This window comes from Rhodococcus sp. Leaf233 (assembly GCF_001426165.1).
In the GTDB taxonomy this organism is placed as follows: Bacteria; Actinomycetota; Actinomycetes; order Mycobacteriales; family Mycobacteriaceae; genus Rhodococcoides; species Rhodococcoides fascians.
In genome coordinates, this window is sequence record NZ_LMRO01000012.1 from 515338 (window position 1) to 570248 (window position 54911).

At 62.8% G+C, this 54911-nt stretch carries 65 protein-coding genes and 2 pseudogenes (2 of these 67 only partly in view); 30 read left to right on the forward strand and 37 right to left on the reverse strand.

Annotated features, from left to right (window positions below; all coding sequences use genetic code 11):
- Together ASH04_RS22135 and ASH04_RS22140 are read right to left on the reverse strand one after the other, a co-directional pair.
- Positions 1–266, reverse strand: the 5' portion of a protein-coding gene (locus ASH04_RS22135) for a hypothetical protein (protein WP_057474547.1). Its footprint begins 1318 nt before the window's first position; only the first 266 of its 1584 coding nucleotides appear in the window; the start codon lies at positions 264–266; the stop codon falls past the left edge of the window.
- Positions 263–1063 (reverse strand): ABC transporter ATP-binding protein, encoded by an 801-nt coding sequence (locus tag ASH04_RS22140; protein ID WP_057474548.1) that lies wholly within the window; start codon positions 1061–1063, stop codon positions 263–265. Before ASH04_RS22140 ends, ASH04_RS22135 begins: the two co-directional genes overlap by 4 nt.
- 35 nt (positions 1064–1098) lie before the next feature.
- Here ASH04_RS22140 and ASH04_RS22145 point away from each other — a divergent pair, with 35 nt between their 5' ends.
- Positions 1099–1902, forward strand: a complete 804-nt coding sequence (locus ASH04_RS22145; RefSeq protein ID WP_032400977.1) for an SDR family oxidoreductase — start codon at positions 1099–1101, stop codon at positions 1900–1902.
- Between the two features lie 32 nt (positions 1903–1934).
- Positions 1935–3500, forward strand: coding sequence for a Na+/H+ antiporter (locus ASH04_RS22150; RefSeq protein WP_057474648.1), 1566 nt, complete (start codon positions 1935–1937; stop codon positions 3498–3500).
- Here the strand turns inward: ASH04_RS22150 and ASH04_RS22155 are convergent.
- Both ASH04_RS22155 and ASH04_RS22160 read right to left on the reverse strand, forming a co-directional pair.
- Positions 3497–4279 carry a pirin family protein gene (locus ASH04_RS22155; RefSeq protein ID WP_057474549.1) on the reverse strand — a complete coding sequence of 261 codons (783 nt, stop codon included), beginning with the start codon at positions 4277–4279 and terminating at the stop codon, positions 3497–3499. The genes ASH04_RS22150 and ASH04_RS22155 overlap by 4 nt on opposite strands.
- A gap of 34 nt (positions 4280–4313) precedes the next feature.
- The gene (locus ASH04_RS22160; RefSeq protein WP_057474550.1) at positions 4314–4838 is read right to left on the reverse strand and encodes a VOC family protein; all 525 of its coding nucleotides are present in this window, start codon (positions 4836–4838) and stop codon (positions 4314–4316) included.
- An 85-nt stretch (positions 4839–4923) separates the two neighbouring features.
- On the opposite strand from ASH04_RS22160, the gene ASH04_RS22165 reads away from it, so the two are divergent.
- A complete protein-coding gene (locus ASH04_RS22165; RefSeq protein WP_027495110.1) occupies positions 4924–5376 on the forward strand; it encodes a MarR family winged helix-turn-helix transcriptional regulator in 453 nt (150 codons plus the stop codon).
- On the opposite strand, the gene deoC is transcribed toward ASH04_RS22165, so the two are convergent.
- The 7 genes from deoC to ASH04_RS22200 form a co-directional block, all read right to left on the reverse strand.
- The gene (gene deoC, locus ASH04_RS22170; RefSeq protein ID WP_057474551.1) at positions 5377–6069 is read right to left on the reverse strand and encodes a deoxyribose-phosphate aldolase; all 693 of its coding nucleotides are present in this window, start codon (positions 6067–6069) and stop codon (positions 5377–5379) included.
- 41 nt (positions 6070–6110) lie between these two features.
- Entirely contained in the window at positions 6111–7100 is a 990-nt protein-coding gene (locus ASH04_RS22175; RefSeq protein WP_032385190.1) for an ABC transporter permease, read from the reverse strand.
- Entirely contained in the window at positions 7093–8583 is a 1491-nt protein-coding gene (locus ASH04_RS22180; protein ID WP_057474552.1) for a sugar ABC transporter ATP-binding protein, read from the reverse strand. Before ASH04_RS22180 ends, ASH04_RS22175 begins: the two co-directional genes overlap by 8 nt.
- Positions 8580–9533, reverse strand: coding sequence for a sugar-binding transcriptional regulator (locus ASH04_RS22185; RefSeq protein WP_032385192.1), 954 nt, complete (start codon positions 9531–9533; stop codon positions 8580–8582). Before ASH04_RS22185 ends, ASH04_RS22180 begins: the two co-directional genes overlap by 4 nt.
- A complete protein-coding gene (locus ASH04_RS22190) occupies positions 9530–11053 on the reverse strand; it encodes an FGGY-family carbohydrate kinase (RefSeq protein ID WP_057474553.1) in 1524 nt (507 codons plus the stop codon). Before ASH04_RS22190 ends, ASH04_RS22185 begins: the two co-directional genes overlap by 4 nt.
- An 8-nt stretch (positions 11054–11061) precedes the next feature.
- Positions 11062–12093: a galactitol-1-phosphate 5-dehydrogenase gene (locus ASH04_RS22195; protein WP_082519393.1), complete on the reverse strand. Its 1032-nt coding sequence runs from the start codon at positions 12091–12093 to the stop codon at positions 11062–11064.
- A gap of 79 nt (positions 12094–12172) precedes the next feature.
- Positions 12173–13168 (reverse strand): substrate-binding domain-containing protein, encoded by a 996-nt coding sequence (locus ASH04_RS22200; RefSeq protein WP_230591037.1) that lies wholly within the window; start codon positions 13166–13168, stop codon positions 12173–12175.
- A gap of 161 nt (positions 13169–13329) precedes the next feature.
- Between ASH04_RS22200 and ASH04_RS22205 the strand changes: the two genes are divergently transcribed.
- Positions 13330–14064, forward strand: coding sequence for a pirin family protein (locus ASH04_RS22205; protein ID WP_057474555.1), 735 nt, complete (start codon positions 13330–13332; stop codon positions 14062–14064).
- 30 nt (positions 14065–14094) lie between these two features.
- The gene (locus ASH04_RS22210) at positions 14095–14904 is read left to right on the forward strand and encodes an alpha/beta fold hydrolase (protein ID WP_057474556.1); all 810 of its coding nucleotides are present in this window, start codon (positions 14095–14097) and stop codon (positions 14902–14904) included.
- Positions 14905–14906: 2 nt separating this feature from the next.
- Here the strand turns inward: ASH04_RS22210 and ASH04_RS22215 are convergent, their stop codons facing one another.
- Positions 14907–15341: a MarR family winged helix-turn-helix transcriptional regulator gene (locus tag ASH04_RS22215; RefSeq protein ID WP_057474649.1), complete on the reverse strand. Its 435-nt coding sequence runs from the start codon at positions 15339–15341 to the stop codon at positions 14907–14909.
- A gap of 62 nt (positions 15342–15403) precedes the next feature.
- Here ASH04_RS22215 and ASH04_RS22220 point away from each other — a divergent pair, with 62 nt between their 5' ends.
- From ASH04_RS22220 to ASH04_RS22235, 4 genes are all read left to right on the forward strand, one after another.
- Complete coding sequence (locus ASH04_RS22220; protein ID WP_032367695.1) at positions 15404–15775, forward strand: VOC family protein; 372 nt, start codon at positions 15404–15406, stop codon at positions 15773–15775.
- An 18-nt stretch (positions 15776–15793) separates the two neighbouring features.
- A complete protein-coding gene (locus ASH04_RS22225; protein ID WP_057474557.1) occupies positions 15794–16189 on the forward strand; it encodes a hypothetical protein in 396 nt (131 codons plus the stop codon).
- Between the two features lie 84 nt (positions 16190–16273).
- Positions 16274–16861 carry an ArsR/SmtB family transcription factor gene (locus ASH04_RS22230; protein WP_235580067.1) on the forward strand — a complete coding sequence of 196 codons (588 nt, stop codon included), beginning with the start codon at positions 16274–16276 and terminating at the stop codon, positions 16859–16861.
- Between the two features lie 8 nt (positions 16862–16869).
- A complete protein-coding gene (locus ASH04_RS22235; protein ID WP_027495104.1) occupies positions 16870–17082 on the forward strand; it encodes a hypothetical protein in 213 nt (70 codons plus the stop codon).
- Positions 17083–17092: 10 nt separating this feature from the next.
- Here ASH04_RS22235 and ASH04_RS22240 read toward each other — a convergent pair whose 3' ends face one another.
- Positions 17093–17578 carry a GNAT family N-acetyltransferase gene (locus tag ASH04_RS22240; RefSeq protein WP_082519379.1) on the reverse strand — a complete coding sequence of 162 codons (486 nt, stop codon included), beginning with the start codon at positions 17576–17578 and terminating at the stop codon, positions 17093–17095.
- A complete protein-coding gene (locus ASH04_RS22245; protein ID WP_032367693.1) occupies positions 17578–18519 on the reverse strand; it encodes a DUF808 domain-containing protein in 942 nt (313 codons plus the stop codon). Before ASH04_RS22245 ends, ASH04_RS22240 begins: the two co-directional genes overlap by 1 nt.
- Positions 18520–18700: 181 nt before the next feature.
- Here ASH04_RS22245 and ASH04_RS22250 point away from each other — a divergent pair, with 181 nt between their 5' ends.
- Both ASH04_RS22250 and ASH04_RS22255 read left to right on the forward strand, forming a co-directional pair.
- Entirely contained in the window at positions 18701–19108 is a 408-nt protein-coding gene (locus ASH04_RS22250; RefSeq protein ID WP_094621841.1) for a hypothetical protein, read from the forward strand.
- A complete protein-coding gene (locus ASH04_RS22255) occupies positions 19105–19302 on the forward strand; it encodes a helix-turn-helix transcriptional regulator (protein ID WP_032373454.1) in 198 nt (65 codons plus the stop codon). The genes ASH04_RS22250 and ASH04_RS22255 overlap by 4 nt, the downstream gene beginning before the upstream one ends.
- 7 nt (positions 19303–19309) lie before the next feature.
- On the opposite strand, the gene ASH04_RS22260 is transcribed toward ASH04_RS22255, so the two are convergent.
- From ASH04_RS22260 to ASH04_RS22285, 6 genes are all read right to left on the reverse strand, one after another.
- Positions 19310–20284: a glycine betaine ABC transporter substrate-binding protein gene (locus ASH04_RS22260; RefSeq protein WP_032373453.1), complete on the reverse strand. Its 975-nt coding sequence runs from the start codon at positions 20282–20284 to the stop codon at positions 19310–19312.
- Positions 20281–21018 carry an ABC transporter permease gene (locus tag ASH04_RS22265; RefSeq protein WP_179274294.1) on the reverse strand — a complete coding sequence of 246 codons (738 nt, stop codon included), beginning with the start codon at positions 21016–21018 and terminating at the stop codon, positions 20281–20283. The genes ASH04_RS22260 and ASH04_RS22265 overlap by 4 nt, the downstream gene beginning before the upstream one ends.
- Entirely contained in the window at positions 21015–22223 is a 1209-nt protein-coding gene (locus ASH04_RS22270) for an ATP-binding cassette domain-containing protein (RefSeq protein ID WP_032367689.1), read from the reverse strand. Before ASH04_RS22270 ends, ASH04_RS22265 begins: the two co-directional genes overlap by 4 nt.
- The gene (locus tag ASH04_RS22275; RefSeq protein WP_032367688.1) at positions 22220–22864 is read right to left on the reverse strand and encodes an ABC transporter permease; all 645 of its coding nucleotides are present in this window, start codon (positions 22862–22864) and stop codon (positions 22220–22222) included. Before ASH04_RS22275 ends, ASH04_RS22270 begins: the two co-directional genes overlap by 4 nt.
- A gap of 177 nt (positions 22865–23041) precedes the next feature.
- Positions 23042–24262: a pyridoxal phosphate-dependent aminotransferase gene (locus ASH04_RS22280; protein ID WP_032392587.1), complete on the reverse strand. Its 1221-nt coding sequence runs from the start codon at positions 24260–24262 to the stop codon at positions 23042–23044.
- Positions 24259–25200 carry a DMT family transporter gene (locus ASH04_RS22285; protein ID WP_057474559.1) on the reverse strand — a complete coding sequence of 314 codons (942 nt, stop codon included), beginning with the start codon at positions 25198–25200 and terminating at the stop codon, positions 24259–24261. Before ASH04_RS22285 ends, ASH04_RS22280 begins: the two co-directional genes overlap by 4 nt.
- Here ASH04_RS22285 and ASH04_RS22290 point away from each other — a divergent pair.
- Positions 25199–26593, forward strand: coding sequence for an aminotransferase-like domain-containing protein (locus ASH04_RS22290; protein WP_057474560.1), 1395 nt, complete (start codon positions 25199–25201; stop codon positions 26591–26593). The two genes, ASH04_RS22285 and ASH04_RS22290, sit on opposite strands and share 2 nt — an antisense overlap.
- Here the strand turns inward: ASH04_RS22290 and ASH04_RS22295 are convergent.
- Complete coding sequence (locus tag ASH04_RS22295) at positions 26586–26861, reverse strand: PLD nuclease N-terminal domain-containing protein (protein WP_027495096.1); 276 nt, start codon at positions 26859–26861, stop codon at positions 26586–26588. The two genes, ASH04_RS22290 and ASH04_RS22295, sit on opposite strands and share 8 nt — an antisense overlap.
- 301 nt (positions 26862–27162) lie before the next feature.
- On the opposite strand from ASH04_RS22295, the gene ASH04_RS22300 reads away from it, so the two are divergent.
- Positions 27163–27666 (forward strand): luciferase domain-containing protein, encoded by a 504-nt coding sequence (locus tag ASH04_RS22300; protein ID WP_057474561.1) that lies wholly within the window; start codon positions 27163–27165, stop codon positions 27664–27666.
- On the opposite strand, the gene ASH04_RS26305 is transcribed toward ASH04_RS22300, so the two are convergent.
- Both ASH04_RS26305 and ASH04_RS22310 read right to left on the reverse strand, forming a co-directional pair.
- Positions 27650–28174 carry an HD domain-containing protein gene (locus ASH04_RS26305; RefSeq protein WP_162247563.1) on the reverse strand — a complete coding sequence of 175 codons (525 nt, stop codon included), beginning with the start codon at positions 28172–28174 and terminating at the stop codon, positions 27650–27652. The two genes, ASH04_RS22300 and ASH04_RS26305, sit on opposite strands and share 17 nt — an antisense overlap.
- 187 nt (positions 28175–28361) lie before the next feature.
- On the reverse strand, positions 28362–28982 hold the full coding sequence (locus ASH04_RS22310; RefSeq protein WP_048318918.1) for a TetR/AcrR family transcriptional regulator: 621 nt from the start codon (positions 28980–28982) through the stop codon (positions 28362–28364).
- A 56-nt stretch (positions 28983–29038) separates the two neighbouring features.
- Here ASH04_RS22310 and ASH04_RS22315 point away from each other — a divergent pair, with 56 nt between their 5' ends.
- Both ASH04_RS22315 and ASH04_RS22320 read left to right on the forward strand, forming a co-directional pair.
- Positions 29039–29473, forward strand: a complete 435-nt coding sequence (locus ASH04_RS22315) for a PaaI family thioesterase (protein ID WP_045841571.1) — start codon at positions 29039–29041, stop codon at positions 29471–29473.
- A gap of 39 nt (positions 29474–29512) precedes the next feature.
- Complete coding sequence (locus ASH04_RS22320) at positions 29513–29974, forward strand: DUF6194 family protein (RefSeq protein ID WP_032370017.1); 462 nt, start codon at positions 29513–29515, stop codon at positions 29972–29974.
- On the opposite strand, the gene ASH04_RS22325 is transcribed toward ASH04_RS22320, so the two are convergent.
- From ASH04_RS22325 to ASH04_RS22335, 3 genes are read right to left on the reverse strand one after another with little or no spacing between them, the layout of a single operon-like run.
- On the reverse strand, positions 29975–30886 hold the full coding sequence (locus tag ASH04_RS22325) for a transketolase family protein (RefSeq protein WP_057474562.1): 912 nt from the start codon (positions 30884–30886) through the stop codon (positions 29975–29977).
- Positions 30887–31567 (reverse strand): thiamine pyrophosphate-dependent enzyme, encoded by a 681-nt coding sequence (locus tag ASH04_RS22330; protein WP_057474563.1) that lies wholly within the window; start codon positions 31565–31567, stop codon positions 30887–30889.
- A gap of 47 nt (positions 31568–31614) precedes the next feature.
- A complete protein-coding gene (locus ASH04_RS22335) occupies positions 31615–32208 on the reverse strand; it encodes a TIGR03086 family metal-binding protein (protein ID WP_057474564.1) in 594 nt (197 codons plus the stop codon).
- Positions 32209–32311: 103 nt separating this feature from the next.
- Between ASH04_RS22335 and ASH04_RS22340 the strand changes: the two genes are divergently transcribed.
- The 9 genes and pseudogenes from ASH04_RS22340 (at position 32312) to ASH04_RS22380 (ending at position 39158) form a co-directional block, all read left to right on the forward strand.
- Complete coding sequence (locus tag ASH04_RS22340) at positions 32312–33244, forward strand: helix-turn-helix transcriptional regulator (RefSeq protein WP_057474565.1); 933 nt, start codon at positions 32312–32314, stop codon at positions 33242–33244.
- 326 nt (positions 33245–33570) lie between these two features.
- Positions 33571–33941: pseudogene (locus tag ASH04_RS22345) on the forward strand (VOC family protein).
- 12 nt (positions 33942–33953) lie between these two features.
- Positions 33954–34463, forward strand: a complete 510-nt coding sequence (locus ASH04_RS22350) for a putative immunity protein (RefSeq protein ID WP_057474566.1) — start codon at positions 33954–33956, stop codon at positions 34461–34463.
- Positions 34464–34502: 39 nt separating this feature from the next.
- Positions 34503–34841 (forward strand): hypothetical protein, encoded by a 339-nt coding sequence (locus tag ASH04_RS22355; protein ID WP_057474567.1) that lies wholly within the window; start codon positions 34503–34505, stop codon positions 34839–34841.
- A 17-nt stretch (positions 34842–34858) separates the two neighbouring features.
- Positions 34859–35332, forward strand: a complete 474-nt coding sequence (locus ASH04_RS22360) for a GNAT family N-acetyltransferase (RefSeq protein ID WP_057474568.1) — start codon at positions 34859–34861, stop codon at positions 35330–35332.
- Between the two features lie 9 nt (positions 35333–35341).
- Positions 35342–36103: a class I SAM-dependent methyltransferase gene (locus tag ASH04_RS22365; RefSeq protein WP_057474569.1), complete on the forward strand. Its 762-nt coding sequence runs from the start codon at positions 35342–35344 to the stop codon at positions 36101–36103.
- Positions 36093–36641, forward strand: a complete 549-nt coding sequence (locus ASH04_RS22370) for a hypothetical protein (RefSeq protein WP_057474570.1) — start codon at positions 36093–36095, stop codon at positions 36639–36641. Before ASH04_RS22365 ends, ASH04_RS22370 begins: the two co-directional genes overlap by 11 nt.
- Before the next feature lie 33 nt (positions 36642–36674).
- On the forward strand, positions 36675–36959 hold the full coding sequence (locus ASH04_RS22375) for a DUF1490 family protein (RefSeq protein WP_057474651.1): 285 nt from the start codon (positions 36675–36677) through the stop codon (positions 36957–36959).
- A gap of 18 nt (positions 36960–36977) precedes the next feature.
- On the forward strand, positions 36978–39158 hold the full coding sequence (locus ASH04_RS22380; protein ID WP_057474571.1) for a heavy metal translocating P-type ATPase: 2181 nt from the start codon (positions 36978–36980) through the stop codon (positions 39156–39158).
- Positions 39159–39204: 46 nt separating this feature from the next.
- On the opposite strand, the gene ASH04_RS22385 is transcribed toward ASH04_RS22380, so the two are convergent.
- The 9 genes and pseudogenes from ASH04_RS22385 to rpsF all read right to left on the reverse strand — a co-directional run bounded on the left by ASH04_RS22385 (position 39205) and on the right by rpsF (position 46973).
- A complete protein-coding gene (locus ASH04_RS22385; protein WP_032367678.1) occupies positions 39205–39462 on the reverse strand; it encodes a DUF3297 family protein in 258 nt (85 codons plus the stop codon).
- Between the two features lie 89 nt (positions 39463–39551).
- A pseudogene (locus tag ASH04_RS26310) lies at positions 39552–39863 on the reverse strand (DnaB-like helicase C-terminal domain-containing protein); the annotation flags it as partial.
- Between the two features lie 186 nt (positions 39864–40049).
- Positions 40050–40820 (reverse strand): DUF3800 domain-containing protein, encoded by a 771-nt coding sequence (locus ASH04_RS22395; protein ID WP_052066687.1) that lies wholly within the window; start codon positions 40818–40820, stop codon positions 40050–40052.
- A gap of 81 nt (positions 40821–40901) precedes the next feature.
- On the reverse strand, positions 40902–42296 hold the full coding sequence (gene dnaB / locus ASH04_RS22400) for a replicative DNA helicase (protein WP_027495083.1): 1395 nt from the start codon (positions 42294–42296) through the stop codon (positions 40902–40904).
- Positions 42297–42818: 522 nt separating this feature from the next.
- The gene (locus ASH04_RS22405) at positions 42819–45098 is read right to left on the reverse strand and encodes a SulP family inorganic anion transporter (RefSeq protein ID WP_057474572.1); all 2280 of its coding nucleotides are present in this window, start codon (positions 45096–45098) and stop codon (positions 42819–42821) included.
- Positions 45099–45326: 228 nt separating this feature from the next.
- Positions 45327–45782 carry a 50S ribosomal protein L9 gene (rplI, locus tag ASH04_RS22410; protein ID WP_027495081.1) on the reverse strand — a complete coding sequence of 152 codons (456 nt, stop codon included), beginning with the start codon at positions 45780–45782 and terminating at the stop codon, positions 45327–45329.
- 15 nt (positions 45783–45797) lie between these two features.
- Positions 45798–46040 (reverse strand): 30S ribosomal protein S18, encoded by a 243-nt coding sequence (rpsR, locus tag ASH04_RS22415; RefSeq protein ID WP_027495080.1) that lies wholly within the window; start codon positions 46038–46040, stop codon positions 45798–45800.
- A gap of 42 nt (positions 46041–46082) precedes the next feature.
- Positions 46083–46628: a single-stranded DNA-binding protein gene (locus ASH04_RS22420; RefSeq protein WP_027495079.1), complete on the reverse strand. Its 546-nt coding sequence runs from the start codon at positions 46626–46628 to the stop codon at positions 46083–46085.
- Between the two features lie 57 nt (positions 46629–46685).
- Complete coding sequence (rpsF, locus tag ASH04_RS22425; RefSeq protein WP_008711385.1) at positions 46686–46973, reverse strand: 30S ribosomal protein S6; 288 nt, start codon at positions 46971–46973, stop codon at positions 46686–46688.
- A gap of 161 nt (positions 46974–47134) precedes the next feature.
- Between rpsF and ASH04_RS22430 the strand changes: the two genes are divergently transcribed.
- The 3 genes from ASH04_RS22430 to ASH04_RS22440 all read left to right on the forward strand — a co-directional run bounded on the left by ASH04_RS22430 (position 47135) and on the right by ASH04_RS22440 (position 49786).
- Positions 47135–48538, forward strand: a complete 1404-nt coding sequence (locus ASH04_RS22430; RefSeq protein WP_057474573.1) for a glycosyltransferase family 87 protein — start codon at positions 47135–47137, stop codon at positions 48536–48538.
- Positions 48539–48591: 53 nt separating this feature from the next.
- Complete coding sequence (locus tag ASH04_RS22435) at positions 48592–49290, forward strand: response regulator transcription factor (RefSeq protein ID WP_057474574.1); 699 nt, start codon at positions 48592–48594, stop codon at positions 49288–49290.
- A gap of 151 nt (positions 49291–49441) precedes the next feature.
- Positions 49442–49786 carry a response regulator transcription factor gene (locus ASH04_RS22440; protein ID WP_027495076.1) on the forward strand — a complete coding sequence of 115 codons (345 nt, stop codon included), beginning with the start codon at positions 49442–49444 and terminating at the stop codon, positions 49784–49786.
- Between the two features lie 32 nt (positions 49787–49818).
- Here the strand turns inward: ASH04_RS22440 and ASH04_RS22445 are convergent, their stop codons facing one another.
- Together ASH04_RS22445 and ASH04_RS22450 are read right to left on the reverse strand one after the other, a co-directional pair.
- Entirely contained in the window at positions 49819–50916 is a 1098-nt protein-coding gene (locus ASH04_RS22445) for a DUF475 domain-containing protein (RefSeq protein ID WP_032373439.1), read from the reverse strand.
- Positions 50917–51041: 125 nt separating this feature from the next.
- Positions 51042–51617, reverse strand: a complete 576-nt coding sequence (locus ASH04_RS22450; protein WP_027495074.1) for a TerD family protein — start codon at positions 51615–51617, stop codon at positions 51042–51044.
- Positions 51618–51837: 220 nt separating this feature from the next.
- Here ASH04_RS22450 and ASH04_RS22455 point away from each other — a divergent pair, with 220 nt between their 5' ends.
- The 3 genes in view from ASH04_RS22455 to ASH04_RS22465 are tightly spaced (at most 29 nt apart) and all read left to right on the forward strand, a layout consistent with a single transcriptional unit that may run on beyond the window.
- The gene (locus tag ASH04_RS22455; RefSeq protein WP_032392747.1) at positions 51838–52917 is read left to right on the forward strand and encodes a hypothetical protein; all 1080 of its coding nucleotides are present in this window, start codon (positions 51838–51840) and stop codon (positions 52915–52917) included.
- 29 nt (positions 52918–52946) lie between these two features.
- The gene (locus ASH04_RS22460) at positions 52947–54095 is read left to right on the forward strand and encodes an HpcH/HpaI aldolase/citrate lyase family protein (RefSeq protein ID WP_032382656.1); all 1149 of its coding nucleotides are present in this window, start codon (positions 52947–52949) and stop codon (positions 54093–54095) included.
- Positions 54092–54911, forward strand: partial view of a phosphoribosyltransferase gene (locus ASH04_RS22465; protein ID WP_057474575.1) — the start only. The gene runs 1514 nt beyond the window's last position; only the first 820 of its 2334 coding nucleotides appear in the window; it begins with the start codon at positions 54092–54094; the stop codon falls past the right edge of the window. The genes ASH04_RS22460 and ASH04_RS22465 overlap by 4 nt, the downstream gene beginning before the upstream one ends.

The following is a 54911-nucleotide window of genomic DNA, read 5'->3' on the forward strand; positions in this document are numbered from 1 at the left end:
TGGCGGGGCTGGATGTTGTCGTCGGAGATACCCGACAGCACCGGGAAGAGCACCCAACTCAGGCCCGTCAGGGTCAGTCCGAGGCTTGCGGTGCCGCCCACCAATACCTGCGACGCGTCGGTTCGGGCCGCCATCACGCATGCGAGAACCGCGAGGGCCAGCCCCAGCAACCCGAACACGGTCTTGACCACTGCTTGTCCGCCCTTGAACTGCCTGCGGTAGAGCGTGATTCGCATCTGCAGGACGGTGCGACCGACCGACTTCACGAGCGCATCCAGGACAAGCCGTCCGGGTTCTGGTCTCGGGATCCGACGAGGCGCACGAAGGCGTCTTCGAGGGTGCCACCGGCGCGGACGTCGTCGACCGTTCCCGCCGCCACGACTCGACCACCGGTGATGACACCGACGTGGGAGCACAGCCGTTCCACGAGGGCCATGACGTGACTGGACAGGATCACCGAGCCACCGGAGCGAACGAACTGAATCAGGATGTTGCGGATCGTCGTCGACGAGATGGGATCGACGGCTTCGAAGGGCTCGTCCAACACCAAGAGGCGAGGCCCGTGCAACAGCGCCGAGGCCAATCCGATCTTCTTGGTCATTCCGGCGGAATAGTCGGCGATGACGGTTCCGCCTGCATCGGCGAGACCCAACGCGTTCAGCAGCTCGTCGCGACGCTGCGCGATGACGTCCTCCGGCATCGCGCGCAGTCGACCGATATAGGTCAGGAGCTCGTGGCCGGTGAACTGGGAAGGCAATGTCAGTCCGTCGGGTAGCACGCCGAGCAGCTCCTTCGCCGCGATCGGATCGGCCCAGACGTCACGCCCGAAAACGAGACTTCGGCCGTACTGCGGTCTGAGCAGCCCGACCGCCATGGACAGACATGTCGTCTTACCAGCACCGTTGGGGCCGACCAACCCGAACATCGACCCGGGCGGAACCATCAACGACAGGTCGTCGACCGCAATCTTGGGGCCGAAGGCCATGCACATGTGCTCGAGCAGCAAAGCGGGAGGATTCGTTTGCACGGGTAACAGACTAGCCGGTATGGGCGGTTTCGTCATGCGCTACGTACCGACTGCACCGGTACCATCTGGGCATGAATCGCACCGCAGTGGTCACCGGAGCTTCGTCGGGCATCGGAAGGGCCGTCGCGTCGGCGCTGGTCGCCCGCGGCTACCGAGTTATCGGCACTTCTCGGAATCCGGATTCGATGACCTCCGATCAACGGGCAGCAGGCGTCGAGTATCGAGCTCTCGATCTCACCGATTCCGCGTCGATCACCGCATTCGTGACCGAACTCGGCACCGTCGATGTTCTGGTCAACAATGCCGGAGAGAGCCAGTCCGGGCCCTTCGAGGAACTGCCGACCGACGCCATCGAGCGATTGTTCCAATTGAACGTGTTCGGCGCAGTGACGCTGTCGCAGAACGTCATTCCCGGCATGCGTGAGCGCGGGTACGGCCGCATCGTCATGGTCGGGTCGATGCTTGCGAGCTTTCCGCTCGCCTACCGCTCCTCGTACGCGTCGACGAAAGCAGCCATCAAGGGATTCTCCGACGCCGCGCGGCTGGAACTCTCTCCGTTCGGCGTGTGGATGACCACCGTGGAGCCGGGATCGATCAACACCGGAATCAGCGAACGCCGCACCAAGTACATCGCAGCGGATTCGGTCCACCGAGATGACTTCCACACAGCGATCTCGTCATTGGATCGTAAGGAGGGAACCGGAATCTCCGCCGAGGACGTCGCCGAAGTGGTGCTGAAGGCCATCGAGGCCGACAAGCCGAAACCCTTGTACGCCAGGGGAAGCAACGCACCGGTCGTGTTTCTGGCGCGACGGTTGCTGCCGGCGACATTCATGGAGAAGACGATTGCGAAGATGTTCGGGCTGAAGAGATAGTTTGAACCCCTGACCTGGTGGAATACAGCCGGGTGATAGAAACTCTGGGCCTGGTCCTGGCGGCGACGGGTCTGATCGTCGCCGCGCAGGTGATCTCGAAGAAGACGGCGCTGCCCGCGGCCGCGTTGTTGACCTTGGCCGGCCTGACCGTCTCGGCGTCGGCGTTGCCCGACATCGTTCTCGACCCCGAAGTCGTGCTGACTCTGGTGATTCCGCCGCTGCTCTACAGCGCCGCGCTGAACTCCTCGTTGATCGCGATCCGCCGCAACGTCTGGACGATCCTGAGTCTGTCGGTCGCCCTCGTGGTGGCGACCGCTGCCCTCGTGGGCGTCGGGATGTGGTTGCTCGTTCCGGGCATCACCCTGGCCGCCGGTATGGCGCTCGGTGCCGCGGTTGCGCCGCCGGACCCGGTCGCCGCCCTTGCGGTTGGCCGTCGCGCCGGTATCCCACCGAAACTCGTCACCCTCATCGAAGGTGAGGGACTGCTGAACGACGCGACGGCGCTGACGATGCTGACCGTCGCGATCGCCGCAATATCCAGTCAGGACATGACCTTCGTCCACGCGGGTGGGTTGTTCGTGTTGGCGGCGGCCGGCGGCATCGTCGTCGGATTGGTCGTCGCCCTGCTGATTCGCCTCGTACAGCGCTACGTTCACGATTCGCTGCTGCTCAACATCGTGTCGCTGGCGACGCCGTTCGTGGCGTACCTGGCGGCAGAGGAAGTTCACGCCTCGGGTGTTCTCGCCGTGGTCGTCGCGGCTCTTGTGATCGGGCACCACACCCGCCACGCCATCTCCGGGGCCAGCCGACTGCAGACCAGCGCCGTGTGGCGACTGATAGATCTGCTGCTCGAGGGCTTCGTATTTCTGCTCATCGGTGAGCAGTTGCCCACCGTGGTCGGCGGCCTCTCGGCCTACTCGGGAACGTCCATCGCCCTCGCGGTCACGGTCACTCTGGCCGGCGTGCTCCTACTGCGTCCGCTGTGGTTGCTCACGACCGGGCTGTCCCCACGCGAGGCGGTGGTGATGAGCTGGGCCGGCACCCGCGGCGTCATCACCGTCGCCGCGGTGTTCACGCTCCCTCTGACGATCGACTCGGGCGAGCCGTTCGAGAGCCGAGACCTGTTGCTGTTCTGCGCATTTCTCGTCGTGCTGGTGACGGTCCTTGGACAGGGCCTCACGTTCGCTCCACTGGTGCGCAAGCTGAACGTCGTCGCGGACCCCGCCGCTGAGGCGCGTCTGCGAAACGAAGCACGTGAGGGATCGGCCAAAGCTGCACTGTCACAGCTCGATCGCATCGCCGACGAAGAGAACCTCGACGACGAGGGCCGGGAGATCCTGCGGAGCGAGCTCGAGCATCGCATCGACCGGTACCACCGTCGACTCGATCATCTCGACGAGACGGACGTCGGCGACGCGGTCATCTCACCGGAACAGATTGCTGCGATGAGTACGCGCCGCCGAATCCTCGATGTGGAGCGAGAAGAGTTGCTCTGCTGGCGCGATGCCGGCCGGCTACCGGACAACAGCATGCGCAGCCTCGAACACGAACTCGACCACGAGGAGCATTCGTTCCGCCCACACCGAGAGACCGATTAACCGGCGATCGCGGCGTGCATCTCCCAGACGATCACTTCGGCACCGCTGGCAGTGCTCAGTTTCTGACCGCCGCCTCCGCTGACGCGCACGGCGTCGCCCTGCGCGAGGGGTCCGACTCCCTCGAGCATCGCCTCACCCTCGGCCACGAAGATGTGTACGAACGGTGCATCGGGAATCTCCACCGGAGCCTGCCCGGGCTGTAGGCGCGCCACGTGCATGGCGGCGTACTTGTTCTGGATGCGAATGGCGGCGTGATCGGCATGGTCGGGCATGCCGGATGCGACGGGAACCAGACCGCCGCTGAGCAATTCGTTGTCGATCTCGAGCTGTTCGTAGCCCGGGGTGATGCCCTGCTCGTCGGGCACGACCCACATCTGGACGAAGCGAACAGGATCGCCGTGCTTGCCCGAGTACGAGCCGGCAGTATCGCCGAGTCGCCACGAATCGTTCTTCTCCGAGTGCAGAATTCCGGTGCCCGCACTCATGCGTTGCGCGAGGCCGGGGTAGATGACTCCGGAGTGGCCCATCGAATCCTGGTGCACCAGCGATCCCTGCAGAACCCAGGTGATGATCTCCATGTCGCGGTGCGGGTGGGTATCGAATCCCATTCCCGGGGTGACGATGTCGTCGTTGTTGACCATGAGGACGCCGTGGTGGGTGTTACTGCGATCGAAGTGGTTGCCGAACGAGAAGGAATGCTTGGAGTCCAGCCAGCCGATCTTGGTCTTGAATCGGTCGTCGGCGCGGCGGAGGTCGAGTGTGGTTGCTGCAGAGGTCATGTCATTGCCTCGAATCTCGAAAGTAGGTGTGTTCTCAGAGAACGTGCGAGCCGTACATTTCACCGAGCGGATCGGCGATCAGTTCGAGCCGTGCACCGTCGGGGTCGCGGAAGTAGAGCGAGACCTCGCTGTGCTCGATCAATTCGATTCCCGCGTCGATCAGCTTGGTGCGCAGGTGCTCCCAGCGGGTGGGCTCGACACTGATGGCCACGTGATGCAGACCGCCCAGCACCTCCGCGTACGGCCCGACGTCGAGTCCGGGGAAGTCGAAGAAGGCCAACAGGTTGCTGTTGCCGATGTCGAAGAAGAAGTGCGACGAACCCGGGTAGTCACGGTTCTCGATGAGCTCGGTCAGAGGGAACTCGAGCAGGTCTTGATAGAACCGCACGGTCGCCTCGACATCGCTGCTGACCAAAGCCGTGTGATGAAGTCCGCGGGCAGACGATGCCGGACGCTCACCTGCAGGCTTCATGTACTGCTGACGGATGCGGTCCCGCTGCTCGGCGTGCTCCTGCGCGCGGCATGTCTCGTCTGCAGTCAGTTCGTTGGTCTCGGTCATCGCTCCGGCCTCCGGTCAAGTAGTTGCTTCGTCAACTACCGAGAACAGTACACCGGTTAGTTGCGTTGTCAACTAGCATGGGGGCATGGACTCACCACGGTGGCTCGGTGCCGACGAACAGCAGGCCTGGCGCGCATACCTCGATGCGACCCGGCTGCTGCTTCGCGACCTCGACAATCAACTCACACGCGACTCCGGGATCTCCTTCACCGACTTCGAGCTGCTGGTCGTACTGTCCGAGGCACCCGACCGTCGCCGACGAATGAGCGAACTCGCCGACGCCGTCACCACGACTCGTAGCGGCGTCACCAGAGCCATCAGCCGACTCGTCGACAACGGCTGGGTCACACGCGTCAAATGCGACGACGACAAGCGAGGAATGTCCGCCGAACTCACCGAAGCGGGCATGAACACCCTCGCCGCCGCCAGCCCGGGACACGTCGAAGCAGTACGAGAGAAAATGTTCGACCTGGTTGACCCGAACGATCTCGCGGCTTTGACGCGAACTTTCACGGCAATGCGGAATCACGCATCGTGATCAGTATCCGGCGGTAGCTTCGGTGTTCGACGCACCGGAGAGCACCGCTTCCGACCCCGACACGCCCAGCCGGGTCGCACCGGCCGCAATCATCGCCACTGCGTCGTCGTAGCTACGGATTCCTCCCGACGCCTTGACCCCCAACTTGCCCTGTACGGTGTCGGACATCAGGGCTACCGCATGCGCCGATGCTCCACCGGTGGGATGAAAGCCCGTCGACGTTTTGACGAAATCTGCGTCGGCGGCGACAGCGGCTCGGCACGCCCTGACGATCTGGTCATCTGTAAGCGCGGCCGACTCGATGATCACCTTGAGAACTGCAGGCCGCTCGACCGCAGCGCGCACGGCGGCGATATCGGCTTCGATCGCATCGAAGCGGCCCTCCTTGGCTGCGCCGATGTCGATGACCATGTCGATCTCGTCGGCCCCTTGGCTCACTGCGAGCCGGGCCTCCGCGGCCTTCACCTCCGTTGCATGTTTTCCGCTCGGAAAGCCGCACACCACGGCTACTTTCACATTGGAGCCCGCAGGCAACTCGATCGGAAGCATCGACGGGGATACGCACACTGAATACGTTCCCAATCTCGCAGCGTCGGCGACGGTGGCCGCAACGTCTGCAGCGGTCGCTTCCGGCTTGAGCAGAGTGTGGTCGATGTAGCGGGCAAGTTGTGCGGGTGAAATCGGAGACGGCATAGGAACTTCCTTGTCGAGTAACGAGAATGGTGTGGACGGAACTAGCGACTGCCGCGCCTGTCCAGGACGTGGTTGAGGATGAGGGCGGCCACAAGGATGAGGCCCGTGACGAGCATCTGAAAGAACGAGCTCAATCCCATGAGGTTGAACAGGTTTCGCAACACCGAGAGCAGCAGTACGGCTACGAAGGTTCCGAAGATGCTGCCCTTGCCGCCGAACAGACTGGTCCCGCCCAACACCACCGCTGCGATGGCGTCCAATTCGAGTCCCTGGTTGGCGGTCGGTTGCCCGATGGTCAGTCGGGCGGTCAGCAGAATGCCGGCGAAGGCGGCGAGCGAACCCGAGATCACGTACACGCTGACCAAGATCTTCTTGACCGGAAGTCCGGACAACCGCGCCGCGTCCTTGTTGCTTCCGACGGCGTAGATGTACTCGCCGTATGTTGTCTTGTTCAATACGATGCCGGCGACAATGGCCACCACGATGAAGATGATTCCGACCGTGGGGATGGGCCCGACCGAGCCGGCCCCCAGAAAGCGAAGTCCCATAGGGATTTCCGATGTTGTCGGAGTTCCGTTGGTGGTCAGGTACGTCAGTCCACGCACCGATTGGAGGGCAGCGAGAGTCACCATGAACGCCGGCAGCATCAGATAGGCGCTCAAACTTCCCACGATACCGCCGGAGACCGCTCCCGCCAGCACAGCGAGCAGCAACGCGACGGGCCAGGCGATTCCCATCCCGATGAAGATGGCCACCAGCATTCCTGCCAGTGCCGCAACACTTCCCACCGACAGATCGATGCCTGCCGTCAGAATCACCAAGGTCATTCCGATGGCCACGATTCCGGTCAACGACGACTGCTGCAGCAGATTGGCCAGATTCTGCGACGTCAAGAACTGTGGTGCCACGAGTGAGGCAACGACGAACAGCGCCGCGAAGATGAACAGAAGATTGAACTTGACGATAATGTTCTGCCGGTGCTGCTTCTGCGTCGACAGTGTTTCGGCGACGGCGACAGATGTATCAGACATTGCTTTCGATGCTTCCTGTGACGACCATTCGTGCGATATCGGCCGATGGGGTTGTGTGGGGGTCGTACTGGGCTACGTTTTTGCCTTCGTGCAGAACCCAGACTGTGTTGCAGTTTTCGGTCAGCTCCGACAGTTCACTGCTCGCCATCAGTACTCCGACTCCGGAATCGGCAAGTGCTCGAACCTGCTCGAACAGATCCGCTTTCGCACCGATGTCGAGACCCCGAGTCGGCTCGTCGAGCAGCAGTAGCGAGATACCCCGAGCCATCCATTTGGCCAGTACCACCTTCTGTTGGTTTCCGCCCGAAAGCTGCCCCACTGCTTGAGTTTCGGACGCGAACTTCACGCCCAATTTCTGCAGGGGTTCGCGGGCCACTGAAGCGGCGCGTCCGGAAGGATTGATGCCGAACAGTTTCAAGGCTGCCAATCCGGCATTGCGAACCACCGACATTTCAAGCAACAGACCCTGCTTCTTACGGTCCTCGGGAACGAGTCCGATGCCCAACCGAACTGCTCGCTGCGGATTCATCGACGTGAACTGCGTCCCGTGCAACGTCATGTCCAGTTCTGCTGAATTGTCGCCGAACACGGCGGACAGCAGCGTGGAGCGGCCCGCGCCGCCCAATCCTGCGAGACCCACGATTTCCCCTGGGCGAACAGAGATTCCTCGAATGTCGAGAACGCCGGGGATGGTGGCCTGGTCGATGCTCAAAAGCTGCCCGGAACCGGTGAACGGACCGCGAGTGGTGCCTGCAGAATCCACTGCCCGTCCGATCATCGCGTCGACCATCCGGGCCTTGGATGTACTGGCGACATCGAACACTTCTACCGTCGAACCGTCGCGCATGACCGTCGCCCGGTGTCCGATCTCCTTGATCTCGTCGAGTCGGTGCGAGATGTAGACGACCGATTTCCCTTCTGCCACCAGTTCGCGAATCACGTCGAACACCGCAGACAGATCATGATCCGTCAGTGTCGCCGACGGCTCGTCCATCACGATGATCCGCGCGGAGGTGGTCAGCGCACGCGCAATGGCGGTGAGTTGCTGGTCCGACACCGACAGCGCACCCACGGTCGCGGTGGGCGCGAACTTTCCTCCGACCCGCGCAATGGCGTCGGCGGCGGCAGCATTGCGGGCCTTGTTGTCGACGAAGATTCCTCGTGTCGGGGCATGTCCGAGGAACAGATTCTGCGCCACCGTCAGGTCGGGAACCAGATCGAGTTCCTGGTAGATCGTGCTGATTCCGGCCTTGACCCCGTCCAGGGGGCTGGAGAAGTTCATCGGCTCACCGTCGACGGTGATGGTGCCGCCGTCGGGACGGTAGGAGCCGGACAAGATCTTCATCATCGTGCTCTTGCCTGCACCGTTCTCCCCGAGCAGGCAGTGAACCTCGCCCTTGGCCACCTCGAGCGTGGCCTTGTTGCAGGCCAACGTTCCCGGGAACTCTTTAATGATGTTCTCCATACGCAGTGCTGCGTTCATAGCTTTCTCTCCAGAACTGTGCGTGCGGTCTCTTCGTCCGTGATCAGGACCGAACACAGACCGTTTCTCAATGCGCCCGCAACGACATCGACCTTGCGCAGCCCGGCTGCGACGGCCACCGAGCAACGGGCAGCTCGCAGGTCGTCGAGTGAGAGGCCCATCGTGCGAGATTCCAGGTCGGTATCGGCGAGTGTGCCGTCGGGAGTGATGTAGTGCGCCAGAACGTCACCGCAGGCACCTGCCGATTGCAGACGTTGCAGCTCGTCCGAGCTGATCGCTCCGCTCTGCACCAGAACAGAATTGGCATCGAGCGCACCCAGCGAGAACAGCAGGACATCAGCTGCACGCCCTTTGTCGAGTACCTCACGCATGAACGGCTCACTGTCCAGTGCACGCTTGGTGGACACCTGCTCCACGATCGCCGGTACCGGCAACAGGACCGCATGCCCGTGGGCACTGTGCGCGATGCTCGTCGCCACGTTGGCAGCGGTCGTCGGCTTGATCGAGCGACTGATGCTGCCGTTGATCTGAATGACTTCCACGCCGTCACTCCAGCCCGAGGGAAGCGCAGCGGCAATGTCCTGCATCGTGTTTCCCCACGACACACCGAGAGTACGAACCTGAGGTCCCCTGCCCTGCAGGTAATCGGCAGCAGCCTTCGCCACCTGTGCTCGCTGATCCGAGAGATCTGCGTGAGTCCGCACCACGATGCACTCGGTCAGGTCGAACCGCCTTGACAATTCCAACTCGAGGGTCGACTGCCGCGCCTGGGGATGAACGATCTGAATGCGGACGATTCCACACCTGCGAGCCTCGTCGAGCAATCGACCGATCTTCCATCGGGTCAGATGCAGCTGTCGACCGATGTCGTCCTGAGTTCGGTTCTGTTCGTAGTAGAGCTGTGCCACTTCGAGCAACAGCGCGTCATGTTCCTTGTCCGGCGTCGTCATCGCTTCTCCAATGCGATCACCGATCGATGCATGACGGGCTTGAGAACCGAGGTCAGCTCGACATAGCTCGCGTACGTCTGTTCGTAATGCTCGTGTAAAGCAGCGTCGGGCACCAACGTCGTTGTGCGAGGGCTGAACAGAGCCGCGCCCTCGTCCAGAGATCCGACGAGGCCGGCGGCTCGGGCGGCGATGACCGCACAGGCACGCAGCGTCAGATTGTCGCTCAGAACCATCTCGGTCTCGATTCCCAGTACGTCCGTCGTGATCTGCTGCCACAACCGATTCCTGTGCATTCCACCCGAGAACACCAGCCGATCGCACGAAATGCTCCCGCGTGCAAACGAATCGAGTACCGACTTGGTTCCACATGCAACCGCCTCAACGGCCGCTCGGTACAACTCTTCCCGGGTGGTCCCGAGCGTCAGACCGACGACTGCCCCGCGCAGCCGGGCGTCCCGATGCGGTGTTCGGTTACCCATGAAGAAGTCGAGCGCCAGCAACCCGTGGCTTCTCGGATCTACGGCAGCAGCGCCATCGATGAGAGAACCGATCTGCTCCCTCGGCACACCCATGATTCCCTCACCGACCCACTTGAGAATGGATCCACTCGTGATCTGGCCACCTTCCACCAGCCACTTGTCCTGACGGAGGGCGTGGGGGTACGGGCCCCACACTTCACCGGTGTCACACGGATCGTCGATCTCGGTGATGATCGCCGTGGAGGTACCCGAGACCAACGACACCAGGCCCTCGGGCTTGCCGCCACATGCCAGCAGGGAGACGTGTGCGTCGATGCCACCCACCCCGACGACGGCGTCAGGTGAGATTCCCAATTCTTCTGCAGCACAGACACGAACCACTCCGGCACTCGATCCGACCGGAAGGATCGTATCGGGCAGCTTTCCAGTCAGCTCCCCGACTCCGAGTGCGTCGTACAGCTCCTGCGGGAGCCTGCCGGCGACCGAGTCGTAGTTGTACTTGCAGACGGCGTTCATCTGCGACCCGACCCACCGGCCGGTCAACTTGAAGGTGATGAAGTCGATGGCCTCGACGATCCGAGCTGCTCGGTGAAAAGTATCCGGTTCGCACTGCTGCAGCCACATGGCCTTGGGAAGCAACCACTCGGTCGCATCGGACCCACCCGACCACTTCAGAATGGGATGGTCAGCTACGAACGTGGCAGTCAGATCCGATTGTGCAGAGGCTCTGGAGTCCATCCACAGGATCGCCGGGCGCAGTGCATTCCCGGCCTCGTCGACAACGGCGACAGTCGACGCTGTCGTCGACGATGCCACCGCCAGCACAGGGCCTGCAGCAACGCATTCGGGCTGCGCCAGCAACTCACGCGTAGCGCCGACACAAGCACCCCACCAGTCCGAGGGATTCTGCTCGGCCCAACCGGGCCGAGGAAAAACCGTCGGGTAGGGCCGATGAACGGAGCCGAGAGCGACTCCATCATCGGTGAATGCTCCTACCCGAGCGCCCTCGGTACCGAGATCGAGGCTCAGCAATATTCCCATGATATGTATCAGCTTTCGTTGGGCATGAAGATGACCTTGGAGCTGAAGACAGACCGGTCACCGAGCGCTTTCATCATGTCGGGCAGCTCCGAAAGCGGCAGTTGATGGGTGATCATGAACTCCCACTTCAGCGAACCGTCGGCCAATTTCTGTGCAGCGGTTTGCCATTCGGATCCGGGGAACGGAGCGGAGAACGAGTTCCACGAACCGTGCAAGCTGGTTTCCTGCCGAAGGAAGTTGTTGAACGTCTCCTTCTCCAGCGTCACCGGTGCATGCGGGATGCCGATGAACGTTGCATGCCCTTGCGGTCCGGTGAGTGCGGCTGCCAGGTCGACTGTCGAAGCGACACCGGCGGATTCGAGAACGATGTCGAATCCACGACCACCGAGTGCGCGAGCCTCGTCGGCGGACTGCACTGCATGGGTAGCACCGGCTTCGAGTGCCATCGCCGCCTTCTCGGGACTCAGATCCAGTGCCACAACCTGGCTGGCACCAGCCATTCTCGCCCACTGAATACCGAACAGGCCGATTGGGCCGGCACCGATGACCAGGACGCGATGTCCGGTCCGCAGGTTGGTCTTCCACAGTGCGTGCAGTGCGATGGCGGCGGGATCGAGCATCGCTGCCGCCCGCGGATCGATCCCGTCGGGCATCTTCATCAGATTGCCGACAGGAGATGTCACATACTGCGCATACGCTCCGTCGCAACGACTCCCGAAGTAGTCGTAGTCCTCACACAAGCCGAACTCACCTTTGAGGCAGTACTCGCATTTGTAGCACGGGATGAGAGGCGGAACAGAGACGAGGTCGCCCACCTCGAAGCCGGTCACCCCATCACCGAGAACTGCGATGTAAGCGGAGAACTCGTGCCCACAGATGATCGGCATCTTGTAGCCACCGTTGCGCAACATTCGGGGAATGTCCGACCCGCACACTCCGCACGCCGCGACCTCGAGCAAGACCTCTCCGGCCTTGGGCTCGGGTACAGCGACCTGCTCGACTCGAATATCACCTGGCGCATACATCACGGCAGCAGTCATCTGCTGGGGAACCATTATCGAACTCGACTTTCTCGAAATATGTTGAACTACAGAAGCGGATCTGAATCGAGCAGAGACGCTACTGAGCTGAGGACTCTGCGAAAGTGGTATCTCCGACGAGGGTTTCGGCGTTGGACTTGTCGACCAATGCAGTGCCCGCATCGACGAAGGACTCGACGCTGTCGCCGTTCGCGACGGCGATGGCCGTCTGTACTGCCTTTTGGCCCTCGCTGCCCGGATCGTTCGACGCCGTGGCCACGTACTGGTCTCCGTCGGCAATGGCCTTGACTGCCTCCATCAAACCGTCGACACCGAACACCTTGACGTCGGTGCGGTTGTTCTCCTGCAGAACCTGCAGTGCACCGAGAGCCATGTCATCGTTGTGCGCATATACGGCCTTGACATCCGGGTTCGCCTGCAGCAGATCCTGCATGGCGGTCACCGCCTCGGACCTGATGTAGTTCGCGTACGGACCTTCGACGATGGTGATGTTCGATGCGGCATCCGCGGCGGCGTGGAAGCCGTCGCTTCGGTCCTTCGCGACGGTTCCACCTGCGTCACCCTGGATTTCGATGACCTTGCCGCCGTCTGGGCCAAGAGTCGCAACCATGGCCTCACCGACGAGCTGACCCATTGCCTTGTTGTCACGTCCGACGAAGGACTCGGCTCCCGAGTCGATCGGACGGTCGACGGTCACGACCTTCACACCTGCTGCCTCGGCCGCAGCAAGTGCGGGGGCAATGCCTTTGGGGTCGACCGGATTGATGATGAGAACGTTGATGCCGCGAGTGATCAGGTCCTGAACGTCGTTGTTCTGCTTCGTCACATCACCGTTGGCGTCCACGTTGAGTAGTTCGTTGCCCTGCGCCTGCGCCTCGGCCGTCGCTGCATCGGTCAGCGAGACGTAGAAGGGGCTCTGCTGGGTGGCCTGACTGAACCCGATCTTGGCCTTGGCACCTTCGGGTAGAGAATTGGTTGCTGTCGAGCTGCCGTCGCCGGGGGTCGAGCATCCTGCGATGACGACGGTCGCGAGGGCAACCAGCCCGGCCGACTTCATTGTCGTGGCGAGTTTCATGGGGTCCTTCCGAAAAAGTGTGGGCCGATGTGGGGCGGGCTCAAACGTAGGCAGTGACTCGGGTCACGGTCAACACTTGAGCGTAATTATGCTCATATGAGCATTTGTCGAGATCGGAGACCCACCGGAATGCGGGATCCGACGTGCGCGTTGAGCACGTCATGACATCGAAGCCGCAGGTCACGCACTTACCCGGTGCGCAACGCCATCACTGGTGGAACGAATGGCTCGATTCCAAGCAGTCGTTTCCCGCCACCGGCAATTACGACCTGGCGGCCAATGCGCACGGGCTACTGATGGTGCACAACGAGGACACGGTGTTTCCCGGCGAAGGGTTCGACTCCCATCAGCACGAGAACATGGAGATCGTCACGTGGGTGTTGGAAGGGACGCTGAAACATACTGACTCCGAGGGTAATTCGGGGCTGATCTACCCCGGCCTCGTTCAACGCATGAGTGCCGGAACCGGAATTCGGCACACCGAGACCAATGCATCGAGCCGGTCCAGCCGAGAAAAGCTGCGCGTGGTGCAGATGTGGATCCCACCCGACACCGATGGAACCGATCCCTCCTACGAAGAGCTGGACGTGCAGGACCAGCTGGCGAGCGGCGAGCTGGTTCCGGTGGCGTCCGGCATGCCGGGTCGGGGCGGCGTTTGGATCGGCAACCGCTACGCGACGCTGCATGCCGCCCGACTCGCACCGGGGGAGTCCGTCACCGTCCCTGACGCGCCGTACGGTCACGTCTTCGTCGCCGACGGTTCCGCAGTGTTCGAGACCGTCGGAGACGTTGCCCAGGGTGACGCGGTACGACTCACCGCCACCGGAGGTCACCGTGTGACAGCATCGACGGCGAGCGAGATCTTGATCTGGGAAATGCACGCCGGCTTCGCCTGACCCAGTTCTTCTGACACAGGGAGATTCACCATGCCAACCGTTGTCACCGACGATGCCGTCTCCCTGAACTATCTCGACGAAGGCACCGGCCCGGCCGTGGTTCTCGTCGCCGGCTTCTGCGCACCGGCGACCACCTGGATGTTGCAGCAGAAAGCGTTGGTGCGAGCCGGATACCGTGTTCTGGCCCTCGATCGACGGGGTCACGGCACCTCCGATGCACCGACACACGGAGCGTCGATGGAGCGGCACGGACGCGATATCGCGAATTTCCTCTCGGAGGTGGGCGTCGACGAAGCCGTCTTGATCGGAGGTTCCATGGGGGCCAACACCATTTGGTCGTACGTCTCGCAGTTCGGCACCGACCGCGTTCGAGCCATCGTGTCGGTGGATCAGACACCGAAGATGGCGAACAGCGACGATTGGTCGAACGGCTTCTACGGTCTGACCGACAGCAATCGAACGTCGTTCTTCGACAGCGGAATACCCGACACGGGCCACGGCCGACCGCAGTGGAAGTCGGTGCCTGCACTACTGAAACTCGCGTTTGCATTGCGCGCGATGCCGAAGATGGCATCACCCGACACGGCCCCGATGAAGGCGCTACTGGCCGATCATGCGGCGCAGGACTGGCGCGCAACCATGTCCGGTACCGATAGGCCGTACCTCATAATCGCCGGACGCGACAGCCAGTTCTGGCCTGCTGCACATGCTTCCGAGTCCGCGAAGCTCAATTCGGGTGGTCGATCTGTGGTCTTGGAGAACTGCGGTCACGCTGCCAACATGGACCGGCCGAACGAGTTCAATGCGGCGATGCTGGAATTCCTCGACTCGATCGACTGAGGTTACGACTGCTCGCGCCCGTCCAGAGCCTCAGCACACGTAACAAGGCTGCGGTGCAACACTTCTCGCTCACTCTTGGACAGCGACGCAATCATGGCATTTTCCACCGCGGCGACAGCGGCCGACGCTTGCCGCAGGCGCTCCCTGCCCAGGGCCGTCACGTACAGACGCTGGTCTCGACCTACCCCCTCGATCTCCACCAGGCCGCCGCGCGTGAGCCCGGCCAGCAGTTGATGGGTTGCCTGCCTGCTGACGAATACCGCGCGCGCGAGTTCGGCGTTGGACAGTCCCGGTTTGTGCGCGAGGAGTTCGAGGCTCGAGTACTGCGAGACGGTGATATCGAGATCGCGTAGGCACTCGTCCATCGCCGAACGCAGGGCGGACGTGGCCCGCTTGAGGGCGTACCCGATCGAGGTGTCGACATCCACTTGACTCATGTCAACATCTTGACATACGTTCATCTCGTCAAGAACTTGACGAACTACCGAAAGGACACGACATGACCGTTGCAACCGTTTCCGGACCGAGCTTCCTCTCCCTCCAGGTACGTGACCTCGCCGTCAGTGCAGACTTCTACGAATCGCAGCTGGGCCTCGTCCGCGCACCCCAGGCACCACCCGGCGCAGTGGTGTTCACCACCTCACCGATACCGTTTGCCGTCCGAAACCCCGCTCCCGAAACGGATCTCGACAGTGGTCAGCCGGGACTCGGAGTTGCCCTCTGGCTGGTGTGCGACGACGCCGAAGCGCTCCACGAAAATCTCGTCGCCGCCGGCGTGACGATCGTGACCGCCCCCTTCGACGGCCCCTTCGGAAAGACCTTCGTCCTACGTGACCCCGACGGATACGCCGTCACCGTGCACAGCAGTTAGCCCCGAAGTCATCGACAAATGTGGGACCCTGAGCGCGGATGCCACCTCCGACGCGTAGGGAACACGACCATCATCGAGCGCCTGAAGAACCGCCTCATCGAGTCGGCGAACGCACCTCGAAAAGCCTCGAAACCGCCCGGGCCGATCCTGCTGGTGTTCACCACGATCGCCGCCGTCACGTGGGTATGCGTGTCCAGGAACTGGTGGCCCTCGCCCTACGGACAGTTCGCCTGGTTCGATCCGCTCCTCGCCGGCGCGTCATCGATCCTGGTGTTGCTGATCGTGGGTCTGACCTGGTCGATCCGCACCCTCCACGTCGTCGGCCAGGATCGGCGATGGTCGTGGTGGATAGTGCCCGCCCCGATCGTCGTCGGCATCGGGACGACGCTGTTGATGCTGAAGCCGTCGGCGTAGTTCCATACATGGCACCCACCGATACAGCCGAACGGAGTCCGAAAGAACTATTGCGAAATATTTCTTTCGGGCTATGGTTGTTGCATGAGCCCACCACCTCCCGGTAGGACGCCGCGCAAGCTGACAGACATGTCCGAGCTGAAAGCGCTGACGCATCCCATCCGGTTACGTCTGCTCTATGCACTCCGCGCCAACAAATCGATGACGGCAACCCAGCTCGGCGATCTGGTGGACGAGTCACCCGCCTCGGTGAGCTATCACCTGCGCAAACTCGCCGAGCACGGGTTCGTCAAGGAGGTAGAGAACGGCTCGGACAAGCGCCAACGTTGGTGGTCGGAGGCCAATGAGGAGGGCTTCAGCTGGTCCGAGAACGACTTCTCCGACTCGCCCGAGTCACTGTCGGTTGCCAAGGCGTCCAAGGACTCCTGGTTGGCGAACCAGTGGTCTCGGCTGCGTGATTTCGACCGGACTTCCGAGTCGTGGGGGCATGAGTGGGTATCGGCGGCGTTCAGCTCCGACGACGTCCTGCGGCTCACCGCCGAAGAGACGAAGGAGATGGGCACGGAGATGCGTGCCGTCATCGACAAATGGCGTCGACACGGCGAGAACGCGACCTCGGGGGAGCGTGAACACGTGATGGTGCTGATGCATGGATTCCCCACTACACCTTAGGAGTTGGCATGTATCCGTTCGATCCGCACACGTACCTCTTCTTGGCCGAGCAAGATCGCGATCGGCATGTGCTTCTGGCAGAGCGGCGCAGACTCGCTGCTGCGCAGAAGCGCCTCCGCCGAGATGAACTCCGCGTTCAGAAGGCGTGGGACGAGTTGACCGCATCGCTCGCCGATGTCTCCCTGTCCGAGCGACGGGTCCTCGAGCTGGCTCGTCGGTGACGAAAGCTGTTCAGAGGAGTTGCTTTTCCAGCCATACCTCGGCGTAGGGCTCGGCGTTGAATGCCGGCACCTCCCGATAGCCGAGCCTGGAGTACAGGCCCCGGGCCTCGACGAGGTCCGCTCGCGTGTCCAATCGTATTGTCGTACGGCGCGATTGGCGAACCGATCCTTCGACGAACTCGACGATCGACGACCCGACGCCGTTTCCACGGGCACGCGCGTCGACGAAGACCCGAGTCAGTTCTGCGATGTCGTCGGAGACGAAACGAGCACCACCGCAACCGACCAGCGTCGAGCCCAGGTATGCGACAACGAACAGACCCGAATCACCCACGAGATCGTCACTCGGCTCGTCGACCATGACTTGTCGTACTTCCTCGTCCGACGCCTCGCGGCCGTAGAAGCGTCCGACGATATCGACGTTGTAGCGAAACAGGATGTCGAGCGCCGGCTCCGAGGAGGGATGAACGACGGCGAACGTCGCCGATACAGGCACTACTTCGCGGCGGCCCGTTTGGCGAGCACCTTCGAGATCCCGAGCTGCGCAACAACGATGATGCAGCCGACGATCGCACCGATGACTGCCGACGCGAGAGTGTTGACGATCCACGCCAGCACTCCGCCGACACCCGCGACCCCGCGCACCGCGTCCTCACCGTGGTGCACCAGCTCGTAGATGGGGTGGAAGCCGAGCTCATCGATGCCCACGAGAAGGATGTGCCCACCGACCCAGAGCATGGCTGCGGTGCCGACGACCGACAGCACTGCCATCACCTTCGGCATGCCCTTGACCAGTCCGCGGCCGAACTTCTCGACGAACCCGGATGAGCCCTCGGCCAGCTTCAGACCGATGTCGTCCATCTTGACGATGAGTGCGACGACGCCGTAGACGACGATGGTGATGACCACCGCGACGACCGCCAAGATGATGAGGCGACTCCAGAAGCCCTCGCTCGCAATGGTGTCGAGAGCGATGACCATGATCTCGGCGGAGAGAATCAGGTCGGTCCGAACGGCACCGGACACCACGCTGTCCTCGTCCCGCGGCTCGTCCTCTGCCTCGGCGTGATGATCGCCGTGGCCGAACAGCGCTCCCCAGATCTTGTGCGCTGCCTCGTAGCTGAGGTAGCAGCCACCGAGCATCAGAATGGGCGTCAGCAGCCATGGGAGGAACTGACTGAGCAGCAGGGCGATCGGCAGAATGATCAGCAGCTTGTTCCGAAGCGAGCCGACAGCGATGCGCTTGATGATGGGCAATTCCCGTTCGGCCGCGAGACCGCGAACGTACTGAGGCGTCACCGCTGCGTCGTCGATCACGACACCGGCGGCCTTGGCCGTCGCTTTGCCGGTAGCGGCTCCCACGTCGTCGATCGATGCTGCCGCCAGCCGTGCCAGCGCGGCCACGTCGTCGAGCAGGGCTACCAGTCCGCCGGCCATCAGTGATCTCCGAGTGAAGACGAATGCACGATCAGGCTCCTAGGGCTGAGTACGACGCCGAAATCCGGCAATCCACGTGCTCGAACCATACCGCCAGTAGCTCGCTGCGGACCACACATCGGAGTGGGATGTATGGTTTCCTATACGTATAGCGAGCTATACCAACGAACGGAGCATTCAGGTGAGACTCAGATGGATATCGGTCGCCGCTGTCGGCCTGGCCACTGCATCGGCGACGGCACTGCTCGCCTGGCTCGTGTCACCCATCGCGCCAGGGGTTTCCGCGCTGGTGTTCGGCGTCACCGCGCTGCCCTTCGGCGCGATGCTGGGCTGGATACTGTTCGTCGCGCCGGTCACCGCCGACCAGACCTACACCTCGGGCGACAGCATCGAAAGCCATTGGACGACATCCGCGTCCAGCGGCACGGCCACCGATCTGGTGACCGTACTGGGTCTGACTCTTGCGGTGGTGTCCATCGCAAGAGTCGACCCCCCGGCCACGCTGCTGCTGACGGGCTTGCTGCTGGCGGCATTCGCATCGTTCACCGCGCGGTACGCGTTCGCGCGCTACCGGGCCCTGTCCGAGTGAAGAACGATGTTCGACGGCGCCGCACCGAGAAGCGGTGGTCTCAGAGCGAATTGGCCGAGCGAATCGACGTCACCCGACTGACGATCATCTCCATCGAGAAGGAGCGGTTCGACCCGAGCCTGCCTGTCGCCTTCCGCCTTGCCGCAGCATTCGACTGCACTATCGAGGAGTTGTTCGAGCCGGATACGAATTGACCGGACCTTACGTCACCAGGTCTTCGCTCTTCAACCACTCGTAGGCGACATCGGATGGGTCTTCGCCCTCGATGTCGACCCGCCCGTTCAACTCCTGCATCAGGTCGTCGGTCAATCGCTCGGATACGACGGCCAAAAGATCGGCGATCTCGGGATGCTGTTCGAGCACCGCGTCGCGCACCACCGCGGTCCCGCTGTAAGGCAGGAAGAAGGCCCTGTCATCCTGCAACACAGTCAGATTCAAGTTCTTGATTCTGCCGTCGGTGGTGTAGACCATGCCGAAGTTGCACGGTGAGCTGTCGGCGGTCGAGGTGTAGACGACACCCGCATCCATCCGCGTGACGTTGCCCGACGGTACGCCGTCGGGTGCGTTCAGTCCGATGCCGTAGGTGTCGAGCATCGGTCCGAAACCGTCGGAGCGAGAGAAGAACTCGTCGTCGACGCAGAACGTCCTGTCGGCCACGGGGAGCTTCGCTACATCCGACAAAGATGCGACACCCAGACGCTGTGCCGTCTCGGCCGAGGCGGCGAACGCATACGTGTCGTTGAAATTCGCGGGCGGTAGCCAATCGAGGTTGTGCTCACTCTTCTCGATGTCGCGGACGCGCTCCCACAGCTCCTGCGGATCACTGATCGTCTCGGTCTGGCTGTGGTAGTTGACCCACCCGGTACCGGTGTATTCCCAGAGGATGTCTGCGTCACCGTTGAGCTGTGCCTGTCTCGACGACGCCGACCCCGGTGCTCCGGTCAGGTCGGTGACTTTCGCGCCGGCAGCGGCAAGGTATGTGGCCGTGATCTTTCCGAGCAATACGCCCTCGGTGAAGCTCTTGCTCGTCACCACCAGCGATGCGCCGTCCAACGGGGTCGCACCGTCCGGAAGTGACGTGCTCTCGAACGTTCCCGACGAGCTGACCAACCCGCAACCGGCGAGTGCTGCCGTCAGCGCGAGAGCAGTTGCTGCCGTGGACAGTCGGCGAATCATGCCACTCCTCGTGGGGTCGCGATCAGTTCGACCACACGGCCGAGCCAGTCGATGATCAGTGCGAGCAGCGCGACGAGAACGGCACCGGAGATGAGTAACTTCGGTAGGAACAGCGTGGTACCCGTGGTGATGAGCGTGCCGAGGCTTGACGCCCCGATGAAGGTGCTCAGTGTCGCGGTGCCGACGAGAATGACCAACGCGGTACGTACGCCGTTCAGGATCACAGGCACCGCGAGCGGCAACTCCACCTGCACCAGCGTGCGGAGGCCGGAGAACCCGATTCCCCGGGCCGCTTCGATGGTCCGCTGATCGACCTGTTGGATTCCGACGATCGTATTCTGCAGAATCGGCAGTATCGCGTAGACCACCAATCCGATGACGGCGGTGCGGAACCCGGTTCCGAGCCACATCGTCAGCAACACGATCAGACCCACCGCCGGAGCGGCCTGGCCGATGTTGGCGAAGTTGACGGCCACCGGTCGGAAATTCTTCGCCCTGTCGCGAGTGAGCAGGATGCCCAACGGAATTGCGATGGCGACGACGATCACGGTCGCGGTCAACGTCAACACGATGTGGTCGACGATCGTCGTCTTCAAATTGTCCCAGCCCAGTGATGCCTGCTCGGTAGTCGTCAGCGTCGTGGAGCGGTACCACAGGATGTAACCGACCCCGAGCACGACGATGAGGAGCGGCTCGAACCACACGTCCAACGGTGCGCGTCGAAGTCGATTCATGTTGCTGCGCCCTCGGTATGGGCCGAATACGAGACGTGACCGTCACCGGAGCGAGCATCCGAGAGTTGGCCCCGAATGACGGCCATCACGGTTGCGATCGTCAGTGCGCCGGTGACGGCACCGCGGCCGTCGGTGACGAGTACGCCGCCCTGACTGGCGGCCAGCATCGTGTCCAGTGCGTCGTTGAGCGTGGACGACGGTGCGACGGTGGGCAATCGCTCGTCGACATAGTCGGTGATGCGCTCCTTGGTGGCGACTTCGTCCAGCGACGGCCAGGCGCGGGGCCGGCCGTGTTCGTCGATGACGACGATCCAGGTGGCACCCTGAGCCCGAGCACGAGCGATGACCTCCTGCGACGCATCGCCCACCTCGGCGGTGACGACCGAGTCGTGGTCGACGTCTTTGACGCGGGACAACGTCAAATGTGCCAGCGTGGCCCCGGATCCGATGAACTCCTCGACGAACGGGCTCGCGGGTTTTGCCAAGATTTCTTCCGGCGTCGCATACTGCTCGATGTGGCCGCCCTCGGACAGAATCAGTACCTTGTCACCGAGCTTCGTCGCTTCCTCGAAATCGTGGGTGACGATCACGATCGTCTTCGCCAGTTCGTGCTGGATGGCGATGAGGCTGTCCTGCAGTCGAACCCTGGTGATCGGGTCGACGGCACCGAACGGCTCGTCCATCAGCAACACCGGTGGATCGGCGGCGAGTGCTCGCGCCACACCCACTCGCTGTTGCTGTCCGCCCGACATGTCCTTGGGTAGACGATCGCGGAAGTCGGCGACGTCGAGTCCCACCAGATCCAGCAGGTAATCGGTTCGCTCGTCGATCTTCTTCGCGTCCCACCCCAGTACCCGTGGAATGGCGCCGATGTTCTTGGCGACCGACCAATGTGGGAAGAGTCCGCCGGACTGAATGACGTACCCGATCGACTGCCGCAGCTTGTCCGCATCCTCACCGGTGACGTCACGGTCGCCGATGAAGATTCGGCCCTCCGTCGGCTCGATGAGGCGGTTGATCATCTTCAGCGTGGTCGTCTTCCCGCAACCCGACGGACCGACGAACGCGACGATGTGGCCGGCCTCGATATCGAGGTCGATCTTCTGCACCGCCGCCTTGTTCTGGCCCTTGTACTGCTTGACCACACCGTCGAGGCGAATCGAGGCACCGGTGACCGTTCGCTCGCCGGTTGTGTTGTCCGTCATGACAATCCCTTCGAGATGGTGAGGCGCCCGAGAAGGACGAGCAGGCCGTCGAACACCAGGGCGATGACGACGATGAGCACTGTGCCGGTCACTGCCATCTCGACGGAATTGGTCCCGCCCAGTCTCGACAGGCCATTGAAGATGAGCGACCCGAGGCCCGGCCCGAGTACGTACGCGACGATGGCCGCGACGCCGACAACCATCTGAGTCGAGACGCGGATTCCGGTGAGAATGACCGGCCATGCCATGGGCAGTGAGACGGAGACGAGGATGCGGCTGCGCGAGAACCCGATTCCTTTCGCCGACTCGATCACGGTGTCGGGAACTCCACGCAGTCCGACGATGGCGTTGCCGATCACGGGCATGGCGGCGAAGAACGCGAGCATGATGAACGAGGGCACCACACCCAAGCCGAACGGGACGATGAGCAGCGCGAGCAACGCCAGAGACGGAATCGTCAGCGCTACTCGACTGGTCGTCAGCGTCAGTGCCGAGAAGAGAGGCAGACGATGGACTGCGATCGCGATGAGCACGGCCACGACCGTGCCCACCAGAACCGTCTGAAACGCCAGCGACGCATGTTGATAGGTCAGAAACGCGAGGGATTCACCCCGCCCCTGCAAATAGCCCCATAGATCCACGAATTCCCTCTCGCCCGGCAGATCGGACGACGAGCGTAACCCGCATTTCCCCGGGGCGTCGGGGAAATGCGGGTTCGCCAAAGGCCGTGCAGCAGAGCGATACGCGGGTTCATCTGCGCGAATACGCCCTTGCCGAGCGCCCGCACGGACTTAAAATCAGCTCGAGCAGAATCGGTTCTACTGCGTGTACGAACTCATGAAGTTGCCGAGCCGCTCGAGTGCGGTCGAGAGATCGTCCACGTTGGGCAGGGTGACGAGCCGGAAGTGGTCGGGCACATCCCAATTGAACGCTCGACCGTGACTGACCAGGATTTTCTCGGATTCGAGCAGGTCGAGGACGAACTTCTCGTCGTCGACGATGCCGAAACGGTCGGTGTCGAGCTTGGGGAACATGTACAGCGCGCCCGCAGCCTGCACACAGCTGATCCCGTCGATGGAGTTCAGCATTCGATGCGCCAGATCGCGCTGCGCGGTCAACCGACCCGTCGGCAGCAGGAGGTCCTCGATCGATTGACGGCCGCCGAGCGCCGTCTGTATTGCATGTTGTGCAGGCACATTCGCGCACATGCGCATGTTGGACAGCAACGTGATGCCCTCGATGAAGCTCGCCGCACGGCGCCGTGGACCGGTGATCGCCAGCCACCCGGCACGGAATCCACACACTCGGTAGGCCTTCGACAACCCCGAATAGGTCAGGCACAGCACATCTTTGCCGGTGAGAGTTGCGAGATTGGTCATCTCGGAACCGTCGTACACGATCTTCTCGTAGATCTCGTCGGCGAGCAGAATCAGATCGTGCTCGCGCGCGAGGTCGACGAAACGTTGCAGAACGTCGCGTGAGTACACCGCACCAGTGGGGTTGTTGGGATTGATCACGACGATGGCCCGGGTACGGGTGGTGATCTTCGATTCCAGATCCTCGAAGTCCGGAGCCCAGTCCTGAGTCTCGTCTGCCAAGTAGTGGACCGGAGTGCCTCCGGCGAGAGCCACCGAGCCCGTCCACAGCGGGTAGTCGGGGGAGGGGATCAGCACCTCGTCCTCGGGGTTGCACAGCGCCTGCATCGTCATGGTGATCAGCTCGGAGACCCCGTTGCCCAGGTAGACGTCGCCGACGTCGAGGTCGCTCAGGCCCTTGGTCTGGTAGTACTGCACCACCGCGGTGCGCGCCGAGAACAGGCCCCGCGAGTCGGAATATCCCTGCGCGGTAGGCAGATTGCGAATCATCGCCATCATGATCTCGTCGGGTGCCTCGAAACCGAACGGGGCCGGGTTACCCACGTTGAGGCGCAGGATCTTGTGCCCCTGCTCCTCGAGTTCCTCGGTCTTGTCCAGAATGCGGCCACGAATGTCGTAGCGAACATTCTCGAGCTTGCGTGCCTGATCGATCGATCGCGTCATGACGAAAGTTCCTCCTGTCGAACGGACGGCGACATCCGAGTTCGGACCGCCACTGTTGCACATACGATGACTGCTGCTCCACCCACGACCACCGGCCACGTCAGTCCCTCGTGGAGCAGGATCGCGGCCCAGCAGATCGTCAGCACCGGCTGAGCGAGCTGCACCTGGCTCACGCTCGACATCGGACCGATGGCCAACCCCCGATACCAGGCGAAGAACCCCAGGTACATGCTCACGACGGCCAGATAGGCGAACGCAGCCCACTCCGAGACACCTCCGCTCGTGGGTTGATGCCACCACGCGAACGCCGTCATCGCTCCGGTCACCGGAACAGAGACGACGAGCGCCCACGAGACCGTCTGCCACGCTCCCAGTTCACGCGCAAGCAGCCCGCCCTCCGCGTATCCCACCGCGGCCGCCACGACGGCTGCGAGGAGAAGCAGATCCGACCACCCCAGTCCGGCGACCTCGCCGCCCTGCACGGCTGCGAATCCGACAGCGACCGCAGCACCCATGGCCGCAACCAACCAGAACATCGGCCGGACGCGTTGCCGCTCGCGGACGACGGCGAAGGCCGCGGTCGCAGCCGGCAGAAGCGCGATGACGACGGCACTGTGGCCGGCGGAGGCGGTGGTCAGAGCGAACGACGTGAGCACGGGGAAACCGATGACGACCCCTGCCGCGATGACAAACAGTCGAACCCATTGCCGTCCGCGTGGCAACCGTTGCGAGGTCAGGGCCAGGGCGCCAGCAGCGAGGGCCGCGGCGACGACGGCGCGTCCGGACCCGACGAAAAGCGGCGACAGGCCACCGGTCACGGCGATCCGAGTCAGCGGCACGGTGAACGAGAACGCCGTGACACCCGCCAGTCCCCACAAGAGGCCGGCTCGGGATAGCAGTCCCGGCGCGAGCTGGGTAGCGCTACTATGCTGTGTCATGTCCGACGATAGCAGTTCCCGGATCGTGTCTGCACTGCGAACCTGGATCGCAACCGCCCCGCCCGAGGCGAAGCTGCCATCCACTCGTGCGCTGGTGGCCCAGCATTCGGCCAGCCCCGTGACGGTGCAGAAAGCAATGCGCACGCTCATTTCGCAGGGTGTCATCGAAACACGGCCTGGCGTCGGAACATTCGTCAAGACCGTGCACACGGCCCGCCCGAACGACTACGGGTGGCAGACTGCCGCGCTCGGTGCACCCGGAAACAGATTGCAACTCCCCGCCGCACTGCAGTCCACGTCGAGTGACGTGATCGCTCTGCATTCCGGTTACCCGGCCCGAGAGCTGTTGCCGGAGCGACTCGTTCACGCTGCTTTCACCCGAGCTTCACGCACCGACGCAGTGGTTGCCCGGCCACCGACCGCAGGTCTGCCCGAGCTTCGAGCTTGGTTCGCCGCGGAACTCGGCGCTTCCACCCCGCTGGGCGTCACGCCGCCCTCGGCCAGCGACGTGGTCATCATCCCGGGCAGCCAGACCGGCCTGAGCACGGCCTTTCGGGCGCTCGTCGGTGCGGGACGCCCACTTCTCATGGAATCACCGACGTACTGGGGAGCGATTCTGGCGGCAACGCAGGCAGGCGTTCGCGTGGTCCCGGTCCCCACCGGGGTCGACGGACCCGACCCGGACGCGCTGGAGCAGGCATTCGCCGAGTCCGGCGCGCGGGCGTTCTACGCTCAACCGACCTTCGCCAGCCCCACTGGAGCGCAGTGGTCTCCGGACCTGTCCGAACGTGTGCTCGACATCGTTCGACGACACGGCGCGTTCCTGATCGAGGACGACTCCGCCCACGATTTCGGGATCACCGCCGAACCCAGCCCATTGGCCGCAAGAGACGACGGCGGACATGTGGTGTACCTGCGTTCGCTGACCAAGGTCGTATCACCGTCGATTCGATTGGCAGGCTTGATCGCTCGTGGCCCGGCCCACGAACGTATCCTCGCCGACACGGGAGCCGAATCGATGTACGTCAGCGGCATCCTGCAAACCGTCGCTCTCGATGTCGTCACTCAACCCGCCTGGCGCACACACCTACGACGCCTACGCACGCAACTCGAAGCTCGTCGAGACCTATTGGCCCACAGCCTGATCGAGTTCGCTCCTCGCGGTCATCTCGATCGGATCCCCCGGGGCGGACTCAATCTGTGGATGCGCCTGCGTGACGACATCGACCTGGAAGACGTTGTGCACAAATGCAAATCGGCGGGTGTCATCGTCGGTGCGGGAGACGATTACTTCCCGGCCGAACCCACCGGCAAGTTCCTGCGGTTGAACTACGCGGGCTCGAACGCCGGTGAGTTCCCGGATGCGGCACGCACGATCGGATCGGTCATCTGAGACTGTTCGACGCTTCGACGGCGAACGTCGAGGTGCGGCCCCATACGAACCAGACCAGAGGCCCGAGAAACGGAAACGCGAGCACGACGAAGATCCACACCGCACGGCCTGCGACACTGTAATTGGGTGAGCGAAGGATGCTGACGAGCGCGGCGACGAACAGAACGACCGCGCCGAGCACCGCCACCAAGACGATGGTTCCCAGCCCGAACCCGAGTACCTGCTCGGTGGTCGAGTGTTGTTGTGAAAGTAGTACTGCGGCGTGCATGACGGTTCCTCTGCTGTGCTTGTTCTTCGCTGTTTCGTTGACGACCACAACGCTATGGACCCGAACGTTCCTGCACATCGGTCTGCACGTGTATCTCGTCGTACATCGGACGATGTAGGCCTACCGCCGGAGTCGTCGCGCAGTTACCGTGGTGCGGACGTATACGACCTGGGGGGGACTTGTGCAGACCGTCAAGAACGACTACACGACGTGGAGGGCCTTGGGGCCGTGTGGCTTACCGGCCAACGTCGGTGGGTGGTTGATCGCCACCGCGCTACGACCGTTTTCCAGACGTGACCTTATGACCGTCGCCGGCGCGTCGCGCGCAGGCCGGCACTGGCACCTCGAACCGCGCCGAGGACCACGTCCGACGATCGCCCCGTACCCGATTCCACATCGTCAGCTCACCGACCGTGCTACGCCCGTACTGACAGACAGGATCACCGGCGCAGTTGCTACCGAAGCGCGCACGAACAATCGATACCACCTGGCGCGCAGCCACTTCGAGAGGCGAGGGGACGCACTGTATCTGACGGATGTCACCACTGCTGCACCGTGGATTTCGCGAACCAACGGCGAGATACTCCACGTCCACGAGACCGAAGGATCGATGCACGTCGTCATGCAGCCCGACGATGCTCAAACCGTCATCTCCGCGGGCTGGGGTGAGCTACACCCCCTCGCCGGACGCCCTGGCCTCGGACTTCCCGAAACCTACGTCTTCCTCTACGCACCGAGAGACTCCGACGACGCAGATCGAATCGAACAGATCATCCATCGCGCAACAGCTACTTCGACGATATGACCCTGCGCTCCAGGGGGTTCGCCTTCATCGCCGGGTACATTCCTGAGCGCCACAAGGTCGCAGCCGTCGACTGCGGTCTCCTTCTCGATTCGATCTTCATCCTGGATGCGAAGTCTGCGGCGAAACCTTCTCGCGTATAGCTGGATTCGATGACATCCACGCAGTGCGGATCGAGGTCTCGAATCCGACGGCCACTGACGTCCAGGTGTGCCGCATCGTGCAGCAGGGCCGCCTCCGATCCCATCGGTGTCTCGACGTCCATGTGCCTGGCTACAGTCTCGTGGACGATCTGCGCCGTTCGGTCGTCGCCTTCGTGTCGGCGGACGAACTCTTCGGCTCTCCCGGCTCCGATCACCGCAAAACATCCAGCCACCGGGTCCTGTTCTGCGCCGAGAGCTATGTCGTGCAACAGGCACGCGACGTACAGCGCCTCCCGATCCGGCCGTAGACCGTCGATGACCGCAAACGCCGACGCGTACTGCCAGCACCGCACGCTGTGCATCAACATGGGCTCACTGAGGCACTCTCTGGCCTCCTCCAGTGCTTCCCGGCACGACCGTGAATCCGGAGCATCGACTGTGTGCCATGCGGAACCCGCCGAACGTCGCCGGGGACCGAGCACGGTACCGGGCAACATAGTGAGTTGTTCTCGCACAGCAGCTGCCATTATTCGCGCACGATGACCTGCGCTCAGCTCACCGGGTTTCATCGGGTGTTCCCTTCAGGTGGCGGAGCATATCCGCCCGCGTGATCGCGAGCATGGCGTCGAGCATGGATCGATCGACGATGCGTCGTTGATGCAGTGACACAGCACCGTTCATCGCCGCCCAGGCATTCAGAACCAGTGCACGGGGGAGGACGTCGGCACCGGCGTCCTCCACCGCACGCGTCACCGAATCGATGAGTTCACCGAGCGCAGTGTCGATCTTTTCCTTCGCCTCACCGACCGACGCGGACTCGGACTTGTCCACATCCGTCAGCGCCAGCAGCCGCAACGCCAATGGATCGTCGCGGTGAAACGCGATGTAGCGATCGAGGAACTCGGCAACGACGTGCGCAGAATCGACCGCATCGGTGGGGGCAGTCATTTGCTCAGCGTGGCTCTGGGCGGTTCGCCACGCGAGAGCAGCGTAGATGTCCACCTTGCCGGCGGGGAAGTTTGCGTAGATCGAACTCACCGCCACATCGGCTGCGGTGGCCAGCATCTCGATCGTCGTTGCCCGATATCCGTGGCGTAGGAAGAGCGAACGAGCGCCGTCGAGCACCGCAGTGTGTGTTCGACGCTTCCGCTTGTCGGTGGGGGTATCCAAGACCACAAGCTTATCGTACTCTGATTCCGATATCGGAATCCAATTACGATAGAGGGGTAGCGATGACAGCCAACGAAGTACTGACACCGGACAGCGGCAGCGCCGCGATGACCATGTTTCTCCCGCAATCACCGTTCGTGCAGCAACTGGGCATCGAGCTGGTCGACATCGACGAGGGCACAGCTCGATTGCGGCTGCCGTACCGCGACGAGCTGTCCACCGTCGGCCAGATGCTGCACGGCGGCGTGATCGCCGGCTGTATCGATATCGGGATCATGACCGCAGCATGGGCCGGATCCGCAGTGCCCCAGAAGCTTCGGGGCGTCACGGTCTCCATGTCTGTGCAGTTCATGGAACCGGTATATGCCGAGGGCGTCGATATAGTCGGTACTCGGATACACGCGGGTCGGAGCCTGAAGACGTGTCGAGTCGACATCGTCGGGACCGAATCCGGCCGCCTCGTCGCAACCGGCACGGGAACCTACAAAGTCGGCTGAACTCTGGGCAGAGACCGCAGAACATGTGACGATCGATGAATGACACTCGATGACATCGTGAATCTGGTCGGCAGCTTCGACGGCACGTTGGCGCAGCTGCCTCGGGAGGGTGATGGGACTCCGGAACTCGCATGGGGCGATGTGTTCTTCTACTACTCGCCGGACGGAACTGTTCCGTCGTCCACCCAGCCGTTCGCGACCATCGTGACGAAGAACTATCCGGGTGACGAGTTGTCCCGGCTGGACCGGCCCGACGCGTTCCGTGTCAATGTCATTGCCGGAAAGCAGGAATTCGAACGGCTACTGGGAGTGCCCCCACGCGAAGCAGCCCACGCACCGCAGGCCGATACCGACGACACCCTTGCTGCCCACCCTCAGTACGGCACTGCGGGCTGGTTGTCGGTGGTCAACCCGTCTTCTCAGACCGAATCGCAGATCGGGGAACTCCTCGAATCTGCGTACAGCGTCACCAAGGACAGGTACGAGCGCCGCCGACACTGATCACTCGAAGAAGTCGTCCATCGATCGGGACAGTCCTTCGATGTCGAGGCCGTTGGCTCGGTAGTGTTGGGCCACCGTTCCGTACTTCCTACGCTCTCCAGGCTCCACCCCGATCCCCAGTACGCGATGCCGTATGTCTGCCATCGCTCGATCAATCTGCGGCACAGAGGTTCCCGCAAGATAGGGCTCGACGATCATGATGTCCGGCGCAGTCAGCGTTTCGCGAAGAGTCGTACCGTCGAAGGGCCTGATCGTCGACGCGTGCAGCACGGTGACGTCACGTCCACGGGCCGCGGCCAGGACCCGGTCCGTCATCGGACCGACCGAGATCACAGTGCCCGAATTACCCTGTTGCAGAACGGTCATCGAACCTCCGGGTCGACCGTACGAGTGATCGTTCGAGACGCCGTCAAGCCTGATGTAAACGCGGTCGTCGGATGCAGCGGCACCGCGCAGCATCCATTCGACCTCGTCGACGTGCCCGGGCGCGTGCACCGTCCACCCGTCCAGGGTGTCCAGCAGTGCGACATCGCGTTGGCCGAAGTGCGTCTCACCGCCTTGCGGCCACCCGTAGGAGCCGCCCGAGCTGACCAGGATCGCGCCGACATCCTGATGTCCCAGATCGAGTTTCACCTGCTCGAAGGGTCGCTCGATCAGAAACGGTGGAAAGGTGTGCACGATCGGACGCATTCCGGCGAGCGACATACCGCCTGCGACACCGATCATCGCCTGCTCTCGAATACCCACGTTGACCACACGCGATCGGATGTCAGGAGTGAGGTGCGGTTCGAGATAGGCGGCGCCGATCTCGGCCAGTACCAGCACGACTCGCTCGTCCTGCACCAACAACTCCGGCAGCAGTCGGTAGAAGGACTCGCGTTGATCCGCGGTCCTCTTCATCGTCGACGTCATTCAGTTCTCCTTCTTCTCCACGTGGGCGACCACCACGTGAGGTCGGTCGCCGTGATCGACGCGAAACGCCCGCCGGAGCGCACTGTGGTCCCTCCCGTCGACGTCGGAGGTCGACCACCCCTCGACGGCGAAGCGCGACGCGATGCCGCCGGGCCAACCCAGACCAGCCGAATCGTTGTCGATCACCACGGTCGTCAGGTTGGCCAGCTGCGATCGGCCGGCGAATTGGATGGCTTCCATGTTGCTGCCCTCGTCGAGCTCGGCGTCACCGATCAGTACGAACACCTGAGCCTGGCTTCGCTGAATCTGCAGCGCCACAGCAGTTCCGGCTGCCAGCGCCAGACCATGACCGAGTGATCCCGATCCGATGTCGACCCCGGGAATCAGCGTGCGGTCCGGATGATTGCCCAGCGGTGAGTGGTAGCTGCCGAACGACGCAAGCTCGTTCGGCGTCAGAAAGCCCCGTGCAGCGAGCACTGCGTAGTACGCCATCGGGCCGTGCCCCTTGGAGAGGTAGAACCTGTCGCGATCGGGATCGTCGGGCTGCGCCGCGTCGAGACGAAGAATGTCGGAGTACAGCACCCACAGCACGTCCAGCGTGGATGTGGCGCTCGCACCGTGCTTTTCGTCGTCGGTCATCAGCGTCATGAGTTGAGGCAACTCTTCGAAAGTCATCTGCATGGGACCACCCTGCAACCTCGAGTGCACTCGAGGTCAAGAGCGACGTACTACACCCAGCCGTCCGACGACCGACCGGAGAAATTCGCCAGGCGTTCGAGTGAACCCGCTTCCGGCCTCGGTTCCACGACGGGGCCGAACGGCACTCCCGGAACCCGCGCATCCGCTGGAAGCATTGCATGGAATTCCACTGCTACCGGCTCGACGAGAGTGTCGTCCACTTCTGCGGGCTGGCCAGTCGCCACCGCGAGGTCCCAGCCGTGCAGTAGTAGCTCGCGCGTGTATCCCCACACAGCCGATCGCCCCGGTACCTCACCCCACGGGACCGCGACCGGGGCATCGAGCAATGCATCGTCGGCCCACGCGGCACGGGCTTGCGTCACCGACGTGTCGAAGGATGCGGCGTCATGATCGGAGCACAAGGGCGACACAGAGTCCGGACTCCCGAGTTCGGCGATCGCAATCAGCCTTCGGACCGTCGCAACGAGATGGCCTGCCAGCGTCCGGACATCGAACTCGTCGCACGGAGTTGGAAGGTCCAGTTGGTCGGCGCGCACCGCACCGATCAGACCGCTCACCCATGCGGCGGACGTGAAGTACACCTCGCGCGGATCGGTCTGCTGCGTGGTCTCGATGGTGTTCATTGTCGATCCTTCCGTTTCGCGGCCACCGGGTGTGGCCTGCTGGGTAGAAGTAGATCGGGTGAACATGACATCTTCTGTCATCTTTTGGTGAGAGACTTTTCGGGTGCGCGCAGACCGGTTGTTGTCCATCGTCATGCTGCTCCAACATCGGGGCAGACTGAACGCTGCCGACATCGCCGCCCAGCTCGAAGTGTCCACGCGCACCGTGTTGCGTGACATCGAAGCCTTGTCTTCGGCGGGCATTCCGGTCTACACCGATCGCGGTCGCGGTGGTGGCATCAGTCTGCTGCAGGGCTATCGCACCGAGCTGACCGGTCTGACGGCCGCCGAGGCGACGGCATTGCTCGCTTCCGGCGCGGGACGCGTCGCCACCCCGGCGTTCGCGAGCGCCATGCGCAAGGTGATCGCCGCGATACCCGACGCTCACCGAGCAGCGGCAAGCACTGCCTCACAACGAATCCTGGTCCGGCCCGACGGTTTCGCGTATCCCCACGAACCGGAAGAACATCTGGTGGAACTCCAACGGGTCGTCATAGACGGTATGCGGATAAGAATCACGTATCGCAACCGCGGCGGTGAGTTGTCCGATCGAATCCTCGACCCCATCGGGCTCGTCTACGCCGGCGATCACTGGTACCTACTCGCCGGGCGTGACGGCACCGAACGTGTCTACCGGGTATCGCGGATCGACGAACTGACCGTGCTCGACGAGCAGGCTCACCGCGCATCCACCGTGGACCTGGAGGCCGCCTTCACCGCACACTGGAAGTCGTTCCGTGCGAGTTTGACCCACATCAAAATCACCTGCCTCGCAGAAGAATCAGTATGGATCTCGTTGACCAAGAATGTCGTTCGAGTGATCAGCGACCAAGTACAGGACGACGGACGACGCCTCGCAGTCATCGAGTTCTCCGGACACAATCACGCTGTGGGGGCGTTGTGGCACTGCGGACCTGCGGTAACAGTGCTCCAGCCGAACACAATTCGCGACGAATTGGCTCGACGGGCTACGGCAACGGCGCGGTTGTACAGCTGACGTCGCGGCTGGATCTTCTCAGAAGGTGTGCACAGTGTCCACTATTACTAGGCCGGCGCGCTTTCCCGATTCTCGAGCCGAATTATGGACACTCAGCGCACCACCGACGACCAGGTCATTATCATTGCGAATAGTCTGGTGGCTTCGTAGGGTGGACGCGACTCCGAACAGGCAGGACGGCGCTATGGCTTTCAATCCACCCCGAAGTTGGTTCGGCCCGAAACGGTACGGCTGGGGAATCAGCCCGCACACCTGGGAGGGCTGGCTACTCCTGTTCGTCTTCGTGATAGTCGTCGCCACGCTGGGGGCCACCGTATTCTCGTGACATGTCGCGTCCACACCTCGACGTAGCAGGGATATCCATCGACTGCCCCGAACCGGTAGCCCTCGCTCGCTTCTACCTTGCGCTTCTGGGCGGAGACCTGTTGTGGGAGAACCCGTCGAGCTCGGGGATTCGCACGCACTCGGGCCTGAACATCGTTGCGCAAAGAGTGGCGAACTACATCCCGCCTACATGGCCGTCGGCGTCCATCGTGCACTTCGATCTCGATGCGGGAGTGAGCCTCGACGATCCGTCGCTCATGCAGTCGAATGTGGGGCGACAGAAGCAGAGGAGCAACCGGACCCGCGGTGGCGAGTTCTCCTCGACCCCGCCGGCCACCCCTTCTGCATCACTACAGAGGTGCACGAAGGTTGAGGCGATTATGAGGTGGGCGAATCCTCTGCAGTGGAGCTGAGTCTCGACGACATTCGGGAGGTTGTGGCCTTCGCAGCTGCCTGTGCCCGTCGGGCCTTGCCGATTTGCGAGGCCTCGCACTCGAACGATCTCCGTCCACGTTCGGCGATCGACGGGGCTGAGACGTTTGCCGAGACCGGCCAACGCACGGCAGCACTCCGCCAACTCGCCTGGGCAGCGCACAAAGCTGCCCGCGAGGTGCCGGCATCTGCGGCCACGGACGCCGCACTGTCCGCCATGCACGCCGCCGGTGCCGCCTTTCTCCATCCGCTGTACAGCCCCCATCAGGTCAAGCACATTCTCGGTTCTGCCGTGCATCTGATGCTGACGGACTCCAAAGCTGTTGTAGAACAGATCGAATGGATCCATGATCGAGCCGACGCGACCGTGCGTTCGGTCTTGCGCCGCTTTCCAACACCGGCCACCGGGCGCACGAGTTTCGGCACACTTCTCACTCAACTCGATGCCGAATTGCGACGCTGACGCGTTGTCGGGATCGAACGGCAGTGACAGCATGGAGGCATGAACGATCGTCAACGTCGTTGGACCCGGTACCTGCTCGGCATCTGGCTGGCCTTGCTCGTATTTTCAGCGATCGCCGATATCGTGTCCGAACCGTCGTCGATGTGGAACTGGTCGAAGCTGGTAGTGCTGGCGGTAGCCGCCCCGTGGCTCTGGTACCGACACGGACGGTCCTGGCTCGTGCCCAACAAGATTGCTCCTGAGGCCGTACCCGCCGAGGATGTCGACGCGGTTGTCGCAGAATCCGGCCGAACTGTCTACGCCATCAAAGCGCTGCGCGAAATGCATCCCGGTCTCGGTTTGCTCGATGCCAAAAGGCTTGTTCAACCAGAAAATTGACACCTCGAGGAGTAGACATGACCGGCACAAGTGACGTCAGCGATTCCGACGGGCTCTTCGAGGCCGCGAACCTGTTGGTCGATTTCAATCGCGAGTACGACGACCCGGCACCCGAGCCCCAATGGCTTGCAGCCCATTTGAACAGGCTGGTCACATCCGGTGACACAAGCGTCTTGACATTCGGGACTCCCCCGATCGGTGTTGCAGTTCTTCGATTCCGGACCGGAACGTGGAGCGCAGATATCGAGGCCTATCTCGCCGAGTTCTACATTCAGCCTGGTCTACGCGGGAAGGGATACGGCACAACCTTTCTCGACGACGTCATCAACCATGCCCGCGGCAGGGGTGCGACCTATATGGACCTCAATACCTCGGAAGACGACGAGGCAGCGCGCCATGTGTACGAGAAGCGCGGCTTCGACTGCCACGAAGGACGCGGTGAGGGACCGAAGGCTCTCTACTACGAACTCGAGCTCGAACCGGACGGGTAACGTGACCTTATGGTTAGCCGGGATAACAGCTCGACGTCGTTCGGGACCGCCGCCGAGGTGTACGAATCTGCTCGTCCCGAATACCCGTCGGACGCAGTCGCGTGGATGTTGGAGCCCACTCTCGCGTCCGATCGTCGTCCACGAGTCGCCGACGTCGGTGCCGGCACGGGCAAGCTCACCCGCAACATCGTTGGCGCTGGTTGCGACGCCATTGCCGTCGACCCCGATAACGCCATGCTCAACGCCCTGCGGATCGCGGTACCGGGTGTCCCGACCAAGGTCGGTACTGCCGAGTCCCTCCCAATAGACGACGAGAGTCTCGATGGAGTGCTGCTCGGACAGGCCTGGCACTGGGTCGATCCAGTGGCCGCGTCACGCGAGATCGGACGGGTCCTGCGTCCTGGCGGTGTGCTGGGATTGATCTGGAACATTCGCGACGAGTCACAGCCCTGGGTTCGACGCCTCAACTCCGTGGTCTCACGTGGTGGAGCGATGGCCATGTTCGACGACGGACCGCCGCCGATAGCCGAGCCCTTCGATCATCTCGAAGAGCGAGAATGGGCGTGGTCTCGCACGGTGAACCGGTCGCTGTTGACCGACCTGGTTCGATCGCGCAGCTTCTACATCACCGCGACGGCCGACGAGCGCAACGGCATAGATCAGAATCTCGCCACCTTGTTCGACGAGATAGGGCTGCATGGGTCCACAACGATCGACCTGCCTTATGTGACCAGAGCTTTTCGATCCACCAGGCGAACCGATGACATCTGACATCGGTTCGTTCGTTGTCGAATCAGGCGATTCGATCGTAGGAATCGGCGCACTGATCGTCCGTGACGGATCGATTCGCTTCACGCCCAATGCCCCCGACGAGCGGACAGCGACCGAAAGCGCAGCGACCGTCCCGGTGTCTGTACGCAGCCCCGTCATGCCATCGGGTGGGTGGGTGTCGCTTAGCGGCACGTTGCTCGATGGAGCCATCGAAGCCGACGTGATCGATGGCATCGACAGGCCCGAATTTCCTGGGGAACCCGCACTGCGCATTCCTGGTCCGGCCGGGAGTACCTGGACCAGGAATGCCGTCCTGGAATCCGTAGAGCAGAGCGAGTCGGATCTTCGTAGCGCGACGGGCGCGTATCGCGACAGCGATGGAACACTGGTGGTGACATTGGGGTATTTGCACCTCGATCGACGTGCCTGCGACTGGCTCGCCCAACCTCACCCGGGCCCGATCGACGTATGGGTGGCCCTGCGCCCTGGGACCCCGCGAGTCGCCATGATCACTGGAAACGAATATGATTCCCAATAAGTGGGTATCGGTTCGAATTCGAGGAGCTACAACATGGCGTTTCCGATCATCGTCGCGAAGGCAGTATCGACGGTCGTGACGGGTGCAGTCGGCGTCGCCGCATACAACGGTGCCAAGAAGCTGTACGAGAAGGCCCCCGTCCGCAAGGCTGTGGTGTCGGCCACCGAACTCGGTCTGCGCGCAGCGCGCAAGGCCGAGGTTCACGCGGAATCGGCCCGGCTGGCCGTGTCCGACGTCGTCGCCGAGGCCCGGGACCGGATCGGTGAAGAGGTTCAGCCGCCCACGGCCTCCGATGCAGGCCACGGCCACGCGCACTGACCGGGACTGCTTCCGATTATGACGACCCTCGCCCAACGCCCCCTCGACATCGACGCGACGCAGGCAGACGGCATCGAAATCCTCTCCGACGCTGCCGGCCGCATTCGCCTTCGCGTCGACTGGCTCCGCTCGAGCCCGGGCCGTGCAGTTGCGGTCGAGGACCACGTGGACAAGATCCGCGGAGTGCGCGCCGTTCATGCGTACCCGCGGACGGCGTCGGTCGTCATCTGGTACTCCCGCACACGCATCGACAGGGCCGAACTCTTCGACGCGGTGAATGCCGGGCGCTCGACGAATTGGGCCCTGGTACCGGTCCGTAGTCCGCGCTCAGCTGACGTCACCAGCGGCGATGTCCTGCGGATGACTATCGGCGGCGCCGCTCTGGTCCTTCTCGGCCTTCGCCGCTACGCGTTCCGTCGGCCGCCCATCCTCGGCCCCACCAGCCGTCTCGTTGCCACCGGCGCAACGATCTTCACCGGCTACCCGTTTCTCAAGGGAGCCGTGCGCTCGCTTGCCGGCAACAGGACGGCAGGAACCGACGCGCTCGTCAGCGCCGCAACCGTGGCCAGCCTCGTGCTGCGCGAGAACGTCGTCGCCCTCACCGTGCTGTGGCTCCTGAACATCGGCGAGTACCTGCAGGAATTGACCCTCAAGCGAACTCGACGCGCGATCTCCGATTTGTTGACCGGCACACAAGACACCGCCTGGATCAGGCTGCCCGACGGCTCCGAGATCTCCGTCGACGTCGATCGACTCGAGATCGGCGACGAGGTCGTCGTGCACGACCACGTGGGCGTTCCCGTCGACGGCACCGTGGTCGACGGTGACGCGGTGGTGGATCAGTCCGCGATCACCGGCGAGACCTTGCCGGTGTCGATCGTCGCCGGAGACCGTATTCATGCGGGATCCGTCGTCGTCCGTGGCCGCCTCGTCGTGCGTGCCTCCGCCGTCGGTCGCGACACCACGATCGGCCGCATCATCTCTCGCGTCGAGGAGGCGCAGGAAGATCGTGCACCAATTCAGACTGTGGGAGAAAACTTTTCACGACGCTTCGTCCCCGCGTCCTTCATCCTGTCGGCGCTGACTCTCGTCGTCACCCGGGATGTTCGACGTGCCATGACGATGCTGCTCGTGGCGTGCCCGTGCGCGGTGGGGTTGTCCACGCCGACCGCCATCAGCGCAGCCATCGGAAACGGTGCTCGCAGAGGCATTCTCATCAAGGGCGGATCGCACCTCGAACAGGCCGGCAGGGTCGACGCCTTCGTGTTCGACAAGACCGGAACCCTCACGGTGGGACGCCCCGTAGTGACCAATGTCGTGTCGTTCCAGGACGATTGGGAACCGGAGCAGGTGCTGGCCTACGCGGCGAGCTCCGAGATCCACTCGCGACATCCTCTGGCAGAGGCTGTCATTCGGAGTACCGAGGAACGGCACATCGTCATCCCGCCGCACGAGGAGTGCGAGGTGATCGTCGGACTCGGCATGCGGACGGTCGCAGACGGACGGACGCTGCTCCTGGGCAGTCCATCCCTCCTGCGCAGCGAAAACGTCGCGGTGTCCGAGGATGCGCAGCAATGGGTTTCGCGGCTGCAGGACGAGGCCGAGACTCCGCTGCTGCTGGCCGTCGACGGCGTACTCGTCGGCTTGATCAGTCTCCGCGACGAAGTCCGTACCAACGCATCCGCCGTTCTGAACGCGCTTCGAGCCGACGGTGTCGAACGCATCATCATGCTCACCGGCGACCACCCGAAGACAGCGGCGGCGGTCGCCGCGGAACTCGGCATCACCGAGTGGCGTGCCGAAGTGATGCCCGACGAAAAGCTCGAAGCCGTCCGAGAACTGCAGGACGCAGGCTACGTCGTGGCGATGGTCGGTGACGGCACCAACGATGCCCCTGCTTTGGCCGTCGCCGATATCGGAATCGCAATGGGATTGGCGGGCACCGACGTTGCCGTCGAGACCGCGGACGTGGCACTGGCAAGCGACGACTTGTCGCGTCTGCTCGACGTACGTGACCTCGGCCGCCACTCGGTGTCGGTCATCCGTCAGAACTACGGAATGTCCATCGCCGTCAACGCTCTCGGCTTGGCGGTCAGCGCCGGTGGTGCGCTGTCCCCAGTGCTGGCGGCAATCCTGCACAACGCCTCGTCGGTCGCGGTGGTCGGCAACAGTTCGCGATTGATCCGATACCGACTCTGATCAGCAGGTACCGAACGCCAGGGCGAGGTGTCCGGTACCTACTTCGCTATTTTGCGTCGCGGAAGTACGGTTCGACTGTGCCCTTGAGCTTGACGAGCATGGGGTTTCCGTAGCGATCCTTCGCGGTCGGGACCTCGACACGCACCCAACCCTCGGACACGTTGTATTCGCGAATGCTCGTCTTCTCGACGCCGTTGAAGCGAATGCCCACGTCGCGGCGAAGAACCTCTTCGTTGTAGAAGCGGCTGCTCGGATCGATCGAGAGATGATTCGGTGGAACGTCTGTGTTCTGGTCCTCGGGCATGATTACTTTCGTCGATGTGCTGCGTTGCGTGCTGGGGTCTGAACCCCATGAAGAATACGCGACCCAGCGTTGGACCAGCGCCGCTGTCCCTAGCCCCGCGCCATGTCCACGAATCGGGACAGGTGAAGCTGGTGTGCCACAGTGATTGTCGCGGTCGGACCGTTACGGTGCTTGCCGAGGATCAGGTCGGCCTCGCCGCCGCGGGGATCGTCGCGCTCGATGGCGTCGGGGCGGTGCAACAGAATCACCATATCGGCGTCCTGCTCGAGTGAGCCGGACTCACGGAGGTCCGAGACCATCGGCTTCTTGTCGGTTCGTTGCTCAGGACCACGGTTGAGCTGGCAGACCGCGACCACCGGGCATTCGAGTTCCTTGGCCAACAGCTTGAGCTGACGGGAGAAAGTCGGTCCGTAAGCGTTGCACGTCGCTGACGTAGCAGGTTGAGCTGCACCCCTCGTTCCGGAACTTCCGTGACGCCACCGCTTGACTATTTTGGCTCCAGCATGGTGTCCTGAAGTTGCTAGCTGAGCCGGCCGCATGGCCGAGGTAGGTTAGCCGTCAAGGGGCCTCCGAGAGGAGGCCCCTCTTCATTTCGGCGGAAACAAGTAAATTCCGTCGCCTCGCTGCGAGACTTTGTTGACATGAATCGGCGCAAGCAGGTCCCACATCTCGTCGTTGCAGATCTTCGCCGTTCGTCCGTTGCGGGGAAGCGCTTTTACGGAAGCAGCGTAGGCAACCAGGTCCGCGAGCTGTATGAAATAGGACTGCTGCGAATCCCTAGGCACAGAATCCTCGATGATGTGACGCGCATTGACTCGGTCGCCTACTGCGGACCATGTAATGCGCCGAAACCGGCGAACCAACTTTCGCACCTCGTCGTTCTGACCGATGTCGTGGACGATCACGATCGGAACGCCGCTCGAATCACTACGCTTACGCAATCGTTCCAATAGATACGTCCAAGATCTATCGAATACGTCGAGGTCACGCTTCTGCACGAGGTCCTTGCGAATCGAGATTGCGAAGACTCCGGACGACACGGCGACCAGAGTTCTAAAATGCCGCTGGTACAGGTCGCGCATTTGCCCATCTCCTAGACCGAGATCGCGGTAGACCTTTTTCACCCCGACAATATGGTTCGCCTTCGCTTCCTGCCTCATCGGAATCTGGTACAAATCGCGCACGGCCCGTCGCATTTCGATCACACGATCTAGCCTTGTCGTCCAATCGTCGGCTGGAACTAAGACACATCCGAGCGTGAACGTCGTTGAACCGCCAGTACCCATGCCGGTGTCACCGGACTCGTCGATGTATGCGAACTCCAAGCGTGGTCCGACAAACTGATCCGAAAGTTGCATCAAGGCAGTCAAATGGCAGTCGGACGAACAGCAACGACCTGAATGCACGTACGAACGCGCTCAGCGCAAAAGAACATCGCCTTAGCCCCGCGCCATGTCCACGAATCGGGACAGGTGCAGCTGGTGCGCCACAGTGATTGTCGCGGTCGGGCCGTTACGGTGCTTGCCGAGGATCAGGTCGGCCTCGCCGCCGCGGGGGTCGTCGCGCTCGATGGCGTCGGGGCGGTGCAGCAGAATCACCATGTCGGCGTCCTGCTCGAGTGAGCCGGACTCACGGAGGTCCGAGACCATCGGCTTTTTGTCGGTTCGCTGCTCGGGACCACGGTTGAGCTGGCAGACCGCGACCACCGGGCATTCGAGTTCCTTGGCCAACAGCTTGAGCTGACGGGAGAAGTCCGAGACCTCCTGCTGACGCGACTCGACCTTCTTGCCGGACGACATCAGCTGAAGGTAGTCCACCACAATGAGTTTCAGGCCGTTGCGCTGCTTCAGGCGTCGCGCCTTGGCTCGAATTTCCATCATCGTCAGGTTGGGCGAATCGTCGACGAAAAGCGGTGCTTCGCTGATCTCGCTCATGCGACGGGCCAGCTTGGTCCAGTCGTCGTCGGTCATCTTTCCGGAACGCATGTCACCGAGCTTGATCTTCGCTTCCGCGGACAGCAGACGCATGACGATCTCGGTGCGACTCATCTCCAGAGAGAAGATGACACTGGGCATGCCGTGCTTGATGGAGCACGAACGCATGAAATCCATACTTAGGGTCGACTTACCCACGCCAGGCCTCGCCGCGACGATAATCATCTGACCAGGGTGAAGACCGTTGGTGATCTCGTCGAGTTCGGCGAATCCCGTCGGCACGCCGAGGGAGATGCCGCCGCGGCTGGCGATGGAGTCGATTTCGTCCATCGTGGGCTGCAGCAACTCTTCGAGGGGTAGGAAGTCCTCGGAGGTACGTCGCTCGGTGACCTCGTACACCTCTGCCTGTGCGCGGTCGACGACCTCGGCGACGTCCTGACCGTCAGCTCCGGCGTAACCGAACTGCACGATGCGGGTACCGGCTTGCACGAGCCGCCGGAGAATGGACTTCTCCGCCACGATCTCGGCGTAGTACCCGGCGTTGGCGGCGGTGGGCGTCGTCTGAGTCAGCGTGATCAGGTACGGCGGGCCGCCGATGCGCTTGAGCTCGCCGCGGCGATCCAGCTCGGCCGAGACGGTCACCGGGTCGGCAGGCTCACCGCGGCTGTAGAGGTCGAGAATGGCGTCGTAGACGTTCTGGTGAGCCGGCCGGTAGAAGTCGCCCGGACGGAGCACCTCGAGCACGTCGGCGATGGCATCCTTGCTCAGCAGCATGCCGCCCAACACGGACTGTTCGGCGGCCATGTCCTGTGGCGGCTGTCGCCCGAAGTCTTCGCCCGGACCTTCGCTGGAGGAGGAGCCGGAGTAGTCGGACTGTCCTCGATCGTCCACAACTGCCACGCGAACCGGCCGTCCTCTCCCCATAGTCCGAGCACGGCCGGATAACACCCGGACGTGCGGTCAAGCAAGTTCTACCCCCGGGCACCGACAGGTCCTGTTCGGTACCGGATCCGCGCTGCCCCGGCACCGTTCGACGGCATCGAGAGAGACGCTGGAGGGACGTTAAGCGGTATCGCCAGGAGTCACAACACAGGCTGTGGATGGATCTGTGGATGAAATGTGGACGAGGTTGAACAACGGTGTTGACCGTCTGGGGATAACCTGGGTATAACTTTTGGACTTTGCACCATTCCCGCACGTCAAGGCGTGTACATAAAGTTTTTTGCCTGTGCATCGTTCTGGGGGCGGCGTGTCGGCCGAATTGACAACTCGGGCGTGTTGAGTAAATGCCGAGTGAACTCCGTGGTGAAGTACGTCACACCGGCTGGAAATTGGCACCGAAAAAGTCTTAAAGCTGGTTTTCGGGCCGAAGGGCCCGATCCCCGTCGGGAATCGGGCCCTCGTACTTCGCTCGAACATCCGTCAGAGATCGGCCTTCTGCGGGCACAGCGCCGGGTCGAGAACCGTGATTTCCTTCGTACCGATCTGCAGCACCCGGGCCGACGGGATGTCGAAGAAGAGACCGGTGATCCGCAGACGACCCTCCGCGTTCGCGCGTCCCACCACCCGGTGGCGGGTCAACGTCTGCAGCTGCACCGCGACATTGACCATCGCGAGCTGGTCGGCCTCGCCGAAGCCCAGCTCCGCCGCTTGACGGCCCACCGCGTGCCCACTGCGGAACGCGTCCAGGCTGGCTCTCCCGTGCCCGAGCCACTCGGCCACCGACGGGTCGGCGGCGTTCTCCGCCCCGCCGAGAATCGCCTTCATGGCACCGCAACCGGAATGGCCACACACCACGACCGACGACGTACCCACTTCGTCGACGCCGAAGGCAAGGGCTGCCTCCACCGAGCAATCCTGACCTTGGGTGGGGATCATGTTGCCGACGTTGCGCACGGTGAACAGGTCACCGGGGCCGCTACTGGTGATCGTGTTCGGCATGACGCGTGAGTCGACGCAGCAGAGGAACAGCGTGTCCGGGTCCTGAGACTCGGTCAGACCTTCCAGGTGCGGACGAATGTTGGGGGCATGAGTGCGGTGGTACTCGGCCACTCCGCTCAACACCGGACGCAGAGCAGCAGGCGAGTCCTCCTGCGTGTCGTCGCTCTTGAGCTGCCACGCCCGCCACGGTGCCAACGAACTGCGCACCGTGGCAGATCCGCGCCGCGGTGGCCCTTCGGTGGCCGCAGCCATCGACGCAGTGCCGACCTCCTCGACGCGCACGGAACCACCGGTCGCCTCGTGTTGGCGGACCCACTCGTTCAACGCGTCGTGCACAGCATGGTCGAGGAAGTCGACTCCGAGATGGACGGTGACGGACGTGCCTGCGGGCACCGTGGCCAACACACGAGTCAGTCGTGGCAGCGCGAGGAAGCTCAGCGAGCCCTCCATCGTCACCCGCCAGGTTCCGTCGACCGTTTGCTCGGCCCGAATCTTCGCCAGCACCACGCGTCGCAGAACCAGGATGATCGAGAGCGCCAGGCCGATCAGCACTCCCTCGAGCAGGTTGAGCGCCACGACACCCAGCACCGTGACTGCGTAAACAGCGATGTCACCGGTCTTGTTCGCGATCTTGATGTCGGCCAGTTTGATGAGCTGCACACCGATCATCACGAGCAACCCGGCGAGCGCCGCGAAGGGCACGAGCTCGACGATGGAAATGAACAGCACCGAGAAGATCAGGATCCACACGCCGTGCAGAATCGCCGACGCGCGAGACTTGGCACCGACCTTGACGTTGGTCGCGCTACGCACGATGACGCCGGTGATCGGCAGGCCACCGATGGCACCGGAGGCCATGTTGCCCGCACCCTGCGCCATCAATTCGCGGTCGAAGTTGGTGCGCTCACCGCTGTGCATCTTGTCGACGGCCACAGCGGACAGCAGGCTCTCGACGCTGGCGATCAGCGCGATGGTGATGACACCGGTGGCGAATGCACCCCACTGACCGTCGGGCATGATCGGGAAGCTCAGAGACTCGATGAGGTTGCCCGGCAACTCGATTCGCTCGACGTCGAGCGAGAAGAAGATCGAGACCGCGGTTGCGGTGACCACTGCAACCAGTGCCGCAGGCACTTTGGAAACCTTGGCCATCACACTGGACACGCCGGCCAGTCGCGGCCACGAGAACATCAGCACGACGACGATGCCGCCGACGACGATGGACGGCCATTGGCCGTCGGCCACGGAACGAGGAATGGCGAGCAGGTTCTGCACCGCGGAGCTTTCGGATTCTCCACCGAGCAGCACGTGAATCTGTTGCAGCGCAATGGTTATACCGATGCCGGCGAGCATCGCGTGAACGACCACCGGCGAAATGGCAAGTGCACTACGAGCAATGCGGCTCATGCCCAGAAGAACCTGGACGAGGCCGGCCAACACCGTGATGGCACATGTTGTAGCCCAACCGAATTGGTTGACCAACTCGGCGACCACCACAGTCAGACCCGCAGCCGGACCACTGACCTGCAACGGCGATCCGCCGAGAATACCGGCGAGAATGCCGCCGACCACAGCAGCGATGAGGCCGGCCATGATGGGAGCGCCCGAGGCGACAGCGATACCGATCGAAAGTGGCACTGCCACAAGGAAAACGACCAGCGAGGCCGGTAGGTCGTACTTGATTATCGACCCGACCCGAGACGGTGGCTCGGATCGGGTCTTCGGACTGGGTTCTGAATCGTGCTCTGCTGTCGTTGTCACGGCAGTTCCTCCGGGCGTCTAGGCGTCAGGTCGGTCGATCGTGTTCCGGCTTGAAATGTCGCCCCCAAGTAAAGGGTACGCAAACCTCGGCCGAAGGTGGCACCGAGAGAGATCCTTCACAATTTGGAAACCGTTGTGACAGTTGAATTTTGTGAGATGGCACGAAAAAACCCCACGAACCGAAGTTCGTGGGGTTTCTTGCAGCCGTTTCGGGCCGAAAGCTGAAAATCAGCTTCCGACGACCTCCAGCTTGAACTTGGCGGTCACGTCGGGATGCAGGTTCACGACGATGTCGTGCTTGCCCGTGCTCTTGACGTGAGCCTTCGGCAGATCGATGCTGCGCTTGTCGACGACCGGTCCACCGGCAGCCTTGAGTGCAGAAGCGACGTCCGACGCGGTGACCGAGCCGAACAGCTTGCCCGAGTCGCCGGCAGTCTTGACAGACAGCGTGACGGACTCGAGGCCCTCGATGGCCTGCTTGAGCTCGTTGGCGTGCTCGAGGCCGCGAACGGCCCGAGCTTCCTGAGCGCGGCGAATGCCGTCGACCTGCTTCTGAGCTCCACGGGTGGCCTGGATGGCCAATCCGCGGGGCAGCAGGAAGTTACGGCCGTAGCCGTCCTTGACCTCTACGGTGTCGCCAGGCGCACCGAGGTTGTCCACATCAGCGGTGAGGATCAGTTTCATACCAATCGCCCCTTTCTATCGAGCCGTCGCGGCGTAAGGCAGCAGTGCTACCTCACGCGAGTTCTTCACGGCAACGGCCACGTCACGCTGATGCTGGACGCAGTTGCCGGTGACACGGCGAGCACGGATCTTTCCGCGATCGCTGACGTACTTACGCAGCAACGTCGTGTCCTTGTAATCGATCGCCGTGTTCTTTTCCTTGCAGAAGGAACACGCCTTCTTCTTGAGCACCTTGTCGCGCAATGGCGGTTTGGGCATGGGTCTTTCTCCGTTACATCTGGTTGTTCTCGATCGAAGGATCTAGAACGGTGGCTCTTCGTCTCCGCCACGTCCGCCGAAGGAGCCCGACGCCGCCGGGGCACTGCCCCAGGGATCGTCTCCACCGGAACCGGAGTTGGACGAGGAGTTCGAGCGGCCGCCGCCCGATCCGCCGGAGGAACCCGAGCCGGAGTTGAAGCCGCCTCCGCCGCCACCTCCACCGCGATTGGCCTTGTTGACCTTTGCGGTGGCGTAGCGAAGTGAAGGTCCGATCTCGTCGACTTCGAGCTCGACGACTGTCCGCTTCTCACCCTCGCGCGTCTCGTACGAACGCTGCCGCAGCCGTCCGCTCACGATCACTCGTGAGCCTCGGGTCAGACTCTCGGCAACGTTCTCCGCTGCCTCGCGCCAGATGTTGCAGCGCATGAAGAGCGCGTCGCCGTCTTTCCATTCGTTCGTCTGACGATCGAATGTGCGCGGGGTGGATGCAACCGTGAAGTTGGCAACTGCCGCACCGGCGGGGGTGAATCGAAGTTCTGGATCAGCCGTCAAGTTTCCGATGACGGTGATGACGGTCTCGCCTGCCATGGTTCCTCTTTCAGTAGTAAGCGTTGTGAGTGCCAGCCTAGGGCCGGACACCGACAATTACTTGCCCTGTCGCAGGACCTTCGTACGCAACACGGACTCGTTGAGTCCGAGCTGACGATCCAGCTCGCTGACGGTGGCAGGCTCGGCGTTGAGGTTCACAACGGCGTATATGCCCTCGGCATGCTTGAGGATCTCGTAAGCCAGACGACGCTTGCCCCATACATCGACCTTGTCGACGGTGCCGCCATCCTTGCGAACGACGTTGAGGAACGTATCGAGCGACGGAGCGACAGTGCGCTCGTCCAGATTGGGGTCGAGAATGACCATCAATTCGTAATGACGCATAAGACCTCATCACCTCCTGTGGACTAGTGAAAACGGCCACGGACTATCCGTGGCAGGAGGGTCGTTGCGTCAGCAACCCCTCGAAGATACACGACAGGGCCCTGACCTGCTAATTCCCTCTGGGCGCACAGTCGGGCATTCGCTCGTCATACTCTTGCACCATGCGATCCGGGGTCCGCGCCAGTCCGACGACGGTTGTCGTGGTCGTCGCGATGGCAGCAATCGGGTTGATTCTGGGATATCTGAACAAGGCCCGCTGCGCCGTCGCACCGTTCGACGAGTCCGGACGCAGCACGGTGTTCGACGTCATCAAGGACTCGTCCGTCTGCTACTCCGACATCCAGTTCCTGTGGCTCGGTCGCGATATCGACAATCACATATTTCCCTACATCCACGGGGCAATCACGAGCGATGGAATCCTCACCGGAGGGACGGTCGAGTATCCGGTTCTGAGCGGTCTGCTGATGTGGCTCGGCGCGATCCCGGCCCACACCGACGCGCAGTTCCTGTTGACCTCGGCACTGATCCTTGCACCGTTCGGGCTTCTCACCGCCTGGATGCTCGGGCGGATGACCGGCTGGCCGGCGCTGCTGTGGTCCATCTCCCCACCCCTGGTGATGTACGCCTTCCACAACTGGGAACTACCGGTCGTCGCCTCTGCGGTAGGTGCGATCTTCGTCATGACATTGCCGATTGCATTGCGGCGCAAGGCAATTGTGGCTTCGGTACTGCTGGCGATCGGATTCTGCCTCAAGATCTATCCGGGCGCGTTCGTGCTCCCGCTCATTGCCTATGTCGTCACCGGCGGAACGAACGGTCGAGAAAAACCGGAGACCGTCCGTGGCCGCTACGACATACGCGGCGGCCTGCAGGTCGCGGGAGCCGCGATCGCCACCGTCGTCGCAGTCAACCTGCCGTTCGCCGTCATCGGTTACGAGGGCTGGCGCGCGTCCTTCACCTTCCAGTCGCTGCGCCAGGCGGATCTGACGACAAACTCCATCTGGTACTGGGGGCTGCGCCATCTCTATGTCAACGACCGCATGACGCCCGACGCGTACAACGACGCCGAAGCGTCGTTCCAGAAAGTCGTCGACGTGGCGTCGCCGCTCCTGGTGTTCGTCGCGTTCGCGCTCGCGCTGTGGCTCGGCTTCCGGCGCGCGAACGTGATCGGCACGTATCCCTGGGTTGCAGTGAGCGGGTCGATGCTGTGCGGCTTCATGCTGCTGCACAAGGTGCACTCACCCCAGTACACGCTGTGGCTGCTTCCCTTCCTCGTGTTGCTTCGGATCCCCTGGGGAATCGTCGCCGCGTACTTGATGGTCGATCTGTCGATGGGGATCGGCGTGTTCAAGTACTTCGCTGCGCTGGCCTCCGGCGTCGACGCCAACGACGAGGAATTCTTCGTCCTCGTCGGAGTCTGGGGGCGAGCGCTGCTGCTGGTGGTGCTGTTCGTGATGTTCGCCCGCGCTCGCCTGCGGTTTGCCCAACCGGGCGAAACCGACTCGGAGTCGGTAACGTCGCCTCGTTCGTCGACGACATCTGTGACGGCATCACCGAGGCACTAGAGCGTCGGTAGAACAGGGCGCTGGGGAAAAAGGGCGCAGAGCGGGGCGGGAACATGGCACAGGTGTCGCAATCTCAGGGAAGTACCGAGGACGGCACTGCCGCAGTACGTCGGATCGGTTTGATCGAGGACCACGAATCCGTCGCGCTCGGCCTCAAGGCCATGCTGGCGGACGAACCCGATCTCGATCTCGTGATCATGGCCTCCACCGTGGACGAATTGCTCGCCCAGCGAAAGCAGCTCGACCTGGTGGTACTCGATCTGCGCCTCGGCGACGGATCGTCTCCGCGCTCGAACGTGGAACAGTTGCACGCCGCGGGATCACGAGTGCTGGTGTACACCGGTGCCGAGAACGCATTCCTGGTTCGGTCCGCTGCACGCGCGGGAGTGCTCGGCGTCGTGCGCAAGTCCGCGCCCGCATCGGCCATCGTGTCTGCGATCCGGCGAGCCGCGAGCGGCGGGCAGGTGGTCACCACGGACTGGGCCGCGGCGATCGACGGCGATCCGCAACTGCCCGACGTCGGTCTGAGCCCACGTCAACGCGAGGTGCTCGCCCTTTACGCGTCGGGCGAGAAGGCAGGACGCGTCGCCCGCCTGGCCGGACTGTCGGAACAGACCGTGAACGACTACCTCGTGCGCATCCGCAACAAATACGCCGAGGCGGGGCGTCCGGCACCGACCAAAACCGACCTGTACAAACGCGCGGTCGAAGACGGGTGGCTCCCGATGCCCGAGCTCCCCTCGCAGGACTGATGACCGGTTGGAGCGCGATTCATGACGCATCTTCAGAGTTGACGGTTTAAATGCCCATAGAAATCAGGGCAGCGAGTCTGTGTTCGACCTGTGAGAATGAGTTGACTCAGGTTTAGACCGTCTCAACCTGCCTCGGCCCTCGGGAGAACTGATGTCCGCACTGCTCGATCCCATGCCCTCGGAACACAGCGACTCCATCTCTGCCGCACCGCTCGCTCGCGGACTGATCAGCCTGGTGCCGCCCGCTGAGCAGAGAGACAAGTTTCCCACTCGGCCCGGCCTGACCGACCGTGAGATCGAGGTACTGCTCTGCTGGATTCGCCTCGACTCCAAGACCGAGGTCGCAAAGGCACTGTTCCTGTCGCTGGGAACCGTCAACACCCACTTGACGCGCATCCGCGCGAAATACACCTCGGTCGGACGGTCCGCCCCGACCAAGGCCGCTCTGGTGGCCAGGGCCCTGCAGGACGGACTCGTCGACATCTCGGAGCTGTAAGTCTTCGAGCTGTTGCGGTTCGAGAGCGTAGGTCAGACGTGGACTTCGGTGTCCACGCCTTCGCTCTCGAGACGCTTGTTGCGTCGGATGCTGCTGATCAGTGCCGCACCGATGAAGAGGATTCCGACGAAGCCGGTGATCAGTTCGTTGATGTGAACGCCGATCGACACGAGCAGGATGAGGGCCAAGGCACCGATTGCCCAGTGCGCGCCGTGCTCGAGGTACACGTAGTCCGACAACGTCCCCTTGCGAACGAGGAACACCGTGATCGAGCGAACGAACATGGCACCGATGAAGCCGAGGCCGAGCGCGATGATGATCGGGTCCGCGGTGATGGCGAAGGCTCCGATGACACCGTCGAACGAGAACGACGCGTCGAGGACCTCGAGGTAGAGGAACAGGAAGAAGCCGGCCTTGCCGGTCGCCTTCGCCAGTTCGCTCGGGCCGCCGGAGGACTCTTCGCCCTCTTCCTCGATGTGGAACAGTTCGCCGAGACCGTTGACGGCAATGTAGGTGATCATGCCGAGCACGCCGGAGACCATGACGGTGGAAATCTTGTCGTCGTCGGCGAGGAATTCGGCGCTGAGCACGAGCAGCAGGCCCGCGACGACAACGGACAGCTGATCGAGGCGACCGATCCGGGCGAGAGGCTTCTCCAGCCAGCTCAGCCACGTGATCTCGCGATCCTCGAAGATGAAGCCGAGGAAGAGCATCAGCAGGAACATGCCGCCGAAGGCTGCGATCTGCGGATGTGCGTCGGTGAGGAGCGTTTCGTAGCTCGGCGAACCGTCCGGGAAGGTCGCGGCACCGTCGGCGGGCGGGTTGAGCGCCAGGTCGATGGCGGCGACCGGACCGAGGCCCGACGCAGCCCAGACGATGACCAGCGGGAACAGCAACCGCATGCCGAACACGGCGATGACGATGCCGATGGTGAGGAAGATCTTCTGCCAGAACTCACTCATCCGTCGCAACACGGTGGCGTTGATGACGGCGTTGTCGAAGGACAGGGACACTTCGAGCACACCGAGGATGAGGACGAGAATCATCGCCTCGAGTCCGCCGTACAAGAAGGCCACGATGACGGACACGATGGTGACCGCAATCGACCAGCCGAAGATTCTCATAACCACGTCAGTGGCCTTTCTGGCTAGGAGCAGAGCCCGCAGGCGCGACCAAGTTGGGGGACGAAACGGAAAAACCCCCGCCCATCATGAATGACGAGGCGGGGGTATCCCCAATCTTGGGAGTGCCTTTACTAGACGTTTACTCCGAAGTCCCGGGCGATGCCTGCGAGCCCGGACGCGTAGCCCTGGCCGACCGCGCGGAACTTCCACTCCGCGCCGTTGCGGTACAGCTCGCCGAAGACCATGGCGGTTTCGGTCGAGGCATCCTCGCTGAGGTCGTAGCGAGCGAGCTCGGAGTTGTCGGCCTGGTTGATGACGCGAATGAACGCGTTGCGCACCTGACCGAACGACTGCGAGCGAGCGTCCGCATCGTAGATCGACACGGGGAACGTGATGGTCTCGATCTCCGGCGGCACAGCGGCGAGATCGACCTTGATCTGCTCGTCGTCTCCGTCGCCTTCACCGGTCGTGTTGTCCCCGGTGTGCTCGATGGAGCCGTCGGGAGACTTCAAGTTGTTGAAGAACACGAAGTGCCCGTCGCTCAGGGCCTTCTTCGTCGAGTTCAATGCGATGGCGCTGGCATCGAGGTCGAAGTCGGTGCCCGTCGTCGTGCGGATGTCCCAACCGAGGCCGACCACGACCGCGGTCAGGTTCGGTGCTGCCTTGGTGAGCGAGACATTGCCACCCTTGCTGAGGCTGACGCCCATTGAGAGGTCCTTTCGCAATTGGTTTCCCGTTACGGGTACAACCGTAGTGGGAATGTCCGGTTTCTGGACGTACTCGACCAACGAGCGCGGTGATGCGGAGGTTCCCGTCGGTAGTATCGAACAGGTGACAAGTCGCTGGCCTGGGGTGTTTCGCCGAGGTTCCGAATCGGACGCCGCCGCGCGTCGTTCCCAGGACGCCGCTGTCGCCGCCTTTCTCGACATGGACAAGCGACAGTCCATCGCATCCGCCGGCGTCGAGGCATCCACCGCGCTGCGTCCGGAGGACGGACTCGCCCGCCGATGGTTCGATACCGAGAAGCTGTGTTTCGACGCGGGAGCGGCGTATCTCGCTGCCGTCGAACAGTTCGACGGAATCACCACTGCCGCCGCGAGGTCGGCATTCGACAACGCGACGCGGCTGCTCCACGACGCCAGTGTCGCCGTCGACCGTTTCTACGAGGCTCATCGCAGCACTCTCGAGCACGCCTCGGCACAGTTCGCGGCCACCCCGCGCCTGGTGCAGGACGCACTGGCCGAGGCGGACGCTGCGCGGTCCACCGTCGACGAGCAGTACGCCACCTATCCATCACTGCGGCAGGCCTGGAACGAACTGGACTCCGCCACAACACAATTGAACGATCTTCGACGGGATCCGCTGCGTGCGCGAGAGCAGGCCGCCGTCGTCCGGGACAGGTCCTCTGCGTTGCGCGAGGCGGTTCGCTCGGCTCCCGGACGCCAGCAGGAGGCCCGGACCGCACTGGTCTCGGTGCGGACCCGAATCGAAGCCGTACGAACGAGATCCGAGGGGATCGCGCCGGCCTTCTCGAGTTTGCTTCGCGAATTCAATGCCAAGAGTTCGGCAGATTTGTCGCACAACGAACGATCGAGTGTGCGCCACATCGAGCAGGCCGACGAGGATCTGCGAGCGGCCCGTTCGGCGCTCGACACGGGCAACCCCGAGCAGGCCTTGGATCTCGTCGCCCAGGCCCGGTCGCACCTGACCGATGCCGAGCACCTGGTCGATGCCGTCACCGATCGTGTTCGCCTGCTGCGCGCAGTCAAAGCCGATCCGAGCGAGACCGAGAACAAGGTCCGGTTCAAACTTCGTGACGCTCAACAACTCGCGATCAATCGTGGTCTGGTTGCCGAATGGGGCTCGGTGCTGGATGCTCAGCTCGCCCGGATCGACAGGGCGAGCAACGCACTGACGGGTACCCATCCCGACTACTGGTCATATCTGCAGGATCTGGCTACCATTTCGGACTTCATCGCAGGCGTGATCGAACGCATGCGCAGCTAGCACCGACCGCATTCACACGAAGGATCATGGTGCAACACTTTCGCCATCTCGACGCCGACACCCGCGAACGCATGTTCTTCCTGCAACCGGAGGACATCGCGGTCAGTGACGGAAACAACGTCGTAGCAACAGCACTCGGTGCGACGCTGTACATTCCCGCGACCCGTGCGGACCTGACCGCGACGGTGCACAAGCGCACCGACGAGGGCGTTCGATCGATCGTGATCGATCTCGAAGATGCAGTCGCAGATCATGATCTGCAGTACGCGGTGGAGAACACCATCCGAACTCTGAACGAACTCTCGGGTTCGAATGCACTGGTGTTCGTCCGAGCCCGCACGGCCCAACAGATTCGGACGGTCTGCGCCGGTCTGACTCCTGGGGCCGCTGGACTTGCCGGATTCGTCGTACCGAAGTTCACCTCGGCAACCGGAGCCGAGTACCTCGACGAGATTCTCGCCGCGTCCACCGCGCACGACACCCGCTTGTTGGCGATGCCGGTTCTCGAGTCGGCCGAGGTGGTCCACCGCGAAACACGCGACACCGAACTCGTTGCCATCCGAGAACTACTGGGAAAATACCGAGACATCGTGCTGGCAGTCCGCATCGGAGCCACCGACATGTGCGGCACCTTCGGCATTCGCCGCGACCGTGACCTGACGATCTACGACGTCCGCGTCGTAGCCGACGTGATCAGCGCGATCGTCAATCATCTGGGCCGCAACGACGGATCGGGATTCGTCATCACCGGGCCGGTGTGGGAGTACTTCGCAGACCACGAACGCATGTTCCGGCCATTGCTGCGCCAGACGCCGTTCGTCGACCAGGAGGCCGTGCGCTTCCGGCAGCAACTGGTCAGCAGCGACTTGGACGCACTGCTGCGCGAGGTCGCCCTCGACCGCGCCAACGGTATCCAGGGCAAGACGGTCATCCATCCATCCCACGTTCCTGCCGTGCACGCATTGTCCGCAGTGACGCACGAGGAATACCACGACGCCCTCGACATTCTGGCCTCCGACCAGGGCGGCGCGCAGGCCTCCGGATACCGGAACAAGATGAACGAGCTGGGACCACATCGCAATTGGGCGAAACAGACGATGGTTCGCGCCCGGGCATTCGGGGTCACCAACGAAGGGATCACGTTCGTGGACCTCCTGACGGCGCTGGCTCAGCGATGACCGACAACCCGGCCGACGGCATCGTCCTGACCGACACCGGCTCCTCGTCGTCGTGGACGGCACGACAACTGGTGCGTCCCGGCCTACGTCGCAATCCCCGACGGGCACACCTGTTGGTGTCCACTGTGCTCGGCAAACACATACCCGTGGATCCGGACGTCGTCATCGGTGCCGGCGATGAATTGGCCAGCCTGGTCGCTGCGGCGGTCGGCGGCTCCGACGTCGATGTTCTCGGATTCGCGGAGACGGCAACGGGATTGGGTCACACGGTGGCAACCGCCCTCGATGCGCGCTGCTATGTGCACTCGACCCGCCGCACGGTACCGGGCATGACGGTGCACGGTGAGTTCGAGGAAGGGCACTCGCACGCCACCGACCATCTGCTGATGCCGACCTCGGCGGACCTGCTCGGCGGCGAACTACCCCTCGTTCTCGTCGACGACGAGATCTCGACCGGAGCCACCGCGCTCGATGCGCTCCGCCAGATCCATTCCACGGCTGCGCGTTCCCACTACGTCATCGCATCCCTGGTGGACATGCGTACCGCCGAGCATCTCGACGCGACCGCAGCAACGGCCACCGAACTGGGCGTCGTGATCGACAACGTCAGCCTCGCTCAGGGATCGGTCGAGCTGGCACCCGGGCTCGTGGAGACGGTACTGAACCTGCCCGATCCGACGTTCAATCCGATTGCTGCACAACCTGGTTCGGTACGCCGCATCGACGCGCACTGGCCCGCAGCTCTACCCGACGGCGGCCGCCACGGCTTCCTCGGGTCCGATGCGGCCGGGTTCGACGACGCGATCGAAGCAGTCG

Bases quoted from the DNA above. Each gene is read 5' to 3' on its own strand.
- ASH04_RS22140 (WP_057474548.1), bottom strand. From the start codon at position 1,063: ATGACGAAACCGCCCATACCGGCTAGTCTGTTACCCGTGCAAACGAAT.
- ASH04_RS22145 (WP_032400977.1), top strand. From the start codon at position 1,099: ATGAATCGCACCGCAGTGGTCACCGGAGCTTCGTCGGGCATCGGAAGG.
- ASH04_RS22155 (WP_057474549.1), bottom strand. From the start codon at position 4,279: ATGACCTCTGCAGCAACCACACTCGACCTCCGCCGCGCCGACGACCGA.
- ASH04_RS22160 (WP_057474550.1), bottom strand. From the start codon at position 4,838: ATGACCGAGACCAACGAACTGACTGCAGACGAGACATGCCGCGCGCAG.
- ASH04_RS22165 (WP_027495110.1), top strand. From the start codon at position 4,924: ATGGACTCACCACGGTGGCTCGGTGCCGACGAACAGCAGGCCTGGCGC.
- deoC (WP_057474551.1), bottom strand. From the start codon at position 6,069: ATGCCGTCTCCGATTTCACCCGCACAACTTGCCCGCTACATCGACCAC.
- ASH04_RS22175 (WP_032385190.1), bottom strand. From the start codon at position 7,100: ATGTCTGATACATCTGTCGCCGTCGCCGAAACACTGTCGACGCAGAAG.
- ASH04_RS22180 (WP_057474552.1), bottom strand. From the start codon at position 8,583: ATGAACGCAGCACTGCGTATGGAGAACATCATTAAAGAGTTCCCGGGA.
- ASH04_RS22185 (WP_032385192.1), bottom strand. From the start codon at position 9,533: ATGACGACGCCGGACAAGGAACATGACGCGCTGTTGCTCGAAGTGGCA.
- ASH04_RS22190 (WP_057474553.1), bottom strand. From the start codon at position 11,053: ATGGGAATATTGCTGAGCCTCGATCTCGGTACCGAGGGCGCTCGGGTA.
- ASH04_RS22195 (WP_082519393.1), bottom strand. From the start codon at position 12,093: ATGACTGCTGCCGTGATGTATGCGCCAGGTGATATTCGAGTCGAGCAG.
- ASH04_RS22200 (WP_230591037.1), bottom strand. From the start codon at position 13,168: ATGAAACTCGCCACGACAATGAAGTCGGCCGGGCTGGTTGCCCTCGCG.
- ASH04_RS22205 (WP_057474555.1), top strand. From the start codon at position 13,330: ATGACATCGAAGCCGCAGGTCACGCACTTACCCGGTGCGCAACGCCAT.
- ASH04_RS22210 (WP_057474556.1), top strand. From the start codon at position 14,095: ATGCCAACCGTTGTCACCGACGATGCCGTCTCCCTGAACTATCTCGAC.
- ASH04_RS22215 (WP_057474649.1), bottom strand. From the start codon at position 15,341: ATGAGTCAAGTGGATGTCGACACCTCGATCGGGTACGCCCTCAAGCGG.
- ASH04_RS22220 (WP_032367695.1), top strand. From the start codon at position 15,404: ATGACCGTTGCAACCGTTTCCGGACCGAGCTTCCTCTCCCTCCAGGTA.
- ASH04_RS22225 (WP_057474557.1), top strand. From the start codon at position 15,794: ATGTGGGACCCTGAGCGCGGATGCCACCTCCGACGCGTAGGGAACACG.
- ASH04_RS22230 (WP_235580067.1), top strand. From the start codon at position 16,274: ATGAGCCCACCACCTCCCGGTAGGACGCCGCGCAAGCTGACAGACATG.
- ASH04_RS22235 (WP_027495104.1), top strand. From the start codon at position 16,870: ATGTATCCGTTCGATCCGCACACGTACCTCTTCTTGGCCGAGCAAGAT.
- ASH04_RS22245 (WP_032367693.1), bottom strand. From the start codon at position 18,519: ATGGCCGGCGGACTGGTAGCCCTGCTCGACGACGTGGCCGCGCTGGCA.
- ASH04_RS22260 (WP_032373453.1), bottom strand. From the start codon at position 20,284: ATGATTCGCCGACTGTCCACGGCAGCAACTGCTCTCGCGCTGACGGCA.
- ASH04_RS22265 (WP_179274294.1), bottom strand. From the start codon at position 21,018: ATGAATCGACTTCGACGCGCACCGTTGGACGTGTGGTTCGAGCCGCTC.
- ASH04_RS22270 (WP_032367689.1), bottom strand. From the start codon at position 22,223: ATGACGGACAACACAACCGGCGAGCGAACGGTCACCGGTGCCTCGATT.
- ASH04_RS22280 (WP_032392587.1), bottom strand. From the start codon at position 24,262: ATGACGCGATCGATCGATCAGGCACGCAAGCTCGAGAATGTTCGCTAC.
- ASH04_RS22290 (WP_057474560.1), top strand. From the start codon at position 25,199: ATGTCCGACGATAGCAGTTCCCGGATCGTGTCTGCACTGCGAACCTGG.
- ASH04_RS22285 (WP_057474559.1), bottom strand. From the start codon at position 25,200: ATGACACAGCATAGTAGCGCTACCCAGCTCGCGCCGGGACTGCTATCC.
- ASH04_RS22295 (WP_027495096.1), bottom strand. From the start codon at position 26,861: ATGCACGCCGCAGTACTACTTTCACAACAACACTCGACCACCGAGCAG.
- ASH04_RS22300 (WP_057474561.1), top strand. From the start codon at position 27,163: ATGACCGTCGCCGGCGCGTCGCGCGCAGGCCGGCACTGGCACCTCGAA.
- ASH04_RS26305 (WP_162247563.1), bottom strand. From the start codon at position 28,174: ATGTTGATGCACAGCGTGCGGTGCTGGCAGTACGCGTCGGCGTTTGCG.
- ASH04_RS22315 (WP_045841571.1), top strand. From the start codon at position 29,039: ATGACAGCCAACGAAGTACTGACACCGGACAGCGGCAGCGCCGCGATG.
- ASH04_RS22320 (WP_032370017.1), top strand. From the start codon at position 29,513: ATGACACTCGATGACATCGTGAATCTGGTCGGCAGCTTCGACGGCACG.
- ASH04_RS22325 (WP_057474562.1), bottom strand. From the start codon at position 30,886: ATGACGTCGACGATGAAGAGGACCGCGGATCAACGCGAGTCCTTCTAC.
- ASH04_RS22330 (WP_057474563.1), bottom strand. From the start codon at position 31,567: ATGCAGATGACTTTCGAAGAGTTGCCTCAACTCATGACGCTGATGACC.
- ASH04_RS22335 (WP_057474564.1), bottom strand. From the start codon at position 32,208: ATGAACACCATCGAGACCACGCAGCAGACCGATCCGCGCGAGGTGTAC.
- ASH04_RS22355 (WP_057474567.1), top strand. From the start codon at position 34,503: ATGAACGATCGTCAACGTCGTTGGACCCGGTACCTGCTCGGCATCTGG.
- ASH04_RS22360 (WP_057474568.1), top strand. From the start codon at position 34,859: ATGACCGGCACAAGTGACGTCAGCGATTCCGACGGGCTCTTCGAGGCC.
- ASH04_RS22365 (WP_057474569.1), top strand. From the start codon at position 35,342: ATGGTTAGCCGGGATAACAGCTCGACGTCGTTCGGGACCGCCGCCGAG.
- ASH04_RS22370 (WP_057474570.1), top strand. From the start codon at position 36,093: ATGACATCTGACATCGGTTCGTTCGTTGTCGAATCAGGCGATTCGATC.
- ASH04_RS22375 (WP_057474651.1), top strand. From the start codon at position 36,675: ATGGCGTTTCCGATCATCGTCGCGAAGGCAGTATCGACGGTCGTGACG.
- ASH04_RS22380 (WP_057474571.1), top strand. From the start codon at position 36,978: ATGACGACCCTCGCCCAACGCCCCCTCGACATCGACGCGACGCAGGCA.
- ASH04_RS22385 (WP_032367678.1), bottom strand. From the start codon at position 39,462: ATGCCCGAGGACCAGAACACAGACGTTCCACCGAATCATCTCTCGATC.
- ASH04_RS22395 (WP_052066687.1), bottom strand. From the start codon at position 40,820: ATGCAACTTTCGGATCAGTTTGTCGGACCACGCTTGGAGTTCGCATAC.
- rplI (WP_027495081.1), bottom strand. From the start codon at position 45,782: ATGAAACTGATCCTCACCGCTGATGTGGACAACCTCGGTGCGCCTGGC.
- rpsR (WP_027495080.1), bottom strand. From the start codon at position 46,040: ATGCCCAAACCGCCATTGCGCGACAAGGTGCTCAAGAAGAAGGCGTGT.
- ASH04_RS22420 (WP_027495079.1), bottom strand. From the start codon at position 46,628: ATGGCAGGCGAGACCGTCATCACCGTCATCGGAAACTTGACGGCTGAT.
- rpsF (WP_008711385.1), bottom strand. From the start codon at position 46,973: ATGCGTCATTACGAATTGATGGTCATTCTCGACCCCAATCTGGACGAG.
- ASH04_RS22430 (WP_057474573.1), top strand. From the start codon at position 47,135: ATGCGATCCGGGGTCCGCGCCAGTCCGACGACGGTTGTCGTGGTCGTC.
- ASH04_RS22435 (WP_057474574.1), top strand. From the start codon at position 48,592: ATGGCACAGGTGTCGCAATCTCAGGGAAGTACCGAGGACGGCACTGCC.
- ASH04_RS22440 (WP_027495076.1), top strand. From the start codon at position 49,442: ATGTCCGCACTGCTCGATCCCATGCCCTCGGAACACAGCGACTCCATC.
- ASH04_RS22450 (WP_027495074.1), bottom strand. From the start codon at position 51,617: ATGGGCGTCAGCCTCAGCAAGGGTGGCAATGTCTCGCTCACCAAGGCA.
- ASH04_RS22455 (WP_032392747.1), top strand. From the start codon at position 51,838: ATGGACAAGCGACAGTCCATCGCATCCGCCGGCGTCGAGGCATCCACC.